The organism is Uniformispora flossi, assembly GCF_049534875.1.
In the GTDB taxonomy this organism is placed as follows: Bacteria; Actinomycetota; Actinomycetes; order Streptomycetales; family Streptomycetaceae; genus Yinghuangia; species Yinghuangia aomiensis.
In genome coordinates, this window is record NZ_JBMULZ010000027.1 from 1 (window position 1) to 57057 (window position 57057).

At 72.0% G+C, this 57057-nt stretch carries 46 protein-coding genes (1 of these 46 only partly in view); 21 read left to right on the forward strand and 25 right to left on the reverse strand.

What is annotated here, in order from left to right; all coding sequences use genetic code 11:
* Window positions 1-230: 230 nt before the first annotated feature.
* Window positions 231-5594, reverse strand: coding sequence for a DUF4082 domain-containing protein (locus ACPA54_RS35700; protein ID WP_423536221.1), 5364 nt, complete (start codon window positions 5592-5594; stop codon window positions 231-233).
* A gap of 115 nt (window positions 5595-5709) precedes the next feature.
* Window positions 5710-8937 (reverse strand): DUF4082 domain-containing protein, encoded by a 3228-nt coding sequence (locus ACPA54_RS35705; RefSeq protein ID WP_423536222.1) that lies wholly within the window; start codon window positions 8935-8937, stop codon window positions 5710-5712.
* 489 nt (window positions 8938-9426) lie between these two features.
* Here ACPA54_RS35705 and ACPA54_RS35710 point away from each other — a divergent pair, with 489 nt between their 5' ends.
* Window positions 9427-10365, forward strand: coding sequence for an NAD-dependent epimerase/dehydratase family protein (locus ACPA54_RS35710; RefSeq protein ID WP_423536224.1), 939 nt, complete (start codon window positions 9427-9429; stop codon window positions 10363-10365).
* 115 nt (window positions 10366-10480) lie between these two features.
* Here ACPA54_RS35710 and ACPA54_RS35715 read toward each other — a convergent pair whose 3' ends face one another.
* Window positions 10481-11149: an acetyltransferase gene (locus tag ACPA54_RS35715; RefSeq protein ID WP_423536226.1), complete on the reverse strand. Its 669-nt coding sequence runs from the start codon at window positions 11147-11149 to the stop codon at window positions 10481-10483.
* 137 nt (window positions 11150-11286) lie between these two features.
* On the opposite strand from ACPA54_RS35715, the gene ACPA54_RS35720 reads away from it, so the two are divergent.
* On the forward strand, window positions 11287-12309 hold the full coding sequence (locus ACPA54_RS35720; protein WP_423536227.1) for an O-antigen ligase family protein: 1023 nt from the start codon (window positions 11287-11289) through the stop codon (window positions 12307-12309).
* 55 nt (window positions 12310-12364) lie between these two features.
* Here the strand turns inward: ACPA54_RS35720 and ACPA54_RS35725 are convergent, their stop codons facing one another.
* Genes ACPA54_RS35725 through ACPA54_RS35735 form a run of 3 tightly spaced genes read right to left on the reverse strand, consistent with a single transcriptional unit; the run spans window position 12365 to window position 15112 of the window.
* Window positions 12365-13024, reverse strand: coding sequence for a sugar transferase (locus ACPA54_RS35725; RefSeq protein WP_345674953.1), 660 nt, complete (start codon window positions 13022-13024; stop codon window positions 12365-12367).
* The gene (locus ACPA54_RS35730) at window positions 13021-14295 is read right to left on the reverse strand and encodes a glycosyltransferase (RefSeq protein ID WP_423536229.1); all 1275 of its coding nucleotides are present in this window, start codon (window positions 14293-14295) and stop codon (window positions 13021-13023) included. Before ACPA54_RS35730 ends, ACPA54_RS35725 begins: the two co-directional genes overlap by 4 nt.
* A complete protein-coding gene (locus ACPA54_RS35735) occupies window positions 14288-15112 on the reverse strand; it encodes a polysaccharide deacetylase family protein (RefSeq protein WP_423536231.1) in 825 nt (274 codons plus the stop codon). Before ACPA54_RS35735 ends, ACPA54_RS35730 begins: the two co-directional genes overlap by 8 nt.
* Window positions 15113-16225: 1113 nt before the next feature.
* Between ACPA54_RS35735 and ACPA54_RS35740 the strand changes: the two genes are divergently transcribed.
* Genes ACPA54_RS35740 through ACPA54_RS35750 form a run of 3 tightly spaced genes read left to right on the forward strand, consistent with a single transcriptional unit; the run spans window position 16226 to window position 19282 of the window.
* A complete protein-coding gene (locus tag ACPA54_RS35740; RefSeq protein ID WP_423536233.1) occupies window positions 16226-17092 on the forward strand; it encodes a polysaccharide deacetylase family protein in 867 nt (288 codons plus the stop codon).
* Window positions 17093-17097: 5 nt separating this feature from the next.
* Window positions 17098-18192: a GNAT family N-acetyltransferase gene (locus ACPA54_RS35745; protein ID WP_423536235.1), complete on the forward strand. Its 1095-nt coding sequence runs from the start codon at window positions 17098-17100 to the stop codon at window positions 18190-18192.
* 7 nt (window positions 18193-18199) lie between these two features.
* On the forward strand, window positions 18200-19282 hold the full coding sequence (locus ACPA54_RS35750; protein ID WP_423536236.1) for a glycosyltransferase family 2 protein: 1083 nt from the start codon (window positions 18200-18202) through the stop codon (window positions 19280-19282).
* Window positions 19283-19377: 95 nt separating this feature from the next.
* Here ACPA54_RS35750 and ACPA54_RS35755 read toward each other — a convergent pair whose 3' ends face one another.
* Both ACPA54_RS35755 and ACPA54_RS35760 read right to left on the reverse strand, forming a co-directional pair.
* Window positions 19378-19644 carry a metal-sensitive transcriptional regulator gene (locus ACPA54_RS35755; protein ID WP_345674959.1) on the reverse strand — a complete coding sequence of 89 codons (267 nt, stop codon included), beginning with the start codon at window positions 19642-19644 and terminating at the stop codon, window positions 19378-19380.
* A gap of 89 nt (window positions 19645-19733) precedes the next feature.
* The gene (locus ACPA54_RS35760) at window positions 19734-21905 is read right to left on the reverse strand and encodes an MMPL family transporter (RefSeq protein WP_423536239.1); all 2172 of its coding nucleotides are present in this window, start codon (window positions 21903-21905) and stop codon (window positions 19734-19736) included.
* Window positions 21906-22085: 180 nt separating this feature from the next.
* Here ACPA54_RS35760 and ACPA54_RS35765 point away from each other — a divergent pair, with 180 nt between their 5' ends.
* Both ACPA54_RS35765 and ACPA54_RS35770 read left to right on the forward strand, forming a co-directional pair.
* On the forward strand, window positions 22086-22484 hold the full coding sequence (locus ACPA54_RS35765) for a DUF302 domain-containing protein (RefSeq protein WP_423536331.1): 399 nt from the start codon (window positions 22086-22088) through the stop codon (window positions 22482-22484).
* 124 nt (window positions 22485-22608) lie between these two features.
* The gene (locus tag ACPA54_RS35770) at window positions 22609-22974 is read left to right on the forward strand and encodes a DUF6000 family protein (protein ID WP_423536241.1); all 366 of its coding nucleotides are present in this window, start codon (window positions 22609-22611) and stop codon (window positions 22972-22974) included.
* Window positions 22975-23064: 90 nt separating this feature from the next.
* On the opposite strand, the gene ACPA54_RS35775 is transcribed toward ACPA54_RS35770, so the two are convergent.
* Window positions 23065-23784, reverse strand: coding sequence for a Clp protease N-terminal domain-containing protein (locus ACPA54_RS35775; protein ID WP_423536243.1), 720 nt, complete (start codon window positions 23782-23784; stop codon window positions 23065-23067).
* 134 nt (window positions 23785-23918) lie between these two features.
* Between ACPA54_RS35775 and ACPA54_RS35780 the strand changes: the two genes are divergently transcribed.
* Complete coding sequence (locus ACPA54_RS35780) at window positions 23919-24083, forward strand: helix-hairpin-helix domain-containing protein (protein WP_423536245.1); 165 nt, start codon at window positions 23919-23921, stop codon at window positions 24081-24083.
* A gap of 146 nt (window positions 24084-24229) precedes the next feature.
* Here the strand turns inward: ACPA54_RS35780 and ACPA54_RS35785 are convergent, their stop codons facing one another.
* From ACPA54_RS35785 to ACPA54_RS35795, 3 genes are all read right to left on the reverse strand, one after another.
* On the reverse strand, window positions 24230-24826 hold the full coding sequence (locus tag ACPA54_RS35785) for a class I SAM-dependent methyltransferase (protein ID WP_423536246.1): 597 nt from the start codon (window positions 24824-24826) through the stop codon (window positions 24230-24232).
* A 75-nt stretch (window positions 24827-24901) separates the two neighbouring features.
* Entirely contained in the window at window positions 24902-26062 is a 1161-nt protein-coding gene (locus tag ACPA54_RS35790; protein WP_423536248.1) for a glycosyltransferase, read from the reverse strand.
* 136 nt (window positions 26063-26198) lie between these two features.
* Entirely contained in the window at window positions 26199-26678 is a 480-nt protein-coding gene (locus ACPA54_RS35795; RefSeq protein ID WP_423536333.1) for a macro domain-containing protein, read from the reverse strand.
* Between the two features lie 61 nt (window positions 26679-26739).
* On the opposite strand from ACPA54_RS35795, the gene ACPA54_RS35800 reads away from it, so the two are divergent.
* A complete protein-coding gene (locus ACPA54_RS35800; RefSeq protein ID WP_423536250.1) occupies window positions 26740-27420 on the forward strand; it encodes a uracil-DNA glycosylase in 681 nt (226 codons plus the stop codon).
* Between the two features lie 7 nt (window positions 27421-27427).
* On the opposite strand, the gene ACPA54_RS35805 is transcribed toward ACPA54_RS35800, so the two are convergent.
* The 7 genes from ACPA54_RS35805 to ACPA54_RS35835 form a co-directional block, all read right to left on the reverse strand.
* Window positions 27428-28711: an NAD(P)-binding domain-containing protein gene (locus ACPA54_RS35805; RefSeq protein WP_423536252.1), complete on the reverse strand. Its 1284-nt coding sequence runs from the start codon at window positions 28709-28711 to the stop codon at window positions 27428-27430.
* Between the two features lie 393 nt (window positions 28712-29104).
* Window positions 29105-29974 carry a glycosyltransferase gene (locus ACPA54_RS35810; protein WP_423536254.1) on the reverse strand — a complete coding sequence of 290 codons (870 nt, stop codon included), beginning with the start codon at window positions 29972-29974 and terminating at the stop codon, window positions 29105-29107.
* Complete coding sequence (locus tag ACPA54_RS35815; RefSeq protein WP_423536256.1) at window positions 29971-31062, reverse strand: glycosyltransferase family 4 protein; 1092 nt, start codon at window positions 31060-31062, stop codon at window positions 29971-29973. The genes ACPA54_RS35810 and ACPA54_RS35815 overlap by 4 nt, the downstream gene beginning before the upstream one ends.
* Window positions 31055-32290 (reverse strand): glycosyltransferase, encoded by a 1236-nt coding sequence (locus ACPA54_RS35820; protein ID WP_423536258.1) that lies wholly within the window; start codon window positions 32288-32290, stop codon window positions 31055-31057. Before ACPA54_RS35820 ends, ACPA54_RS35815 begins: the two co-directional genes overlap by 8 nt.
* A gap of 4 nt (window positions 32291-32294) precedes the next feature.
* Window positions 32295-33470 (reverse strand): ABC transporter ATP-binding protein, encoded by a 1176-nt coding sequence (locus ACPA54_RS35825; RefSeq protein ID WP_423536260.1) that lies wholly within the window; start codon window positions 33468-33470, stop codon window positions 32295-32297.
* On the reverse strand, window positions 33460-34599 hold the full coding sequence (locus tag ACPA54_RS35830; protein ID WP_423536261.1) for an ABC transporter permease: 1140 nt from the start codon (window positions 34597-34599) through the stop codon (window positions 33460-33462). Before ACPA54_RS35830 ends, ACPA54_RS35825 begins: the two co-directional genes overlap by 11 nt.
* A gap of 276 nt (window positions 34600-34875) precedes the next feature.
* Window positions 34876-36105, reverse strand: coding sequence for a glycosyltransferase family 4 protein (locus ACPA54_RS35835; RefSeq protein ID WP_423536263.1), 1230 nt, complete (start codon window positions 36103-36105; stop codon window positions 34876-34878).
* 113 nt (window positions 36106-36218) lie between these two features.
* On the opposite strand from ACPA54_RS35835, the gene ACPA54_RS35840 reads away from it, so the two are divergent.
* From ACPA54_RS35840 to ACPA54_RS35865, 6 genes are all read left to right on the forward strand, one after another.
* Window positions 36219-37382, forward strand: a complete 1164-nt coding sequence (locus ACPA54_RS35840) for a glycosyltransferase (RefSeq protein WP_423536265.1) — start codon at window positions 36219-36221, stop codon at window positions 37380-37382.
* 192 nt (window positions 37383-37574) lie between these two features.
* Window positions 37575-39548, forward strand: a complete 1974-nt coding sequence (locus tag ACPA54_RS35845; protein ID WP_423536266.1) for an AAA family ATPase — start codon at window positions 37575-37577, stop codon at window positions 39546-39548.
* Window positions 39545-40705, forward strand: coding sequence for a glycosyltransferase (locus ACPA54_RS35850; protein ID WP_423536267.1), 1161 nt, complete (start codon window positions 39545-39547; stop codon window positions 40703-40705). Before ACPA54_RS35845 ends, ACPA54_RS35850 begins: the two co-directional genes overlap by 4 nt.
* Complete coding sequence (locus ACPA54_RS35855; RefSeq protein ID WP_423536269.1) at window positions 40702-41898, forward strand: GNAT family N-acetyltransferase; 1197 nt, start codon at window positions 40702-40704, stop codon at window positions 41896-41898. The genes ACPA54_RS35850 and ACPA54_RS35855 overlap by 4 nt, the downstream gene beginning before the upstream one ends.
* Window positions 41899-41941: 43 nt before the next feature.
* The gene (locus ACPA54_RS35860; RefSeq protein WP_423536271.1) at window positions 41942-43495 is read left to right on the forward strand and encodes a hypothetical protein; all 1554 of its coding nucleotides are present in this window, start codon (window positions 41942-41944) and stop codon (window positions 43493-43495) included.
* Window positions 43486-44673 (forward strand): DegT/DnrJ/EryC1/StrS family aminotransferase, encoded by a 1188-nt coding sequence (locus ACPA54_RS35865; protein ID WP_423536273.1) that lies wholly within the window; start codon window positions 43486-43488, stop codon window positions 44671-44673. Before ACPA54_RS35860 ends, ACPA54_RS35865 begins: the two co-directional genes overlap by 10 nt.
* Before the next feature lie 25 nt (window positions 44674-44698).
* Here the strand turns inward: ACPA54_RS35865 and ACPA54_RS35870 are convergent, their stop codons facing one another.
* Entirely contained in the window at window positions 44699-45805 is a 1107-nt protein-coding gene (locus tag ACPA54_RS35870; RefSeq protein ID WP_423536274.1) for an ADP-ribosylglycohydrolase family protein, read from the reverse strand.
* Between the two features lie 274 nt (window positions 45806-46079).
* Here ACPA54_RS35870 and ACPA54_RS35875 point away from each other — a divergent pair, with 274 nt between their 5' ends.
* Window positions 46080-46655 carry a DUF6643 family protein gene (locus ACPA54_RS35875; RefSeq protein WP_423536276.1) on the forward strand — a complete coding sequence of 192 codons (576 nt, stop codon included), beginning with the start codon at window positions 46080-46082 and terminating at the stop codon, window positions 46653-46655.
* A gap of 130 nt (window positions 46656-46785) precedes the next feature.
* Here the strand turns inward: ACPA54_RS35875 and mshC are convergent, their stop codons facing one another.
* Window positions 46786-48012 (reverse strand): cysteine--1-D-myo-inosityl 2-amino-2-deoxy-alpha-D-glucopyranoside ligase, encoded by a 1227-nt coding sequence (gene mshC, locus ACPA54_RS35880; RefSeq protein ID WP_423536278.1) that lies wholly within the window; start codon window positions 48010-48012, stop codon window positions 46786-46788.
* 221 nt (window positions 48013-48233) lie between these two features.
* Between mshC and ACPA54_RS35885 the strand changes: the two genes are divergently transcribed.
* Both ACPA54_RS35885 and ACPA54_RS35890 read left to right on the forward strand, forming a co-directional pair.
* Entirely contained in the window at window positions 48234-48989 is a 756-nt protein-coding gene (locus tag ACPA54_RS35885) for a TetR/AcrR family transcriptional regulator (protein ID WP_423536280.1), read from the forward strand.
* A 137-nt stretch (window positions 48990-49126) separates the two neighbouring features.
* Window positions 49127-50668, forward strand: coding sequence for an MFS transporter (locus ACPA54_RS35890; protein ID WP_423536335.1), 1542 nt, complete (start codon window positions 49127-49129; stop codon window positions 50666-50668).
* A 9-nt stretch (window positions 50669-50677) separates the two neighbouring features.
* On the opposite strand, the gene ACPA54_RS35895 is transcribed toward ACPA54_RS35890, so the two are convergent.
* From ACPA54_RS35895 to ACPA54_RS35905, 3 genes are all read right to left on the reverse strand, one after another.
* Window positions 50678-51538, reverse strand: a complete 861-nt coding sequence (locus ACPA54_RS35895; RefSeq protein WP_423536282.1) for an SCO1664 family protein — start codon at window positions 51536-51538, stop codon at window positions 50678-50680.
* Window positions 51508-52074 (reverse strand): DUF3090 domain-containing protein, encoded by a 567-nt coding sequence (locus ACPA54_RS35900; protein WP_423536284.1) that lies wholly within the window; start codon window positions 52072-52074, stop codon window positions 51508-51510. Before ACPA54_RS35900 ends, ACPA54_RS35895 begins: the two co-directional genes overlap by 31 nt.
* A 91-nt stretch (window positions 52075-52165) precedes the next feature.
* Window positions 52166-52903: a histidine phosphatase family protein gene (locus ACPA54_RS35905; RefSeq protein WP_423536285.1), complete on the reverse strand. Its 738-nt coding sequence runs from the start codon at window positions 52901-52903 to the stop codon at window positions 52166-52168.
* A 119-nt stretch (window positions 52904-53022) separates the two neighbouring features.
* On the opposite strand from ACPA54_RS35905, the gene corA reads away from it, so the two are divergent.
* Entirely contained in the window at window positions 53023-54006 is a 984-nt protein-coding gene (corA, locus tag ACPA54_RS35910; RefSeq protein ID WP_423536286.1) for a magnesium/cobalt transporter CorA, read from the forward strand.
* A 375-nt stretch (window positions 54007-54381) separates the two neighbouring features.
* Window positions 54382-55005: a hypothetical protein gene (locus ACPA54_RS35915; RefSeq protein ID WP_423536288.1), complete on the forward strand. Its 624-nt coding sequence runs from the start codon at window positions 54382-54384 to the stop codon at window positions 55003-55005.
* Window positions 55006-55074: 69 nt separating this feature from the next.
* Here the strand turns inward: ACPA54_RS35915 and ACPA54_RS35920 are convergent, their stop codons facing one another.
* Entirely contained in the window at window positions 55075-56121 is a 1047-nt protein-coding gene (locus tag ACPA54_RS35920; protein WP_423536337.1) for an LLM class F420-dependent oxidoreductase, read from the reverse strand.
* A gap of 245 nt (window positions 56122-56366) precedes the next feature.
* Here ACPA54_RS35920 and ACPA54_RS35925 point away from each other — a divergent pair, with 245 nt between their 5' ends.
* A protein-coding gene (locus tag ACPA54_RS35925) for an aldo/keto reductase (protein WP_423536290.1) crosses the window boundary here: on the forward strand, window positions 56367-57057 show its 5' portion. Its footprint extends 290 nt past the window's final position; only the first 691 of its 981 coding nucleotides appear in the window; its start codon is at window positions 56367-56369; its stop codon lies beyond the right edge, outside the window.

Below are 57057 nucleotides of genomic sequence, written 5' to 3' on the forward strand. Positions count from 1 at the left end.
CGTTGACTTTTGGCACGCTGTTGAGTTCTCAAGGAACGGACGCTTCCTTTGAGACCCTTTCACCGGTCTCTCCGGGCGTTTCGCTTCTTCGTTTTGTTCGGCTCGCTGCCGACTCCGAGAACATTACACGGGTCGGGGCGCAGCACAAAATCCGGGCCCCGCGGAGGTTTGAAACGGCCTCGGGCCCGCTCCGAGGAGCGGGCCCGAGGGGGTGAATCGTGCTGGTTCGCCTACTTCTTGGCGGGTTCCGGCGCCTCGCTCATGCGGTGCGCGATGGCGTCCGGCTCGGCGGCCGGGGTCGCGTCGTTGGTGAACGCGATGCCGTACAGGGTCGGGACGGCGTCGGCGGTGCCGGCCAGTTCGACCTTGTACTGCAGGTACCGGGACGCGCCGCCGATCGGGCCGTCGGCCGCGACTTCGTGCCACGGCGTCCAGGTGGCGTCCGGTGCGGTGGTGCTGCCGGTGCGGACCGACACCTTGAGGGACGTGCCCTTGGGGAGGTCGGCCTGCCAGCTCGCCTGGATCCACTTCACCATCTTGGTGGCGTCGAGGACCTGCGACGTGTAGCTGCCGGCGGTCTTGCGGTCGCCGTCCTTCACCTGCTTGATGCGCAGCGGGATCCGGTCGGTGGCGGTGTCGCGGGCGCCGACCTGCATCGGCGGGAGCTTGGCCTTCACCTCGGCGACCTGTTGGGCGTCGACGAGGAACCGGACGGTGGCGCCGTCCCGCACGATGCTGTAGCGGTGCGGGGCGCCGTTCCAGGTGCCGTCGATCTTCTTGTCCTGGCGGTTCTTGTTGCCGGGTTCGACGACGAGGGCGTGCAGGGCGCCGTCGCGCCATTCGAAGGTGGCGGCGGGTCCGGCGACGGGTTCGCCCCAGCCGGCGTTCTGGGCGGCGGGGCCGTCGAAGACCGCGTCGAAGTCGAGGCGGCGGTTCGAGGTCGGTGCGAGGCCGGAGCCGGCCGCGCTGCCGTCCAGGGTGAGGGCTCCGTCGGTGACCTTGGTCTTGCCGTTCGGCGAGATCGGGACCTGGCCCCACGGGCCGGATCCGGTGCCGTCGGCGAAGTCCTGGGCGGCCTGGCTGCCCAGGGTGAGCGCGCCCGCGGTGTCGTCGACGACGGTGCCGCCGTCCCGGGTGCCGGTGGCGAAGGTCGGTCCGGTGTGTTCGCTGACGCCGTACTTCGGCATGTCGAAGCGGGCGGTGTCGGCTTTCTTGCCGGACCAGGTGGTCTCGTTGCCCGCGGCGTCCTTGGAGACGAGCTTGAAGGCGTAGGACTGGCCGGGGACGAGTCCGTTGATCGTCACCTTGTGGGTGGTGGTCGGCTCGCTGTCGTCGGCGGCGACGGTCATGGCGTTGGGGCCTTGGCCGACGAGCACCTTGGAGGTGGCGGGCTTGTCGGTCTTCCAGGTGAGGACGGCGCTGCCGTCCGGCCACGGCAGGGCGCCCTGGTCGGTGATCTTCGGGGCCTTCTTGTCGGCCTTGGGCGTGGTGAACTGCGCGGGCTTCTGTGCCGGGTCCGGCGCGATGGTGCGGCGGCCTCCGGCGTCGACGGAGGTGACCCGGTAGTAGTAGGTGGTGTCGGGCTTGAGTCCGCCGACGGTGACCTGGTGGGTGCCGGCGTTCTCGCCGATCACCCGGGCCGGGGCCAGGGCGTCGGGCTTGGTGCCGAGCGCGACCTCGGTGGTGGAGCCGGTGTCGGTGGTCCACGAGAAGGCCGCGGTGCCGTCCGGCTTGGGTGTGGCGGTGAGGGTGCTCACCTGTGGTGCGGTGCCCGGTGCCGGGGCGGCGGCGGGCTGCTGCGGCGCGGTCGTCTTCAGCAGGGTGGTGGCCTGCAGCGGGGCGGCGCCGGGTGCGGCGTACGTGGCGGTGTAGGCGCCGGTGGTGCCGGCGAAGACCGCGTACTCGATGCCCTTGACGGTCTTCTTGCTGAAGGCGACCGGGACGCCGGCCTTGGTGAGGCCGGTGAGGGTGGTGCCTCCTGCGCCCGCGGTGGGGAGCATCGTCATGAGGTTCGCGGCGGCGGCGTTGGCGTTGACCGTGAAGGTGACGTTGTTGCCGGAGCGGGTCAGGTTGGCGATCGACGACTGGTTGCGGCCGTCGGTCCAGTCCAGGAGCTGCTTTGCGGTGATGACCGGGACGTTCTTGGCCTTGGCCGCGGCGATGACGGCGTCCTGGATGGCGGTCTGGTCGACGGTGTCGCAGCCGCCGTTGGTGTTGGCGAGGCGCGCGTCGAGGTGGTTGTTGAGGGTGATCGCGGCGTAGAAGCCCTGTGGGCCTTGGGCGCCGTCGACCATGGTGTTGAACTGCGTCGGGTAGGTCTGGCAGAACTCGTCGTGGAGCTGGGTCGTCGCCTGGTAGACGTCGATCATGCTGCCGTTGACGTCGGTGAAGCGCATCGGCATGCCGGAGCCGGTGTAGTAGCCGGGTGCGTTCTGCATCATGGGCGAGCCGTACGAGTTCGTCCACGAGCCGGGCAGGTAGTAGTAGTTGGTGTCGAGGCGGATGCCGAACGAGGACTCTACGGTGGCGTTCGTGCTGTAGTCCGGCCACGTCATGCAGTGGGTTCGGCTGGTGGTCGGCAGGTAGCCGTAGCCGTTCTGGAAGTCGTCGAGGCTGGCCTGGAAGTCGTTGGTCAGCGTCGAGGTGATGACGGACTGCGAGGAGCCGGGGTTGACGCCGATACAGCCGCCGTTCTCGGCGATGTGGCGGCCGACTTCGTAGCCCTGGCCCTTCCAGTTGTTGACCGCGGACGAGGTGGCGTCGCCGGAGGCGTCCCAGATGTAGAAGGTGCCGCGCATGCAGCGCCAGTCCTTCACGTACTGGGGTGCGGTGGCGGCGTTGGCGCAGGCCGGGTCGCTGTTCGCGTTGTACTTGGTGACGCGGTAGGTGATGCCGGTCTGCGGCGAGTTGTGGTGGTCGCCGGTGGAGACGAGCACGACGGGGTTGAGGTCCGGCGTCGCGGACCCGGCTTTGCCCTGGAAGTACCAGAAGCGGGGCACGGGGGCCTTCTCGCGGTTGACGAGTTCGATCGCGTTGGCGAGGAGCCGCTGCTGTTCGTCGGCCTGCGGGATCTGGACGCGGTTCAGGTCGACCCAGTCCCGGTAGAACATGTCGGTCGAGCGCAGGTTGTCGGTCAGGGTGTCGTGTTCCTGGCCTGCCTGGGCCGGGTTGCCCTGCCGGGTCGTGGCGACCGAGCGGGCGAGGTCGTAGGCGAAGGCGGTCACGGTGCCGCTGCCGACCGTGCGCTGGGTGACCGCGGGCTTGCCGATGCCGGCCGGGTCGGCGGCGCCGTTGCGCTTGAAGAGTTCGGCGACGACGGTGGTGCCGGGCGCGGGCGTCCACTGGTCGGCGCCGCCGTGGTACTGCAGGGCGGTGTCGGCGTAGATGCCGGCGCCGGGGCCGGTGGTGTCCTGGATCTTCAGGTAGGCGTCGCTGAGCACGCCGGTGGTGCCGCTGAGGCCGGTGAGGGCGGACAGCGTGGCGCGCGGCCGCATCGTGACGAGGTTGCCGCCGTTGTTGACCCAGGTGGTCAGGGCGGTGACGAGGGCGGGGTTCGGGTCGAGGTCGCCGAGGATGACCGTGGTGTATTTGGCCAGTTCGGTGGCGTCGACGGCGCCGATGTCCTTGGTGGTGAAGGCGTTGAGGCCTTCGGCGCGCAGGATTTCGCTGTAGTAGCAGGCGTACGGGTTGGCGTTGGCCGTGACCACCAGGATCGGGCCGGTGTTCGGCGACGAGCAGGGGGCAGGGGGCGGTGCGGCGCCGGTGGTGAAGGTCCACGTGGTGCCGGAGGTGGTGTTGCCCGCGAGGTCCTGGAAGGCGCCGAGGGTGACGGTGTAGGTCGTCGAGTAGGCGAGCGCGGCGCTCGGCTGGATGACGGCCTGGGTGGGCTGGTTGGGGTCGTCGAACTGGACGGTCGCCGGGACCGAGGTGCTGCCTTGCTTGAGGGTGAAGGTGACCGAGGTCGGTTTCACCGGCTCGTTGAAGGTGACGCTCGGCTGCATCGCGATCGGGACGCCGGTCGCGTTGGGCGTGGGCTGCTGTGCGGTGACGGTCGGCGGCGTGGTGTCGGTGCCGTCGGTGTCGAACAGGACGTCGACCCAGTAGTTGCTGTCGTCGAACGTGTCGGTCGGGTACGCGGTGCTGCTGGAGTACTTGTAGACGCCGTTGGGTGCGCTACCGGTGCTCGCGGGTGCGGTGATCTTGGCGTTGCCGGCGGACTGGCCGGAGAAGAACCCGTTCGCGTAGGCGTAGTTGCCGCTCATCGTGTGATATGAGGCGATGTAGTCGGTGTTGGCCGTGACCGCGACCGGGTTGGGCAGGGTGACGGTCTTCCACCCGGAGCCGCTGAGGTTGGTGACGTTGTCGACGCCGGACATGCGCGTTCCGGCGGTGTTCCAGAGGCTGACCGTGAACGGGCCGGTGTTGGCGTTGCTCTTGTAGAACTTGACCGCCCGGATGAAGCCGTTCTGCGTGGGCCGGAAGCGGACGCCGAGTTCGTTCGGCGAGTTGTCGTTGTCCGGGGTGGCGACGGCTTCGTTGCCGGTGAAGATGCTGAACGTGGTGGTTGAGGGAGGGGTCGCGGCGGTGGTGAAGGTCCATGTGACCGGGGCCATGGTGTTGCCCGCGGTGTCCTTGGCGCCGCTGACGGTCGCGGTGTAGGCGGTCGACAGGGCGAGGTTCGCACTCGGTGTGAAGGTCGCGGTGCGGGTGCCGGTGTCGTAGGTCGGGGTGCCGGTGACCGCGGTGTTGTCGGCCTTCTTGACGCTCCACGTGACGGTGGCGGCCTGGACCGCTTCGCTGAACGTCGCGCCGATGCTGGAGTTGATCGGCACGGCGGTGGCGTTGTTCGCCGGGTTCGTCGCGGTGACGGTCGGCGCGGTGGCGTCGACACCCGGCTGGAAGATCGGGTCGACCCAGTAGTTGCTGCCGTTCCAGGTGTTGTTGGGCATGACGCCGCCGCCGGAGCCCGCCTGGTAGACGCCGTTGCCCTGGGCGCCGGTGGCGGGCGCGGTGAGCTGCTCGCTGTCGAAGGCGGTGTTGAAGAACCCGGTGGTGGCCGTGTAGCGGCCGTTGGGGGCCAGGTAGGAGGCGATGTAGGTGCTGCCCGTGGTCACGTTGACCGGGGCGGAGAACAGCGCCTGCTGCCAGCCGGACGTGGATTCGCTGCCGAAGGTGACCTCGGCGAGCTTGCTGCCGGTGCCGGCGTCCCACAGGTAGCCCTTGTGGATGCCGGTGTTGGCGGCGTCTTTCCAGAACTTGACGCCGGTGACGGTGCCGTTGGTCTTGGGGACGAAGCGGACGCCCAGCTCCACGGAGATGGCTTCGGAGTCCGGTCCGATCCCGGGGTTGGTGGTGCCGAACAGCGAGCAGGGGCTGCACGGCGCCGCTTGTGCGGTGAGCGGCGAGAAGAGCGTGAAGACGAGGGCGGCCACGGCCGCCAGGGCGGTGGTCACGGTGGAGAGCGCGGCGGTCTTGCGGCGGCGGGTTGGCGGGCGGAGCCCGGGCAGGAAGGCAAGTCTCGGGTGGAGCCCGGTCAGGAAGGCGATGGGCGATCGCAGGGATCGCCGGTGTGGCGGCGCGTGGCGGCGTGCCATGAGTGAGGTTCTCCTCGCATGGAAGTTCGACATGGGATGAAGGCGGGGTGCCTCGTGTGAGGCACCCCGCCCGGTGGCGTACGAGCCGGGTCCGCGGGACCCGTGGCGAGCCCGGTCAGCTCGTGAACGTCACGTCCACCCAGTAGTTGCTGGCGCTCCAGGTGTCGGTCGGGAATCCGCCGCCGGAGGCCGCCTTGAAGACGCCGTTGCCGCCGTCGGCTCCGTCCGCGAGGGCCTTGACCGGGCCGGTGCCGGCCTGGTTGGCGAGCCCGCTGTCGTCGGAGGCGTAGTGGCCGCCGGGCGCGTAGTACGACGCGACGTAGGTGGTGCCCGCGGTGACCGGCACCGGGGTGGCGAAGGTGACTTGCTGCCACCCGGTGGCGGTTTCGCCGCTGAACGTCGCGGTGGCCAGCAGGGTGCCGGTGGCCGACCAGAGGTGGGCCACGTGGGTGCCCGAGTTGCCGGTGCCCTTGTAGAAGCGGATGCCGGTGATGCTGCCGTTGACGTCGGTGCGGAACTTGACGCCGACTTCGATCGGTATGGCTTCGGGGTCGGCGGGTGTTCCCGGCACGGTGGTCGCGGGCCAGATGGTGCACGGCGCGCAGGTCGGCGGCGGGGTGCTGCCGGCCGTGGTGAACGTCCAGGTCACGGCGTTCATGGCGGTGCCGTTGGTGTCCTTGGCGCCGCTGACCTTGGCGGTGTAGGCGGTGCCGGCGGTGAGCGCGGCGCTCGGGGTGAACGTCGCGGTCTTGGTGGCGCTGTCGTAGGTCGCGGTGCCGGTGACCGCGGTGTTGTCGGGCTTCGTGACGTTCCACGCGATGGTCGCGGGTTGGACGTCCTTGTCGAAGGTGGCGGTCACGGTGGTGCCGGTGGCGACGCCGGTGGCTCCGGCGGCGGGGGTCTTGCCGGTGACCGCGGGCCCGACGGGCGGCGGTGTGGAGTTGGTCGTGAAGACCACGTCGACCCAGAAGTTCGCGGAGTTCCAGGTCGCGTTCGGGAAGCCGCCGCCGCTGCGGTAGACGCCGTTGCCGCCGGACGAGCCGCTCGCGAGCGCGGTGAGCGGGGCCCGGGTGTAGGCGTTGGCGAAGTAGTTCTCGTCGCCCGCGTACCGGCCGTTGGGGGCGAGGTAGGAGGCGATGTAGGTGGTGTTGGCGGTTACCGCGACGGGCGTGGAGAAGTTGACCTGTTGCCAGCCGCTGGTGGATTCGCTGGTGAAGGTGGCCTCGGCGATCTTGGTGCCGGACGAGGACCATAGGTGGCCGACGTGGGTGCCGGTGTTCTCGGCGAACTTGTAGTAGCGGACGCCGGTGATGTAGCCGTCCCGGTCGGGCTTGAACTTGACGCCGAGTTCGACCGTGGTGGATTCGGGGTCGGGCCCGCCGGCCGGGGTGGTGCCGTCCGGCCAGATGGTGCACGGGCAGGTGACGGGGGGCGGCGGGACGTTGGTGGCGACGGTGACGTTCACGCCGGCGCCGGGCGTCTCGGTGCGCACGCTGTCGTCGGTGGCCCGGGACTTGATGGTGAGGGGCCCGTTGGTGGTCGGCGTGAACGTGTAGGTCCACGAGGTGCGGCCGTTGGCCGGGTGCCATGTGGCGCCGCCGTCGACGGACACCTCGACGCCCGCGACCTGGCCGCCGACGTCGCTCGCCGTGCCGGTCACCGTGAACGCCTGGTTGACCTGGACGCCCTGCCCGGCGACCGGTGTGGTGATGGTCGAGGTGGGCGGGGTGGTGTCGGTGGACGCGGTGGGCGCGGTCATGCCGGTCATCAGGGTGCCGGGCTGGACGCCCATGTCCGCGAACAGGTTGAGTGTGGCCTGCTGAACGGCCGTGTCCACGCTGCCGGTTCCGGTGGTGCGGGTGTTGTCGAGGCCCCACGCGTACTGGATGGTGCCGGCGCCGAAGACGAGTGCGCCGCCCGCCGCCCGGTACATGACCAGGTGGTGGGTGGCGGAGCCGTCGGCGTAGCTCGAGCCGTTGTCCTGCAGCATCTGGCCGGACTGCGTGGTGGTGGACAGCCGGATCAGGCCCGCGGGGCGGACGGCGTTCTCGGTGTCGACGTCCCATTCGTAGCCGAGCAGGCCGCTGCCGAGGGTGGTCGTGGCGCCCGCGGCAAGGGTCGCGGCGCGGGTGTTGCGCCAGAGCCGCATCTTGCCGTCGGCCGCGTTGACCGTCAGATCGGTCGTGCAGCAGTTGGCCAGGAACTGCTGGCCGCTCAGCGAGTTCTCGGGGCGGCCGCCGTCGGCGGGCGGGGAGAACCGCGGGTCGCGCCAGGTGCCGGTCCAGACGTTCGGGCCGATCGGGTCGGTCTTGGCGTCGTCGTGCGTTTCCTTGTACGTCGTCAGCGTGCGGTAGGGCGCGCCTTCGGCGTTCATCCCGCCGTTCTCCCAACGCGTCTTCCAGAACAGCTCGTTGCCGGAGAAGAACGCGAGGTTGACGCCGGCGTCGCGGGCCGCCTCGACGTTGGTGCGCTGTTCGGCGGACCAGTACTCGTCGTGGCCGACGGACAGGAAGACCTGGTGGTTCTTGATGAGTTGGCCGCGGCGTGCGGAGTCCACGTTGGTGGTGTACGAGACGTCGTACCCGTTGCGCTCCAGGAAGCGGAGCATCGGGTACTCGGCGTTGAACAGCCAGTCCTCGGGGTTGTCGCTGCGCGTGGTGAACGGCCGGTTGTAGCTCACCTTGTAGGCGCGGCCCGCGGGCTGCCCGACGTACAGGTCGTTGCCGCCGTAGGCGTTGTAGGCCTGCCACGTGGAGTCCGAGGCCTGCATGAACATCTTCGACGTGGAGGCGTCGTTGCGGACGACGAACGCGATGTGGCTGGCGCCGGTGGTTCCGTCGGTGCGCACCAACTTGGCGATGTAGTAGCCGGATACGGCGTCCGACGGCACCGCCCAGGAAGCCGACTCGGCCCAGTTGCCGCAGTCGACGAGGCCGGTCGTGGAGTTGTCCGTGTTGCAGCCGGGCTGGTTCTGCGGAAGCGCCGCGGACGGGGTCACGCTGGTGATCTTGCGGGCGCCGTTGCCGCCGTAGTAGCCGAGCCGGTAGATGTCGAGCCGGTAGGCGGTGGCGGGCGTGTCGACCTTGAAGTGCACGGTCTCGCCGACGTTGACGCTGATCTCGGTGGCGTAGCCCTGGATCGACGACGATCCGGAACCCGTAACGTCCCATGTGCCGCGGGCTGTTCCGGTTTTGCTGTTCTCGCACACGATCGGGTTGACGATCGGCGCGTCGCACGGCCCGGCGCCGGCGCGCGAAGCCGAGGGCAGCACGAACGCCATGGCGGCGAGCAGCCCGAACAGCGCCAGATAGACCGGTGATACGGCATGTTTCCGCCGTCGCATCCGGGTGGATCCGGGCGGTTTCCCCGGAATGTGCGGTGTGAGACGGCGTGTTGCCGCGGAATGCATGATGGCGACCCCTACCCCATAGGACCCGGGCGGTTCCTCTCCCCTGGAACAGCGCACCGGGCCGCCTGCCGGCGTCCCCCGCGGGTCCCTATTCCGTCGGGGGTGAGCGTCGCCGGCAGATGCCTGGGCACAGTGTTGCGCAAGAAACTCCCCGCTGTGGGGGTTTCGGGGCTCTTGCCAGAGCCATTACCCCGTAAGGGTGTGGGCTTTTCGCACAAGCGTCCGGGCATGATCGGCACGCGGAGAGGCGGCGGACCGGTTGGTCGACGGGGTTTGTCAGGGACCGGAATTGCGGTCGCTTTGTCGCCGGGTTGGCCGACCTTCCCCCGGCACCGCGGACCGCTGGGTAGCATGCGTGCACCGGACCGGCCGACGTCGTGGGGGCGCAAGGTCGCCGGTCGCAACAATGCGCTGGGGGGCTGCATGAAAGTCGTGATCACCGGTGGCGCCGGATTCATCGGATCGAACCTCGCCCGGGTGCTGGTGGCCGCGCCGGAAATCGACGAGGTCGTGGTGGTGGACGACCTGTCCACGGGATCGCTCGCCAACCTGGCCGGGGTCGACGCCACGGTGCACGTCGGTACTTTCCTCGACGTGGAGTTGATGGACAAGGCGTGCGACAGCGCGTCCGCGATCGTGCACTTGGGGGCACTGCCGTCGGTGCCGCGTTCGGTCGAGGACCCGCTGGCCAGCCACCACGCGAACGCGACGGGCACGCTGATGGTGCTGGAGGCCGCACGCCGGGCCGGCAACGCCCATGTGGTGGCCGCGTCTTCGTCGTCGGTCTACGGCGGGAACCCGGTGCTGCCGAAGCGCGAGGACCTGCGGACGATGCCGCTGAGCCCGTACGCGGTCAGCAAATTGGCCACCGAGTCGTACCTGCTGGCCTACGGGCACTGCTACGACCTGCCGGTGCTGCCGTTCCGGTTCTTCAACGTCTTCGGGCCGCTGCAGCCCGCCGATCACGCGTACGCCGCGGTGATCCCGCGGTTCGTCGACGCCGCGCTCGCCGGGCGCCCGCTGACCGTGCACGGCGACGGCGAGCAGACCCGCGATTTCACCAACGTCGCCACGGTGTGCGGGGTGTTGGCGGACGCGGTGCTGCGCCGGGTGACGAACGACGGCCCGGTCAACCTGGCGCTGGGTACCCGGACATCACTCAACGCGCTGATCGCGCTGCTGGAGGACGTGCTCGGGCATCCCGTCGACGTCACGCACGTGGCGCCGCGCGCGGGCGACGTGCGCGATTCGCAGGCGGACAGCTCGGAGCTGCGCCGGCTGTTCCCGGAGGCGCCCGCCGTGGAGCTGAGAGACGGTCTCGCCGAGACGGTGGCCTGGTTCCGTTCGCGGCAAGCGTCCTAAGGCGGGCTCGGCCGTGCAGACGGGCTTAGCCGGGCAGACGCACTCAGCCGGGCAGACGGGCTCAGCCGGGCGGCAGGGCTCAGCCGGGCATCGGGTCGCGACCGGGCGGCGGCGCTCAGCCGGGCAGCGGCCGGGCCGGGGAGCCGACCACGACGGTGCCGGGCGCGACATCGCGGGTGACCACCGCGCCGGCGCCGACGAATGCTCCTTCGCCGACCGTGCGGCCCTGCAGGACCACGGCGTTGCTGCCGACCGTCGTCCCGGCGCGGAGGTGCACGTTGCCGGACACGTTCGCGCCCGGATAGACGGTCGCGCGGGCGTCGAGGACCGCGTCGTGCCCGACGGTGGCGTTGTAATGCACCTGGCTGTGCGGGCCGATCGTGATGCTGCTCGACACGTGGGCGTTGGCGAGCACGAGGCAGCCTTCGGCGATGCGCGTGTCGGGGGCGACGACGGCGCGCGGGTGGATCAGCGTGACGGGGAGCAGGCCTTGCTCGTCCAGGAAGGCGGCGAGGCGGAGGCGTACCTCGGGATTGGCGATGCCGATCAGGTAGCTGCTCCCCCGGGGCGCTTCGTCGGGCCGCAGGACCGGCAGTCCGCGGACCTTGCCGCCCGCGGCGGCGTCGTCGAGGAACGCTTCGACGGGCACGCCCGCGGCAATCGCTGCGTCGAGGGCTTCGCGGCCGACGCCGCCCGCTCCCGCGATGTACAGCGGGCCCGCTCCCGGGGCGCCGGCGAGGTGGCGGGGATCGACGGCGCCGGATCCGGCGCTGGGGAACGACATGCGCTCATCCTGCCGTGCGGCGGGCGGGGATGCGGGCGATGACCCGCGACCGCGCCGGAGCGTGGCTCCGGTGGCCCGGCGTACGGCGACGACTGAGGCGGTACCGCGCGGCACGTGCGGGGCTGCTGGGAGTGACAGTGCGGCTTGACACGGGGAACTTCTCCCTTTCGCGGCTGGATTTGCTCGGCGCCGTCACGGTGGCCGCGGTCGGCGTGTGGACGCTGGTCGCCGCGGCGGGACGGCCGTCGAGTCCGGAGAACTTCCTGCTCGGGTTGCTGACGGTGGCGGCGGCCTACGCGGTGGGGCGTATCGCGGGCGAGCGGTCGGCCTACGGCGCGTGTGCGGCCGTGGCGGGCGCGGTCGCGGTGGTGTTCCTGATGTCGCCGGATGCGCTGTCGGGCCATGCGTTGGCCGAGCCGCTCGGTTACGGCAACGCCAACGGCGCCTTGGCCACGCAGGCCGTGGGTGCCGCGTGCTTGGCTGCTCTGGCCGCGCCCAACGAGCGGCGGCGCGGCGAAATGCATCTGCTGGCCGGGCTGTTGGTGCTGGGTGCGTTCGCGACGAAGTCGGTGGCGGCGGCGCTGGGCGGGGTGGTGATCCTGGTGATCGGCCTGACGGCAACGGCGGCGCGGAGGCGCGGCACGCTGGTGGTCGCGGGTGCGGTGTGCGTGGCGGCGATGGCCTTGGGTACCGTGTATTTGGGCGGCGACAAGGTGCAGCACATGTCCGGGGTGCGGCTGACGGCCGAGGAGGGCCTGACGCAGCGGCGGTTGGACGTGTGGCACGACGCACTCACGCTGGCGGCGGCCAATCCGGTGCGCGGCACCGGGCCGGGCACGTTCGTCGCCAACAGCCCGACGGCGCGGGCGGATTCCGATACCCAGGCGGCGCATTCGCTGTGGCTGCGGCAGGCGGCCGAGCAGGGGTATCCGGGGCTGGCGGCGATGGTGGCGCTGGTGGGGTGGGCCTTCGTGCGGCTGTGGCGGTCGCGGCAGGATCCGGCGATCGTGGCTGTCGGGGCAGTGACACTGACCGCGTTCGCCGTGCAGGCGTCGATGGACTACGTGGCCGAGTTCGGCGGGGTGCTGATCGCGCTGGGCGTGGTGCTGGGCGTGGGGACGGCGGTACCGGACCCGGTGCTGGAGAAGGGGATTCGCTGACCTGCCGCGGGGCCGGTGCGCGGCCCCGCGGTGGTCGGCGCCCAGATGTGACGACTTACGACGCTTCTTCGGCCGGGATCGGCTCGTGCCGTACCCGCTGCGCCGCCGCGTGGCGTTCGGCCTGCGCCGGGATCTGCACCGGGATGGGGAAGCCGGGGTTCACTCCGCCCGCGCCGGTGATGCCCTGCGGCTTGAGCAGGACGCCGACGGTGCGGAACAGGATCCGCAGGTCGAGCCGGTAGCTGCGGTTGCGCACGTAGTACAGGTCGTACTCGATCCGCGCCGGCCAGCTGAGCGCGTTGCGGCCCTGGACCTGCGCCCAGCCGGTCAGTCCGGGGCGCACGTCGAGGCGGCCGCGTTGCCGGGGCGTGTAGTGCGCGACCTGTTCGGGCAGCGTGGGGCGCGGGCCGATGACCGCCATGTCGCCGAGCAGGACGTTGATCAGCTGCGGGAGTTCGTCCATGCTCGTGGTGCGCAGGATCTGCCCGACTTTGCTGACCCGGTCGGCGTCCGGCTCGTCGGGATAGCGCGGATGGCGCATCGTGCGGAACTTGAGAATCCGGAAGTCACGCCCGTGCAGACCGCTGCGGGTCTGGCGGAAGAGGACGGGTCCGCCCATGGTGACGCGGATCAGGACGGCGATCACGAGCATCGCCGGGCCGAGCAGCAACAGCGTCAGCGCGGCGACCGCGACGTCGAAGACCCTGCGCATCATGCCGTGCCCCCTCCCCTGTCGTGCTTCTGCGGATGGCTGGTGGAAACGGTGCGGGTCTCCCAGCGGAGGCCCTTGCGGCGGGCGACGGCCCGGTACGTGTCGATCGAGGTGGCGGCGACGCGCCGCTGGTCGAACTCGGCGAGCGCGCGGGCGCGTCCTTGTGCGGCGAGCCGGGCCCGCAGCGCGGGGTCGCCGAGCATGCGACCCATCGCCTGGGCGAGGGCCGCGGGGTCGCCGGGCGGGACGAGCAGCAGGTGCTCGTCGTGCGTGCCGATCTCGCGGCAGCCGCGGATGTCGGTCAGCACCATCGGCACGCCGCTCGCGGCGGCCTCCATCGCGGAGCGCGAGAAGCCTTCGCGGTGGGAGGGCAGGACGAACAGGTCGAGGGCCGCGTAGACGTCGGGCATGTCCGAGCGGCCGCCGAGGTATTCGACGTGCGAGTCGGCGTCGTTGTAGGCGTCGGGCTTGTCGGGGTCCTCGGGGCCGATCCAGACGAAGCGGGCGCCGGTTTGCCCCTGGCGTACCAGCTCCCCCACGGCTTCCTGGTACTCCGCGATGCCCTTCTCCGCGACACGTCGTCCCACGCCGCCGACCAGCAGTTCGCCGTCCTCGACCCCGAGTTCCTTGCGGATCCGGGCGCGGGCGTCCGGGTCGGGGCGGAAGCGCGAGAGGTCGGTGCCGTTGCCGACGACGCGGGAGCGCCAGGAGGGCACCGCGCGGGCGAGGGTCCGGTGGTCGGTGGCGTTCTGGTACAGCTCGGCGTGCGAGGCCCGGGCCGCGACGCTCTCCGCGCCGAGCACGAACGCCTTGCGCGGCCACGGGTCGCCGGGGCGGATCCACAGGCCGTGGCAGGTGTTGACGACGACCGGGATGCCGACCGCGCGGCCGATGAGGCGGCCGAGGACGCCGGTCTTGGGGTTGTGCGTGTGCAGGACGTCGAGGTCCAGGTCGCGCAGCCGGGCGGCGAGTTCGCGGGCCGCGGCGGCGTCGCGGGCGAGATCCCACGATCGGGTGAGCGCGTCGAGCGGGACGTGGGTGACGCCCAGGGCTTCGACCTCGGGGACGTACGGGCCGCCCGCGCTCAGCCCGAACACCTCGAACCCGGCGGCCACGTCGACCTGCAGCTCGGTGCGGAGCAGCAGCGCGAGGCTCATGTCGACGGTGGTGAGGTGCGCGACGCGCAGCGGGCGGCCTCCCGGGCCGGCCGGGAGGAGCAGCCCGGGCGGCAGGATGCCGGGCGCAGCCGGCGCCGGGCGGGCGGTGTCAGGCACGGGCACCTGCCCGTTTGCCGAGGGTGACGACGCGGGCGTACGCGCGTTCGGGTCCGAGGTCGCCGCTGAGCTTCGCGCGGAAGAAGGCGGCGGGGTCGGTGCGGCGTACCGGGACGCGGTGCAGGCGTATGCGGTCGGTGCCGGGCAGGTTGCGGCCGAGGAGTCCGGTGGCGGCGCTGCGGAAGCGGCGGCGGAGCTGGTGCTCCATGGCCGGGACGGGGACGCCCCAGGTGTAGGCGAAGTGGTCGGGGCGTATGCCCAGCCGGTCGTCGATGTCGTCGGAGGCGGCGTCGAGTTCGGCTTCGGTCAGGTGTTCGGGCCGGGCGTGCGACCGCGTGTGGTTGCCCACGGTGAGCAGGCCGCTCGCGTGCATCTCGGCGAGCTGCTTCCAGGTGAGCGCGGCGGCGCCGGCACTGGTACCGGTGGAGCCTTCCCAGCGCATTTCGCCGCCGACCATGCCCGTGGCGAGGTACAGAGTGAAGGGGATCTTGCGGTCGCGCAGGTGCGGCCAGGCGTTGTCGTACACGTCGGCGAACCCGTCGTCGAACGTGAGGACGACGGAGGGCGTGCGGTCGTGGCCGTCGAGGCGGTCGAGCGCGGTGTCGAGCGGGACGACGGTGCCCGGGTGCAGGTCGGCGAGCGCGTCGAGCTGCTCGACGAACCGGTCGGTGGGCAGGTCCAGTTCGTCGCGGGTGCCGCCGCCGACCCGGTGGTAGATGAGTGCGGTGGTCCCGGCGGCGGGTCGGCTGCCCGCCACGGCGGCGAGTCCGCGCTTGAGCGTGGCGCGGACGCCGTCGCCGCCGATCGCGGGGCTCATCGGGCGGGCTCGCGGCGGGATGATGCCGGTGCGGTCGACTCGCTGTGCTCACTCACGTGCTGGTGCCCCCTGCGGATCGTCACGGTGCGGTGGTTCGGCGCCGGCTTCGGCGACGGCTCGGCGGGATCCGGAGACACGGGGGCGTGACGAGATGGCGCGGCGGCCGGACTCCGGCCCGGCGGGCTTTGCGCGGGCAGGAGTGCTCCGCGGGCGTTCAACGGCCCGCCGCCGACGGTGCGTCCGGGGCCGGCCGCAGAGCCGCGGCCGTCCTCGGTCCCGTGCGGACGACACCCCGGTCGCGGCGCACGGATAATTCCGCCCCCACCATGAGACCCCAGCGTCTCTCGGCCCCGGCGTGAGCAGTGCCGAGGCGCGGTCGTGAGCCGCGTCCCGGTGCTCCCCCACCCGGACACAGCTCCCTCGCGAGTCAGCCTAGGGCCCCGCAAGCCGCCCCGCGGGCGGTTTCACGGGATTTCCGGAAGTGCGGTGCGGAAAAGGCGAATCGGGTGGGGGATGCGGGCGAGGGATCCGTGGTTGGCAGCGGGAGGGTGCGGGGGGAGCAGGTCACGGGGCCGGAAGCGGGTCGGCTGGGCAGGCAACGACGAGCACGCGAAGACGCGAGACGAAGGCGCGATACGCGAAGGCTGTGTGGGGGTGGAGTGGTTGAGCACCCGGGGTGTGCCTCGGCGGCGATCGTGTCCGCGGGCGTCGGCGCGGCGGGCAGTCGCGCCGACGCCCGCCGCCCCGACGCCCGCCGGCGCGGCGGGCAGTCGCGGGCAGGTGGGTCTGCGTGTCGCCGGGTGTGCGCGGCGCGGCGTTGTGGAGCAGGGCGGTCGGAGTTGGCGGGCGTGGCGTTGACGAGGGCCGCACGGTGATAGCCGCAAGCCTCGCGGGCAAGCGCGCCGGGTTGTCCCCAGGCGAGCCCGCTGCGGCTGCGCACACCCCCCGTCCCGTCCCCAGCAATTCGCAACCGGCTGACGGCGTCTCTCGTCCGTTGTTACCGTGCGGGTGGGGAGGACTCCGCCGGGGTGGCGGGGCCGGGTGGGGATCGGGTAGGGGCGAATCGTGCGAGCGGACGTGCGCGCAAGACTGCGGGGCGGCGGGGATCTGGTCATGCGCCGGTCTCCCGCGCAGTGGTGGTTCGGGAGCCGGGCAGTAGGGCGGTTGGCCGTGCTCGGGTACCACGGGGTCGACGATCCCGCAGGCTTTGCCGGGCAGTTGGACCGGCTGCTGCGGATCGCGCGGCCCGTGTCGTTGGACGACGTGGAGCTTGCCGTCGCGACGCGGCGGCCGCTGCCCGGGCGCGCGGTGCTGATCACCTTCGACGACGGCGAGCGCAGCGTTTACGAGCACGGGCTGCCCCTGCTGCAGGAACGCGGCATTCCCGCGGTCGCGTTCGTGATCCCGTCGCTGCTCGACACGGACACGCCGTTCTGGTGGCACGAGGTCGAACGCCTCGTCGCGGCCGGCGCCGGCGACGGCCGGACCGCCGCGCAGTGGCTGCGGCATCTCAAGCAGGTGCCCGACACCGAGCGCCGCGCCGCTATCGCCGGGCTCCGCGACGGGCACGAACCCGTCCGCCAACCGCAGTTGACCACCGCCGAAGTCCGCGCACTCGATGCGGGCGGCGTCCGCGTGGAGAGCCACTCGCTCACCCACCCGCTGCTCGACCGCTGCTCCGATGCCGACGTACGCGCCGAAATCATCGCGGCACACGACGCGTTGGCCACGATCCTGGACCGAGCCCCGCAGTCGTTCGCGTACCCGAACGGCAACTTCGACGTCCGCGCCGAACGGGTGCTGGACGAGTTGGGCTACCGGTCCGCGTTCCTGTTCGATCACCGGCTGTCGCCGCGCGTTCCCGACCACGGCATGCGGATCTCCCGGCTGCGGGTCGCCACGTCGACACCGCCGGACCGGTTCGAGACGATCCTGTCCGGGCTGCACCCCGCGGTGCACGGGTTGCGAGGCAAGGGATGACCGCGATGTCCGCCCGTCCGCGGCTGCTCGCCGACCCCGGCGCGTTGGAGTCCCTCGTCCCGGCCTGGCGCGACCTCGCCGCCGCGACCGGGGTCGCGTACTTCGGCACACCGGACTGGGTGCTCGCCTGGCTCGCCGCATTCGGCGACGATCCGCAGCACCGCGGAGCGCGGGTGGCCGTGTGGGACGGCCCGGACGGGCGGCTCGACGCCGTCGTCCCGCTGCTCGCCACCCGGCAGGCCCTGCATCCGCGGCTGCCGTCCGGGGCGCGCTGCCTCACCGTGCTGGGTGCCGGGGCCGGGGCCGCCGACCACTGCGGGTTCGCGGTCGCGCCCGAGCGCGCCGACGACGTGCGGGCGTGGTTCGGCGCACTCGCGCAGCGATCGACGCTGTGGCTGCCCAATCTCGATCCGGAGACCGGCGCGGCGTACATCCCGCTCGGGGCGCGGCTCGTGGAGCGCACCGCGTGTCCGACGATGCCTGCCGATCCGGAAGCCATCGGCTCGGCGCGGTTCCGCAAGGATCTGCGGTACTACGCCCGGCGGTTGGCCGCGGAGGGCATCCGGTTCCGGTTCGTGCCGCCCGGCGCGGTGGACGAGAAGCTGTTCGACGCCTTGCTCGGCCTGCACGCGCGGCGGCAGGAGACGCTCGGCCGCGCGACGACGTTCGATGCCGCGCGCAAGCCGTTCCACCTGGCGCTCATCGGCCGCGGCGCACCGGGGCGCGGGCCCTGCGCGATGGTCGCGGAGGGGCCGGACGGGCCGGTGGGCATCCTCTACGGGTTCCTCTGGCAGGGCACCTTCTCGTACTACCAGACCGGTTGGGACCCGGCGTTCGCCCGGCTGAGCCTGGGTACCGTCCTGGTCGCCGAGACCGTCGCGGCGGTGCGGGCCGAGGGCGCGGACGTGTTCGATTTCCTGCGCGGTGCGGAGGAGTACAAGTACCGGTTCGGCGCCGTCGACCGGCACGATACGACGTGGCTGGCGGGCCGGGGCCTGTCCGGGCTGCTGCTCGGCGGGCGGGTGCGGGCCAAGGAGCTGCAGACCCGGCGTGCGGCCGGGCTCGGCCCGGTCGGCGCCGTCGGCTCGGTGGAGGGGTGAGCGCGAAATGACCGCCGTGGAAGAGTCCGGCGCGGATGCGGTGCGGGGACGGCTGCCGAGCGTGAGCGTGGTGGTGCCGTCGTACAACTACGCGCGCTATCTGCCGAACAATGTCGGGTCGCTGCTGGAGCAGCAGGGCGTCGACGTGCGGGTGCTGGTCCTCGACGACGCGTCGACGGACGAGACGCCCGATGTGGGGGCGGATCTGGCGCGCGATCCGCGGGTCACGTACGAGCGGCACAAGGTCAACAAAGGCCATATCGCGACGTACAACGAGGGCCTGCTGGAGTGGGCGGACGGCGACTACTGCGTGCTGCTGTCGGCCGACGACCTGCTGCCGCAGGGCGCGCTGGGCCGGGCGACGGCGGTGATGGAGGCCCGGCCGGACGTGACGTTCGTGTACGGGAATCCGGTGCGCTTCACCAGCGGCGGGCCGCTCCCGGAGGCGCGCGGCGGCGGCCGCAGCAAGGTGTGGAACGGCGACCGGTGGATCCGCGGGGTGTTCCGCGCGGGCCGGAACCTGATCCTGTCGCCGGAGGTGGTCGCGCGGACGACGGCGCACCACGACGCGGGCGGCTACAACCCGAAGCTGCCGCACTCCGGCGACCTGGAGATGTGGCTGCGGCTGGCCCGGCGCGGCGCAGTGGGGTGGCTGCCGGACGCGGATCAGGCGTATTACCGGGTGCACGACAGCAACATGCACCACTCGCGTTTCGACGCGCGGGACCGGCTGTACCAGCTTCGGGACGGCTACGAGTCGTTCCTCGACGGCGACGGCCAGGGCCTGCCCTACGCCGGGGAGATCCGCACCGCGATGCGCCGCAAGCTCGCGCGCGGGGTGCTCCGCAAGGCCATCCGCGCGCTGGACGCCGGGGAGGCGGCGGCGGACGGCCTTACGGTGGACGAACTCCGGGAGCTGGCAGCCGAGTTGTCCGACCTGCGGGTGCTGCCGGAGTATCCGGGCTTGCGCGCCCGCATGGCGCTGGGTGCGTCGCGGTGCGGCCGGCTCGACCCGGTCACGTCGCTGGTGACGCTGCGCCGCGGCCGGGACTGGGTGCGCTGGCACGGGAACCGGGTGCGGCCGGTCTGACCTGGGACGGAGCCGTCTCGGGTCGGGTTCCGTTCGCCCCGGCCCCGGCCCGGGGCAGCGTCAGGCCAGGGTCCGGGTCAGGGCCAGGGTCCGGGTCAGGCCAGGGTCAGGAACAGCTTCTCCAGCTCGGCTTCGGTCATCGGCGGGGCGTCCTTGTCCGCGGTCGCCATGCACTGCCGCATGCCGCTGGCCACGATCTTGAAGCCGGCCCGGTCGAGGGCGCGGGAGACGGCGGCGAGTTGGGTGACGACGTCCTTGCAGTCGCGGCCCGCTTCGATCATCGCGATGACGCCCGCGAGCTGGCCCTGGGCGCGGCGCAGGCGGTTCAGGACACCTTGGACGGCGTCGTCGTCGACCTTCATCGGGTTGCCTCCTTGCGGAACTCTGACCGTCGATCTTACCCCTGGGGGTATGCGCCCTGGCAGGCCGCACACCCCCGGGGTTCGACGGGTCAGTCGTGGGAGAAGCGCACGTCCGGCAGGACGCGGCGCAGCCAGGCGGGGCTCCACCACGCGGCGCGGCCGGTGAGGCGGAGCAGGACGGGCAGCAGGACGAGCCGGACGAGGGCGGCGTCGAGCAGCACGGCGAGGCCGAGCACGATGCCCATTTCCTTGGGCGGCAGCGGCCCGGACAGGGCGAAGGTGAAGAACACCGCGACCATGACGGCGGCCGCCGCGAAGATGACGCGGCCGGAGTGGGCGAGCGCGCCGACGGTGGCCTTGCGGGCGTCTCCGGTGAGTTCGTACTGCTCCTTGGCGGCGGCGAGGAGGAACACGGTGTAGTCCATCGCGATCGCGAAGATCATGGCGAAGAAGAACACCGGCGCCCAGCCGTCGAGGAAGCCCTGCGGGGTGAAGCCCAGCAGTCCCGCGCCGTGCCCGTCCTGGAAGATCAGCCGGGCCGCGCCGAACGCCGCCGCGGTGGCGAGCAGGCTGGTGACGGTGCCGAGCAGGGCGACCAGTGGGGCCTGCAGCGCGACGATCAGCAGGACGAACCCGAGGGCGAGGATGACGCCCATGACCAGGGGGGTCTTGCTGTCGAGGAGGGACTGGAGGTCGAGGTTCTCCACGGCGGCGCCGCCGACGAGGGCCTCGTCGGGGAGCGTGTCGCGGAGGCGATCGACGGTGCCCTCGAGTGCGGGGTCGGACGGGTCGACCTTCGGCACGGCCTGGAGCAGGGTGTAGCCGGAGCCGTCGGGGGCGTTCTGGCCGGGCATGACGCCGGCGATGCCGGGGTCGCCGGCCAGGGCTGCGGCGGTGGGCGCGGCCTGCGCGGTCGGGGTGATGATCTGCAGGGCGCCGGGTGCGCCGGGGCCGAAGGCCTGCTGGACGGCGGTGTAGCCGACGCGGGCGGAGGAGTCTTCGGGGACGACGGAGATCGACGGCATCGAGGTGCGCAGGCCGATGACCGGGGCGGCGAGGGCGACGAGGATCGCCAGGGCGGGGATGCCGTAGCGCAGCGGGTGCGCCCACAGGCGTTCGCCCCACGCGGTGAAGCGCGGCGACGGGCCGGCGGTCTTGCCGCGGGTCCACGGCAGCGATCCGGCGTTGACGCGGCGGCCGAGCTTGCCGAGGACGGCGGGCAGCAGCGTGAGCGTCGCGGCGAGGACGAAGACGACGGCGAGCATGATGCCGACGGCCATCGACCGGAACGCGGGCGACGGGACGAGGGTGACGGCGGACAGGCTGACCAGCACGGTCGCGCCGGACAGCGCGACGGCCTTGCCCGCGGTGTCCATGGTCTCCGCGACGGCGCGGCGGGCGTCGCCGTGTTTGGCAAGGGCAGCGCGGAAGCGGACGACGAGGAACAGCGCGTAGTCGATGCCGAGCGCGAGCGCGAACATCATGGCGAAGTTCATCGCCCAGATCGAGGTGGGCGTGAGGTGGTTGAGCAGGACCAACGCGCCCGCGGAGGCGGCGAGTCCGGCCATCGTGAGGAGCAGCGGGAGTCCGGCGGCGACCAGCGAGCCGAAGGCCAGCACGAGGATCGCGAGGGTGACCGGCCAGGACAGCATTTCGGACTTCATCATCGCGTCGTGGTTGGCGGTGTTGAAGTCGCTCCACAGCACGGACGCGCCGGTCGCGGCAACGGTGATGCCGTCGTGCGACAGGTCGGCGAGGGGTCCCTTGAGGTCGTCGGCGGCGCGCACCATGTCGTTGGTGTCGGCGCCGGCACCGGCCAGCAGGATCGCGGTGCGGCCGTCGGGGCTGATCGTCATGCCGGGCTGCGGCGGGACGACGTCGGCAATGCGGCTGTCGGCCTTCAGGCGCGCGGTGGCGTCGGTGAGGACCTGCCGGACGGCGGGGTCGTCGACGGGGCGGTCGCTGCTGACGACGACTTGGAGCGCGGAGGAGGCGTTGCCGCCGAAGTGCTGCTGCGCGAGTTCGCGGACGTGGACCGACTCGGACCCGTTGGCCTGCCAGCCGGCGCCCGCAAGCGCGGACGTGACCTGCGGCGCGAACGCGCCGAGCCCGGCGACCAGGGCGAGCCAGAGGACGGCCACGAGACGGAGGTGGGCGGCGGACCAGGCGCCCAGGCGGCCGAGAAGGCCGTAGGCGGCTTCGCGGCCGAGGGTGGGCGGCGCCGGGTCGGCGGTCGGGGTGCGGTGCTTCGCGAGGGGCAACGGACTCTCCTTCGGATACCCCCGGGGGTACTGACCCTGTCGAGCATAGCCGATACCCCCACCCGTATCGCCACGTGGGATGATGAGACGACTAATACCCCATGGGGTATTGTGGGGGATGTCCGCAGCGCCGGACCCGCCGGCCGCCCCGCCGACCTTGAGGAGAGCCGTATGCAGCCCGTGAAGTACGACCGCACGATCCGCCTCGACAGCGATTTCGCCACCACGGTGGCGGCGGTCCGCGAGGCCTTGGCCGCGCAGGGCTTCGGCGTCCTGACGGAGATCGACGTCACCGCCACCCTGAAGGCGAAGCTCGGCGCCGAAATGGAGGACTACCTGATCCTCGGCGCCTGCAACCCGCCCCTGGCCCACCGCGCCCTCGAAGCCGACCGGACCATCGGCCTGCTCCTGCCGTGCAACGTGGTCGTCCGCCGCGACGGCACCACGACGCTGGTCCAGGCCCTCGACCCGAACGTGATGGTCACGATGACGGGACTGGCGGAACTGGAGTCGGTGGCGTCGGAGGCGACGGCGCGTCTGGACGCGGCGCTCGCGGCGCTGGAGGGCGCGAAGGGCTGAGCGGGGGTTGGTGAGGCCGGACGTCCGGGCAGGACTCGCGGAGAGGAAACCGCCTGGACCCGCCGTGGGCTTGCGGCCAGGATGAGGCCATGAATTCGCCGTCGGCACAGCCCGAGCCTGGAATGTGATCGGCGATGCCGCGGATCCCCGCTGTCGGGAACTGATCGGCGGCCCCTTCGTTCGGCAACCGGTCGGAGAACGCGCCGAGTTCCTCCGCCACCTCGGCCGAGACGCCCGGCAGATCACCGGCGCCGAACTGGCGTTCCTTCTCCGATACAACGGGCGCGCCCGCGTCGTCGCCGGGTGGATGATCGGGCTGGACCGCCGCACGCAGTTCCGTGAACGCGTCGGCAAGACACTCCTCGCCGGGGACTCCAACTACGCCTGCGAGGCCTACTGCATCGCGCTCACCATGCTCGGCACCCCGGAGGACGCGGCATTGCTCGCCGCCTCCTGGACCAGAGCCACCTGCACATGCCCGAAGGCCTGAATGACCGGCGCTGGGTACGGGGTTCGGCTCGGACGCGTAGACCGTGCGGCGCGCCCGAGTCGGCGCGCCGTTCTCGGCCGGTCGGCGAAGTCAGCTCTTCGGCAGCAGTGCCAGCGTCGTTTCCTCCGCGCGTGCCTTGTCCACGCCCAGGCCGGACAGCACCCCGGTGCCGTCCTCGAACTCCAGCAGGGACAACAGCAAGTGCTCGGTGCCGATGTAGTTGTGGCCCAAGCGCAGAGCCTCGCGGAAGGTGAGTTCGAGGACCTTCTTGGCAGCCGCGTCGAACGGAACGAGTTCGGGCACCTCCTCGACGCCCGGCGCCAACGCCGCGGCCGCGGCCTCGCGGACCGCGTCGAGGGTGACTCCCTGCGCGATCAGCGCCTTCGCGGCGATGCTCTCCGCGTCGCCGGTCAGGCCGAGGATCAGGTGCGCGGGCTGGATGCGGTCGTTGCCCGCCGCCTTGGCGGCGTTCTGGGCAGCCATCACGACATTGCGGGCGCGCACGGTGAACCGGGAGAAGCCGTCCTCCGGGCTGATGGTCAACGGCACGTCGGACGGCTTCGGCACGAAGCGCTTCTGCGCCGCCTGCCGCGTCACGCCCATGCTGCGGCCGATGTCGGTCCAGGACGCGCCGGAGCGCCGCGCCTGGTCGACGAAGTGGCCGATGAGGTGGTCGGCGATCTCCCCGAGGTGGTCCGCGGCGATCACCGCGTCGGCGAGCTGGTCGAGGACGTCCGTGTGGACTTTCTTGATGGCCTCGATCAGGTCGTCGAGGCGCAGCGGCGTGGTGGGTCCGGTCGGCTTCGTCATGCTGTCAACCATAGGTTGACAGTCAGGGGGCGTCAACCAAGGGTTGACATGTCGTGGCGGGCAAACGGCGCCCTCGGCTGCCAGCATGGGTGGATGAGCGACCACGAGAAAGCGCAGACGACTTCCCCCGCGGCGTGGCCGCCCCGGCGCGCCGCGCGCTGAACGGCGCCGGGTACACGGCACTCGGCCAGCTCGCCGGAGTACCACGCAGCGAACTCGCGGCCTTGCACGGCATGGGCCGACGGGCACTCGACGCCCTGCAGGAAGCACTGGCGGAGCGGGGCTTGTCCCTGGGGTGAGGCACAGCGCAGCGACAACACACAGCGGTGACCGCACAAAGCCTCCGACCCGAGTGCCGGCGCCCGGGTCGGAGGCATGGCCACCGCACTGCGCAAGGGACCGGACGAACCCGGCCGAGGGACGGGACAACCCCGCCCCCGACGGATCAGCCCCGCACCGCCCGCACCAGCGTGTCGACGGCCTCCCGCTGCTCCCCCTCCACCACGACCGGCCGGCGCACCCGCTCGGCCCGGTCGACGCGCAGGTCGCCGAGAGCCCCCGCGACCCGCTCCGGCGTGTGCAGGATCGACGGCTCCTGCGGGCCGCCGACACCTTCGGTCAGGTTGGTGACGTCGTGGCCGATCAACAGGAAAGTGCCGCCCGGGGCAACCGACGCCGCCGCGGCGGCGAGCACCTTCGCCATCTCCGCTTCCGGAAGGTGCAGGTAGGCGACCAGCACCAAGTCGTACGCGCCCGGCTCCGGCGTCCACGTCAGCAGGTCGGCGGTCACCCACTCCACCGCGGCGCTCTGCGCGTCGGCGAGGAGTTTGCCCTTGGCGAGTGCCGCGGCGGAGAAGTCGACGGCCGTGACGTCCCAGCCCCGCTTGGCGAGCCAGATCGCGTTGCGGCCTTCGCCCGCGGCGAGGTCGAGGGCGCGGCCGACGGGGAGCCCGCCGGTCTCTTCGGCGACGAACCGGTTCGGTTCGGCCGACCAGACCAGTTCGGTGCCCGTGTAACGCTCGTCCCATGCCTTGGCGTCCACGTGTGACCGCCGCCTTCCGATCGTGCCGGTGTCCTGCGCCGCCGTGACGCCGCCGGGCATCCGGCGGGGGCGACCCTACGATCTTGCCTGATCCGCGGCCGCGGCCGAGCGGTAGATCCGGCCGAGTTCCGCGCCCACGGTCTCCGGCGCGAACCGCTTGCGGGCCTCGACGGCGATCCGGTGCCGGTCGTAGGCCTCGGGGGCGGCGGCCACGGCGCGCAGGGCGTCGGCGAGGGCCGCGGTGTCCTCGGACGGGACAAGGTGTCCCAGGTGCGGTTCCATCACCTCCGCATGACCGCCCACATCGGTGGTGACGACCGGCAGCCCCGCACACCACGCTTCCAGCACGGCGACCGTGAGGTTCTCCGCGCGCGACGCCAGCACGAACGCGTCGGAGGTGCCGAGCAGGCGGGCGATCTCGGGGCGCGGCAGGCGTCCGGCGAAGGTGACGACGTCGGCGATGCGGAGCCGCTCGGCCTGCTCTTCGAGCTTGGCGCGTTCGCGGCCGTCGCCGACGACGGTCAGGCGCAGCCGCGGGTCGTCGCGGGAAGCGGCGGCGAAGGCGTCGAGGAGGACGTCGAAGCCCTTGGCGGGCGCGAGCCGGGCGACGGACACGAACTCGACGGTGTCGCGGTCCTCGCGGGGCCGGTCGCCGGCATCGGGCAGCGCGAAACCGGAGGCGTCGACCGGGTTGTGGATGACCTCGAAGTTCCCGCCGAGGCCGTACGACCGGATCTTGTCCTCGAGGGACCGGCAGACGGCGATCACGGTGTGCGCGTCGGCGTACAGTTCGCGCGCCCGCTTGATGCCGAGGGGGCTGGGCGGCGGCTCGGTCCAGTGGCCCTGCCACGAGGTGTGGTGCTCGGTGACCACATAGGGCATGCCGAGGGCCTTCTTCATGGCGACCAGGTAGTGCGCCCAGTAGAAGTGCGCGTGGACGACGTCGACGGGCCCGTACTTGCCCGCGATGTAGCGGACCGCCTGCTGGTAGCGGCGCGCCATCAGGACATGCGAGACGCGGCCGAGCAGCCGCGACGGACGCCAGCTGAAGGTCTTGATCTGGTAGTGCCGCGGGTCGTCGGGATCCTGCCCGAGGTAGTCCGCGCCCGGGACCTTCGGCCACGTCAGTTCGCCGGTGTTCGACAGCCGGATCACCTCGGCGGCATGCCCGGCGGACTTGACCCAGTCGGTCTCCCACGGGACGCCGGGGTAGCCGACGATCATCACGATGCGCATAGGTGCCTTCCCCCACACCGGCCGGGGACTCCCCTCCCCGGCGCCGGGGCCCATCCTGCCAGGCGCGGCAGCGGAGTTCAGGCGAACTCGGGCGAACGAAGGGGTCCGTTCCGGGCGCCCGCGGACGGGGGCGGCGTCAGTCGAAGTCGTACACGGTCACCGGGATGCCGCGGCCGGTCAGCCGCGCGGTGATCAGGGGCTCGACGCGTTCCCACGTGCCGCCCGCGAGCCCGCAACCGATGCGCGGCATGTGGACGGACGCACCGAGTTCACGTGCCCGCACTGCAAGGGCTTCGAGCCCGGTATCGATCGCTTCGTAGCGGACCGGAACCCCTTTGCTGCCGGTTTTGATGCCGTGCTGACCGATCATGTTGGCGATCCACAGGAAGCGGTCGACCTGCACGAACTGCACCGCGCCCAGGGCGAAGTCGTTCTTCGCCCGCTCGCGGTGCCAACGCCGGTACGCGGCCTCGGGTTCCGGCCAGCGGCGGGACAGCGCCACCACAAAGCCCTTGCCCCAGCCGCCCTGGTCGTTGCAGACGTGCGCGATCACCTTGACGCCTTTGCCCTGCGGAGATGTGGCATCACCGCGCAGATAAGAGATCGTTTCGGTCATATCCGGAGCGTAATCACGGGCACCGACAGTGATGTCGGGATAGGCCGATAGGGTGCGGGCCATGTCCGCACGACCCCTTCACGAGACCGTCGAGGCAGGCTGGGCAAAGGCGTTGGAGCCGGTGGCCGCCGATATTGCCGCGATGGGCGACTTCCTTCGCGCCGAGATCGCGGCAGGGCGCAGCTACCTGCCGGCCGGCCCGAACATCCTGCGCGCCTTCCAGCAGCCCTTCGACGACGTACGCGTCCTCATCGTCGGCCAGGACCCGTACCCGACCCCGGGCCACGCGGTCGGGCTGAGCTTCTCGGTGGCGCCGGAAGTCCGGCCGCTGCCGGGCAGTTTGATCAACATCTACCAGGAGATGCAGCAGGACCTCGGGATTCCGGCGCCGTCGAACGGCGACCTGACCCCGTGGACCCGCCAGGGCGTGCTGCTGCTCAACAGGGCGCTCACGACCGCGCCGCGCAAGCCGGCCGCGCACCGCGGCAAGGGCTGGGAGACGGTGACCGAGCAGGCCATCAAGGCCCTGGTCGCGCGCGGCAAGCCGATGGCGGCGATCCTGTGGGGCCGCGACGCCCGCAACCTGCGCCCGATGCTCGGCGCGGGCGTGCCGGTGGTGGAGTCGGCACACCCGAGCCCGATGTCGGCGAGCAGCGGCTTCTTCGGATCCCGCCCCTTCAGCCGGGTCAACGCGATGCTCCAGCAGCAGGGGGCGGGGACGATCGACTGGCGGATTCCGTAGGGCGTGTCTAGGCGTCCTCCGCGGCCTGATCCGTCGCGGCTTCGTGCTTGCGGATCAGCCGTTCGACGATGCCGCCGAGGTTGGCGGTCAGCGGCCAGCCCGCGTAGTGCGCCAAGTGCACGATGCTTTCCCGGAGTTGCTCGGGCGTCAGTTCGCCGCGGGCGAGCGCGCTGGAGAGCTGCAGCTCCATGAGGTCGTCTTTGCCGAGGGCGGCGATAACGCCGATGGTGAGCAGGCGCCGTTCGCGGGTGTCGAGCACGGGGCGCGACCAGATGTCGCCGAACAGGTGCTCGATCGTCACGTCGACGTACGGGCTGGTCGCGCCCGACAGGTCCATCGGCAGGTTGTAGACCTCGGACATGCGGCGCAGGCCGCGCTCGCGCACGGTTTCCGCGGCGGGCGCGGGGGCGGCGACAGGCGCGGGTTCCGCGGGTCCCGCGGGTTCCAGAGCCAGGACGCTGTCGTACGTCGGTTCGATCGCCGCCGTCAGCGGCACGTCCGCGCCGACGGCTTCGGCGAGGTCCAGCGCCGCGCGCAGGTCCTTGTGCGCGAGGGCCGCCGTGCCGCGCCGCGTCTCCGGCGGCAGGTCGACGCCCATCAGGGTGGTGGGTCCGCCGGTGAGCACGTCGCCCGCCCGGACGACGGTCTTCAGGGCCTCGACGTCGACACCCGCGGCCACGGCGAGGCGCTCGGCTTCCGCGGCGACGGCCCAGATCCCGTATTGCATCTGGTTGCGGACGAGCTTGGCACGCATTCCGGCGCCGCGGCCGCCCATCCGCACGACGGTGCCGGCGAACGCCTCGACGACGGGCACGACCGTGTCGACGGCGTCGGCGTCGCCGCCGAGCATCGCGACCAGGCGGCCGTCGGCGGCGGCTTGGGGGCCGCCGGTGACGCCGCAGTCCACGACGTGCACGCCGACCGCGTCGGCGCGTTCGGCGCAGGCGGTGAGCGTGGCGACGGAGATCGTGCTGAGGACGAGCACGACGGCGCCGCGGGGCAGGGCCGGCAGCGCCGCATCGAGCACGGCCGTCACCTGAGCGTCGTCCACGACGGCCAGCACGAGGACACGGGCTCCGGCGGCGGCTTCCTCGACCGACCCGGCGGCCTTGGCGCGGTCGGCGAAGGCCCGCACGGCCTGCGAGCTGACGTCGTACACCGCCGTCTCGTGCCCCGCGGCCACCAACGCCCCTGCAACCCCGGACCCGATCGCCCCAAGCCCGATCACCGCAACGCCGTCAGTCTCGGCAACGCCACCCATGCCGCCCACCCTCCACTCGCCTGACGCCAAGTCAGGCGCAACATAGGCGGGCGGGGCAGAACAAACAACGGAGACGATCGCAGGGCGGGGTGGGGGTGCGACCCGACCGGGGGGCGTGCAGGGGTGGGGCTCGGACTCAGGGCGTCCGCGTGCGGGTTCCGAGGGGCGAGGCGCAGGCGCAGACGCGGGGCGCAGGGGGGTGCCCGGCGCCGAGGCGCGGCTCGCGGTGCGGATCGACGGCGGCTCGGCGTCGCGCGTCAGCTCGACGGGCGGCCTCGACGGCCTCGGCGCCTTCCGCGGTCTCCTCGCGCGACCGGGTCCGACCAGTCGTCTTCGCCGTGGCAGCGCGGAAGCGCGGCCCGGAAGCGCCGCCCGGAAGCGCAGCCCGCGAGCGATTGTCGGCCGCCGCCGACCTCCCCTGGGTCAGCCCGGCAGCACCGTCCGGCCCATTCTTCCCCGCAGCGCGTGCCATGCTCCCCTGGCCCGCGCGCCCGTGCGGGCGGTCTTGCGGTCCTGGCGGGCCAGGGTGACGGCGGTGAACTTCGCCTGGCGGACCGCCCAGTGCCAGATCTCCGGGGCCGAGCGGTGTTCGAGCGCCATCGCGAGGTGGTTGCGGCTCTGGTAGTACAGCCGCCACGGCGGGGACGTCGCGGCGCCCGCGTGCAGCGTGCGGACCAGGGGCTCGGGGAGGATCCGGATCGACCAGCCCGCGCGGCGGGCGCGGATGCAGTACTCCATCTCCTCCCACATCATGAAGTACTCCGCCTTGGGCAGCCCGAGTTCGCGCACGGCCGCGGCGTTCACCAGCGCTCCGGCGAAGATCAGCAGGTCGACGTCGTACGATCCGCCGTCCGGCGGCGGCGCCACGTGGTCGAGGATCCGGTTCTTCCAGGCGACGCCGAGCTTGGCGACCTCGCCACGGTCGTCGATGAGCCACGACGCGAACATGGCCGTGCGTTCCGGCAGCGCGGGCATCGCGTCGAGCATGCGGGCGAGCGCGCCGGGTTCCGGGTGGTCGTCGTCGTTGAACAGCCATGCCCAGTCGTGGCCGCGTTCGACGGCGACCCGCAGCCCCTCGCCGAACCCGCCCGCCGGGCCGGTGTTCTCGGCCAGCCGCACGTGGACGGCCTTGGGGAACTCCTCCGCCAGCATCCGCGCGGTGTCGTCCGCGGACGCGTTGTCGACGACGATCACCTCGTCGGGCGCTCGCGTCGATGCGTCCATGGCCAGCAGGGACTCGCGCAGCATTGCCGACCGGTTGTAGGTCACGAACACCGCGGCCACCGACGTCATCGCAGTGCCTCCCAAATCGTGCGCGCCACATGTGGCCACGTCATCGTCGGTCGGAGCATGTCGCCGCGTTTGGCCGCGCGTTCACGCAGGGCGGCGTAGTCCGCGCGGACGGTGCCGAGGGCGGCGTACAGGGCGTCGGTGTCGCCTGGCGGCACCAAGACCCCCGCGTCCGCCACGATCGCGTGCTGGTTGCCGACCGTGGTGCCCACGCACGGGAGTCCGCGGGTGAGGGCCTCGACCAGGGCAATGCCGTACGCCTCCCGGTGCGTGGGGATCACCAACACGTCGGCGGCGTCGTAGAGTTCCGGCATCCGGTCGTGGGGTACGCGGCCTGCCGCGGTCACGCCCGGTGGCAGCGGGCCGGAAGGGGCGCTGCCTGCCAGCGTGAGCGTCCACCGCGGATCGTCCGCGTACCGGCGCGCGAAGGCTGCCAACAGCGTCGGCCCGCCTTTGAGTTCCCACTGCGTGCCGACGAAGAGCAGTCGCGGGGGTCCGTCGAGCGTTCGGGCAGGTGGCGCCGCGGGCGGGGCGGGCGCGTTGACGCCGGCCCCCACCACCGCGATCCGTTCGGGGTCCAGGTCGTAGCGCGCCGCCAGCACCTCGGCGGTACTCGGTCCCATGACGAACACCTTGTGGGCGCCTGCCAGCATGCGGCGCTCGCGGTCGAGCCAGCCGCCGGTGTAGCGGGAGCGGTAGGCCCCCGTCCCGCCGGGGACGTCGTCAGCGCCGGTGGTGCCTTCGAGACCGACGCGATCGGTGTAGACCGCGTACCGAACGCCTTCGGGGGGCACGATCGCGGGCAGCGACTGCACGATCAGCACCGGGCGGTCGCGGGTCAGCAGCGCGCGGCGGGCGACGTAGCGTTGGACGCCGGTCGGCCATGCCGCGGTCTTGCTCCACGGCACGCCCGAACCGGCCCGGCGGGCTTCGGCGGTGGCCCGGATCCGGGCTCCGGCGAGGCGGGGTTCGCGGGCGAGCGGCATGACGTCGAGCGCGGTGACCTCGGTCAGGTCGCGCAGCGCGGTGAGCAGGCGCGGAGCCGAGCCGGAGAAGGCGCCGGAGTGCAGGAAGACGAGTCCGTCACCCATGTCCGGCCGTCCCCTCCCCCGGGGTGCGGGTCCGCGCGGCTTTGAGACGCCGGGCGCGGCGGAGTTCGCTGCCTTTGTAGGCGACCAGATGTCCGAGCGCGTTGGCCCGTTCCCGGCCGCGTTCCGCGAAGGGCCGCCGGTCGGCGATGGCGGCTTCGTAGCACTTGAGGAGGCGGTCGGTCTGGCGCTTCAGGGACATCCGGCCGCGCACCAATTCGGCAGACCACGAGTCGAGTTCGCGGCGCCGGTCGGTGTCCTGGAAGAGGTCCAGGAGCATGCCCGGGAGCGGGTCGGCCGCGGGGTCGAGTCCCTCGCCGACTCCGTAGAAGCCGAGGCGGTCGAACACCGGGATGGTGTCCGGCCGGACGGGTTCGGTGAAGCCGCGTTCGCCGACGACGACGGCGGCCGTGCCGAGGGCCATGCCGCGCAGGACCGAGCTGCCCATGCCGCACACGATGTCGGCGCAGGCGTAGGCGGCGCGCGGGTCGTCGAGGGGGCCGGTGAGGACCACGGCGCGGCGGCCGAGGCCGGCGTTGACCTTGTCGGCGCGTCGCCGGATGTCCTCTTCGGCGCTGCCGCCGCCGACGACCAGCAGCCGGATTCCCGGGAGTTCGGGGTCCAGGACGGCGACGGCGTCGATGCAGCGCTCGATGCTCTCCTGCTTCATGCTGCGGGCGAGGCGGGAGACGATCGCGAAGGTCGGGGGTCCGGCCGGGAGGTCGTGGGCGGTGCGGAAGGCGTCGAGGTCGACGGTGGCGCGGTCGTCCCAGTCGGTGTCGATGGGCGGTTCGAGGAGGTGCGAGCGCGCCGTGCCGCGTTGTGCGGTGACTTCGTCGTGGAGGTCGCCGTAGCCCAGGGTGAGGGTGACGGGCGGCACGTAGGGCGGCAGGCTGCCCATGGACATGATCGAGCCGACGACGGCCGCGCCGCGGGCGCCGAGGTAGGCCTCCAGGGTCGGCCAGTATTCGTAGGCGTGCACGACGTCGATGCGGTGCCGGCGGACGGTGTCGCGGACCGCGCGGAGGACGGCCGGGGACGGCCGCATGCTCATCTGCTCCGGTGCCTCGACGATCGGCAGGCCGGTGGCCGCGAGGCGGTCGCGGAGCGGGCCGCCGCGGGCCAGGACCCGGACGTCGTGGCCGCGTTCGCGGACCGCGCGGGCGAGGTCGAGCGCGTTGATGGAGCTGCCGCCGAGCTGCATGTCGTGCGGGATGACCAGGACGCGCACGGGCTCACGTCTCCCAGTGGTGTTCGACGTACACGGGTGCCGCCATGACGACCGCGCGGGGCGGCGTCTCCAGGTCGGGACCGGTGACGTCGAACTGTTTGGCGGGCGCCCAGCTCATGAGCGGGTGCCCGTCGGTGTCGTAGACGCCGACCCACAGGGCGTAGCGGCCGCGAGGCAGCGGGAGTTGGTCGAGGGTGCAGCGGATCTGGTTGCCCGCCCAGCCGAGGTAGATCTCCTTGCGGGCGGTGAAGACCGGGCTTGCGGTGCCTTCGGTGACGCCGATGTGCAGGACGGCGGGTCCGGTGCGTTCGGTGGTGAAGTCGAGGTCGACGACCATCGGCGCGCTCGTGGTGGGCTGCGGATGGTCGAGGCCGCGGATGTCGCAGTAGGAGAAGCGCACGGGCTCGTTGGTCTTGACGCGCAGTGCGGTCTCGTCTTCGACGCTGTCGCGGTAGCCGCGCAGAGCGGTCCGGATGGGCCCGTCGGTGCGGATGTCGCCTTGTTCGAGCCAGATGCCGCGCGTGCATATGGACTCGACGGACGCGAGGTCGTGGGAGACCAGCACGAGGGTGGTGCCCTGTTCGAGGACGACACGCATGCGGTCCAGGCACTTCTGCTGGAAGAGCGCGTCGCCGACGGCGAGGACTTCGTCGACGAGGAGGACGTCGGGTTCGAGGAACGCGGCGACGGCGAAGCCGAGGCGCATCTGCATGCCGGACGAGTACCACTTGACCTGCCGGTCGATGGCGGTGCCCAGTTCGGCGAAGTCCACGATGTCGTCGAAGCGCTTGGCGACTTCGGCGCGTTTGAGGCCGAGGAGGGAGCCGTACAGGTAGGCGTTCTCCCGGCCGGTCAGGTCCGGGTGGATGCCCGCGCGGACTTCGATGAGCGCGCCGATGCGGCCGCGGACCTCGAGCTTGCCGGCGTACGGGTACATGACGCCGGTGAGCATCTTGAGCAGCGTCGACTTGCCGGACCCGTTGGAGCCGATGAGGCCGACGGCCTCGCCCGGTTCGATGTGCACGTTGATGTCGCGCAGCGCCCACCGCCAGTCCGCCTGGTCGCGGCGGGTGACCTTGCGGACGATGCGGCCGAGGTTGTCGCGCAGCAGCATGCGGCGGCTGTCGGCGCGGAACCGCTTCCACAGGTGGGTGGCTTCGATGCTCCCGTCAGGCAACATCCGCGATCCCCGTTTCCAGCTTCTTGAAGATCTTGTAGCCGACGAGCAGCATCAGCGTGGCGGACAAGGCCGCGACGCCGGTGAGCTTCCAGTCGGGCATCTGGCCGTAGAGCATGGTGCGCCGGTAGCCGTCGATGACCGCGGCGAGCGGGTTCGCGGCCACGTAGGGCACGAGCCAGTCCTTGGTGATCTGGTCGAGGCCGTAGGCGACCGGGGTGGCGAACATGCCCATCTGCATGAGCAGCGGCAGCATGTGCCGGATGTCGCGGAAGTAGACGACCGAGGCGGAGAGCAGCAGGGCCGCCCCCATCGCGACCTCGATCTGGATGACGAGGAACAGCGGTGCGATGTACGTGGTCTGCGCGGGTGCCTTGGTGTAGACCGCGAACAGCAGGACGAGGACGATCGTCGCGATCATCATGTCGAACAGGGCGACGATGATGGTGGCGAGCGGGAAGACCTCGCGCGGGCAGTACACCTTGTTGAGCAGCGGGCCGTTGGACACGATCGCGTTGGCGCCCTGGGTGACCGCTGCCATGAAGAACGTCCAGCCGAGCAGGCCGACGTAGCTGAACAGCGGGTACGGCGCGCCGTGCGACTCGGCGATCTTGTTGACGTTGCCGACGCGTTGGAAGACGACGGTGAAGACCAGCATGAGCATGACCGGCGTGAGCACCGCCCAGGCGAACCCGAGCACGGCTTGCTTGTAGCGGGCGCGCAGGTCGCGTTCGGCGAGGGTGCGGACGAGCTCGCGGGCCTTCCACAGTTCGCCGATGCCGCGCAGCAGGCCGGTGCGGCGTTTGAAGCGGAGTTCCGGCGGCGGGCCTTCGGGGATCTCACGGGGCGGCTGCGTGGCGACCGCGGCGTGGGCGCCGAAGCCGCCGTGGCGCGCCGGGGCGCGGCCGTTGGCAGCGCCGTCCGATGACCCGTTGGTTCCGTTGGTTCCGTTGGTTCCGCTGGTTCCGCTGGTTCCGTGCGGCCCGTAGGGGGCCGGGTGTTCGATGGCGGGCCCGGGTTTGGCGTGCCGGCCTCCGGCGGCCCGCGGTGCCGCCGGTTCGGCGCCGGGCGCGCCGATGTGCGGCCCGGGCGGCTGCCTCGGGCCGGGCGGGTGGTGCGTCTGACCGTTCATCCGGGCGTGCGGCCACGCGCCATCGCCGCGCGCGCCGACAGACCCCCCCACAGCGTCCCCCACGGACTCCCCCTCCCTGGTCCGCCGTCAACTCTGGCACAGGACCGGGCGCCGCGAACGCGAATCACTCGTACGAGATCAACCGGCAGTTCGCGGGCATTCCCAGCAGAGCCCCACATTCGGCCCGCTCGGCACCCGGCACGGCAACTGACCGTCTGCTACGTCCTGTTGCGGCCGAACTCCCCCGGCCTGCCCCCTGTGACGACCTGTCTACCATCACGAGGAGGCCGGTGCCTCCGCCATGACGGACTGCAAAAGATCTTCCCAGGCACCGACGACGGCCTCCATGGCGAAAGCCTTCGTGCAGTGCTCGTACGCCGCGGCGCCCCACGCGTCGCGGTGTGCCACGGCGCGCCCGATGGCCGCCGCGACCGCGCCGGGGTCTCCGGACGCGGCAAGTGCGCCGGTCCGGCCGTCGAGGACGACGTCGCGAACGAACCCCACATCCGTCGCGGCCGCCGGGATTCCCGACAGTCCGGCCTCGACCAGCACTCCCGGGACGCCTTCGCTCGCGCTGGTGAGCAGCAGCGCGTCGGCGGCCCGGTAGACCGGTGCGGCGTCGCCTACCGTACCGAGAAATCGCACCCTCCCGGGCGCGCGCCGGTCGGCCAGTGCGGCGAGTTCGGCGCGTTCGGGGCCGTCACCCGCGACGAGGAGCAGCGGGGCGGCGTCCGGAAGTTCGCGTTGCCGCAGGTCGGACGGGTCGGCGGTGGCCGCGGCGCCGGTGATGCCGACGAGGTGGCGGGCGAAGCCTTCGATGGCGAGGCCGACGCGTTTTTCCCGGCTGAGCGCGCCGACGACGGCGATCACGACGGCGTCGTCGGGGATGCCGAGTTCCTTGCGGGCGGCGGCCCGGGAGGCGGCGTCGACGCGTAGGTACGCCTCGGGGCGGCGGCCGTTGGGGATGGCCCGGACCTTGCCGGCCGGCAGCCGGTAGTGGGCGACGAGCAGGTCGCGGCCGGTCGGTGACACCGAGGCGGTCATGGCGGCGCGGTGCAGCATGGCGCCGACGCGCAGGCGTTGGTCGGGGCGGGCGGCCCAGTGCCGGGGATCGCCGATGTTGACGTACACGAACGGCGTGCGGCGGAAGGCCAAGGCGAGGGTGCACGCGGGCAGGGTGGTCGAGCCGTGGGCGACGACGACTCCGGCGCCGGCCGTGGCGCGGCGCAGCGCGCGCAGGGTGCGCGGGTGCATGCGGGTCGGGCCGAGTACGGCGACGTCGCGCACGCTCGCCGGGGCGGCTTCCGCCGGGCCTGACAGCGGTGCCGTGGCGGCGGAACCACCGGGCGGGGTGCCGTCGTCCTGGGGCGCGAGAGCGGCGATCCGCGAGTTCCAGCCGCGTGCGCGCAGTTCCCGGTGCAGTTCGTGCGCGAACACCTGGGCGCCGCGCGGCCGGGGGTCGGTGATCAGGTGCAGCACCCCGGATCGGGGTGGTGTCAAACGCATGGGATGGCAGGTTGTCATACATCCTGCTGCGCCGCGCAGGTTCTGATGACATGCTCGTGCGGGGAGCCGACTCGGGGTGGGTCTGGGGCGCGGATCGGCGCTTCAGGAGACATATGGGGGTTGTGCCCGTGCACGTGTTGCACGTGATCGACAGCGTCGATCGGGCCGGGGGGGCCGAGCAGGCGTTGGCGGTGACCGCGACGCATTTGATGCGCCGAGGGATCACGCTGGATGTCGCGTATCTGCTCGACATCGACGGTTTTCAGGCGGAGTTGAGCGATGCCGGAGCGGCGTTGTTCGGAGTGCACCGGGGGTCGAGGGCCGGGTCGGTGGCCGGGCTGCGCCGGGTGATCAAGGACCGCCGGCCGGATCTGGTCCATACGACGCTGTTCGAGGCGGACGTGGCGGGCCGGATGGCGGCCGTGTCGTGCCGGGTTCCGGTGGTGTCGAGCCTGGTGAATTCGGCTTACGGGCCCGAGCAGTTCGCCTCGCCGAACCTACGGCGGTGGAAACTGCGTGCCGCCCAGGGGCTGGACGCGCTGACGGCGCGCGGCGTACGGCGGTTCCATGCGCTGACCGACCACGTCGGGGACGTGATGGCGCGCCGGTTGGCGGTGCCGCGGTCGAAGATCGATGTGGTGCCGCGCGGCCGCGATCCGAAGCTGCTGGCCGAGGCGCGGGCGCGCCGGAGTGCCATGCGGGTCGAGTTGGGTGTGCAGCCGGGGGCGCCGCTGCTGCTGGCCGCCGCGCGGCAGGAGTACCAGAAGGGTTTGGACGTCCTGGTCGAGGCGTTCGCGCGGGTGCGGGCCGAGGTGCCGGAAGCCGTGCTGATGCTGGCCGGCGCGCCGGGTTCGCAGACGGAGCGGTTGCGGGCGGCCGCCGCGGGGATCGGCGGCGAGGACGCCGTGCGTTTCCTGGGGGAGCGCCAAGACGTCCCGGAACTCATGGGCGCGGCCGACGTCTTCGTGCTGTCCTCGCGTTGGGAGGGCTTGGGCAGCGTGGTGATCGAGGCGATGGGCACGGGTGTGCCGGTGGTCGCGACGGATCTGCCGCCGGTGCGCGAGATCGTCGGCTCGGAGGACTGCGCGGTGCTGGTGCCGCCGGAGGACGCCGAGGCATTGGCCGCCGCGCTGATCGACGCGGCCACGGACCGGATCTCCGCGAACATGCGCGCGGAGGCGGCGCTGGCGCGCTTCACCGGCACGTTCACGGTCGACCGGGTGTGCGACCGCATGGTGGAGTTCTACGAGCGCGCACGGGTGGGAAGCGGCACGTGATCCTTCCGCACACCGCACCGGGGAGTTGCCTTCAAGGGCATGCCAAGTCCCAGGAAAACCTCCACAGTTCCGGCACATCAGCGGACCACCTGGCAGAAACCCGTGAACTACCGTTGACCTGCTCGGAAAACTCGCCGTGCCCGATCGCTCACTCGGCGGCGCATTCGATTCCGTTGAACCGGAGGGGGACCGGTGGAGACCTCTAGCTACTTCTCCGTCCTGCAGCGCCGCTGGAAGCTCGTGGTGGCGTGCTTCGCGGTGGGGTTGGTCGCGGGTTTCATGCTGACCCCGTCGAACCCGAAGACGGTCGGCAACCAGTGGACCAGCTCGATCGACATCGTGCTGGCCCCGGAGAGCGCCGACAACAAGGACTTCAGCCTGACCACGGTCAAGTGGGTGTCCGATGCGGGCGAGGTCGCCAAGCAGGTCGGCGCCAAGCTGCACCAGGACCCGGCGGTGCTGGCGGGCCGGATCACCACGGGTGTCAACGGCGAGGTGGGCACTCTCACGATCACCGCGAAGGACGCCACCAAGACGGACGCCGAGACGCTGGCGCGGACCTGGGCGGACACCACCGTCGCGGTGTTCAAGGACCAGCAGCGCGCCCAGTTGCAGGCCGCCGCGGACGCCAAGAAGCCGGGCCTGGACAAGCTGAGCAACGACATCTCCGCACTCGAGCAGCAGATCACCCAGGCTCCGGCCGCGAAGAAGGGCCTGCTGCAAGCCGAGCGCGATTCGAAGATGAGCAGTTACCAGACCCAGCTGAACCTGCAAGGCAAGCTCGCCGACCCGCTGTTCGACCCGCGCGTGATCGTGCAGGACAACCTGCGCAGCACCCCGCAGGCGGCGACCAGCATCCTGGCGCCCACGTCCCGTCCGCTGCGGCTGGCGCTGGCCGCCGCGCTCGGCCTCGCCTTGGGCTTGGTGGCGGCCCTGATGGTGGACCGCATGGACATGCGGCTGCGCAACCGCATGCAGGTCGAGGACGCGTTCGGCATGCCGGTGATCGCCGAGGTGCCCCGGGCGTCGCGGCGGATGCGCGCCGGGCATGCGCTGCTGGTGGCGGCGCGGCCGGGCAGTCCGGTCGCGGAGGCCTACCGGTCGCTGCGCTCGGCTCTGCTGCTGTCGGGGCCGCCCGGGCTGGCGTTCCGGCTCGGCGAAGCGCCCCGTACCGGACTGGGATCGTCGCTTCCGGTACGCCAGTTCACCGACCCCGCGCCGGTGATCCTGGTGGTGTCGCCGAAACCGGGCGACGGGCGGACCACGACGGTCGGCAACCTGGCCGCGGCACTGGCCGAAGCCGGGCGTTCGGTGCTCGTGCTGGACTGCGACTTCCGCAATCCCGAGGCACACCTGTACTTGGGCACGAAGCCGGGCACCGGCCTGTCCGAGCTGCTGCTGGCCGAGCGCGAGACCGACCTGCAGCACGTGATCCGGGCGACGGAGATCCCGCACGTGCGGATGATCACCGGCGGCGCGCCGACGAGCTACCCGGCGGCGCTGCTGCTGCGGGTCGGCGAGGTCATCGCGCGGGCCCGGCACCACGCCGACGTCGTGCTGCTGGACAGCGCGCCGCTGCTGTTCGCCAACGACACCAACGACCTGATCCAGCACTCCGACGCGATGCTGGTCGTCACGAAGAGCGGCAACCTGACGCCGGACCAGGCGTCGCGGGTGTCCGAGCTGCTGACCCGGACCGGTGTGCCGGTGGCGGGTATCGCGCTGATCGGCACCGACCCGTCGTCGGTGGGCGTCCGGTCGGGCCGCGGCCGCTCCGGGCTCGCGGTGCCGGGGGCCGGGCTGATCCTGCGCGGGCGTGCCGCGGCGCAGGAGTCGGCGGAGGACGGCGAGCGTTCCGCGCCGAGCTGGGCGCGCCGTCCCGAACTCGGCGACGGCACCGCGCCGGTGCCGGCCGGGCGGTCGGACGACGGCCAGGAAGAGCCGCCTTACGGAGCGGACGGCAAAGCGGACGACAAGGCAGACGACAGGGCAGCAGGCGATTCCTTCGTGCACACCGCGGAGTTGCGCACGATCACGGTGCGGCCGGGCGAACCGCACGGGTTCTCCGCGTCGGACGGTTACGGCGGCGGCAGCTTCCTCGACGACGACCCGGCCGATCTGGGCTACTTCCCGCGGCCGGGCCGGTCCGGCGAGGACCGGTCGTGACCGCCCGTGTCGGCGGGCCCGTCCCGAAGGTGCGGGTGCTGTGGCTGACCAAGGGGCTCGGGCGCGGCGGCGCCGAGCAGCTGCTGGTCAACTGCGCGCGGCATGTGGACACCGAGCGGTTCGAGGTCGAGGTGGCCTATGTGCTGCCGTGGAAGGACGCGCTGGTTCCGGCGCTCCGAGCTGCCGGGGTGATGGTGCACTGCCTCGGCGACACCGGCGGTTCGGCCGCGGACGCGGAAGGCGCCGGGCGTGCGGACCGGACGTGGCCGCTGCGGCTGCGGCGGCTGGTGAGCGCGCGCGGGTACGACATCGTGCACACGCACATGCCGGTCCCCGCGGTGGCCGCCCGGACGCTGATCCGCCGCGGGGTGACGCTGGTGCACACCGAGCACAACCTGTGGCACCGCTACCGGACGCCGACACGGCTGGCGAACGCGTGGACCTACCGCCGCAATTCCGCGGTCGTCGCGGTGTCGCAGGCGGTCGCGGACACCATCGCGCCGTCGCGGCTTCCGGTGTCGGGCGTACGTGTCGTCTACCACGGACCCGATCTGGGCGGCGTGGTGCCGGGTGCGGGTGCGCGCGAGCGGGCCCGGCGGCTGCTGGATCTGGATCCGGACGCGTTCACCTATGCCGTGGTCGCCAACTTCACGCCGAAGAAGGACCACGCGGGCATCCTCGACGCGCATGCGCTGCTGCGTGCTGCCGAGCCGGGGGCGCGACTGGTGCTGATCGGGCTCGGGCCGCTGGAGGCGGAGCTGCGCGAGCGCGCGGCCCGGCCGGATCTGTCGGGGTCGGTGGTGTTCACCGGCTCCCGCGGTGACGTGCCGGAACTCCTACCCGCCTTCGACCTTTTCGTGCTTGGCTCGCGTCAGGAGGGTCTGCCGGTCGCGCTCATGGAGGCGATGGCCACGGGTCTGGGTGTCGTCGTCACGCGGGTGGGCGGCATGCCGGAGATCGTGACCGACGGCGTCGAGGGGCGCGTGGTCCCGCCCGGTGATCCGGGCGCGTTGGCCGCGGCGCTCGCGCAGGCCGCCGCCGATCCGGCGCGCCGCCGCGCGTGGGGGAAGGCGGCACGTTTGCGTGCGGAGACGTTCGACGTCGCGGGTGCGCAGCGGCGGATCGAAGACGTCTATCGAGAGGTGCTCGCGCGATGACTGAATTCACGGTGCGCGAGGTGGCAAAGGACGACGAGCCCCAGGTGCTGGAGCTGCTTGCGGCGGCTTTGGCGGGCGGCCCGACGGGGGAACGCACGCAGGAGTTCTTCGACTGGAAGCACCGCGACAACCCGTTCGGGTCGAGCCCGGGTCTGGTGGCGGTGGACGGGGACGGCCGCTTGGCGGCGGTGCGGCTTTTCCTGCGCTGGGAGTTCGCGCACCAGGGCGCGACGGTGCGGGCGGTACGGGCGGTGGACACCGCGACGCGGCCGGACGTGCAGGGCCGCGGCCTGTTCACGAAGCTGACGCTGGGGCTGCTGGAGCGGCTGGGCGAGGACACCGACCTGGTGTTCAACACGCCCAATGCGAACAGCTTGCCGGGGTATCTGCGGATGGGCTGGCAGGAGGTCGGCAAGGTGCCGATCGCGCTGCACCCGATCCGGCCGCTGGCGTTCGCGAAGGGCTTGCGGGAGCTGCGGTCGGCGGAGGCCGAGGGCGGCGCGCCGGCGGCCGCGGCAGTGGCCGTGCCGACCCCGTCGGCTGCCCGGGGCGCGGTGAGCAGTTCGTACGCGTCCGGGGGTTCGTCGTCGGCGAGTGCGTCGGCCGGCCTGTCCGCGGGCTTCTCCCCCGCGGCGGGCGGGCACGGCGACGAGGAGATCCGCTGCCGGTTCCCCACCGCGCGGCAGTTCTTCGCGGACCCGGCGGCGTGCAACGGGTTGGCCGAGCTGATCGCGGATGCGGACGGCGCGGACGCGGCGTTGTGGCCGGACCGGCTGCGGACGCGCACGACGGAGCCGTACCTGCGCTGGCGGTACGGGGCGGCGCCGGGACTGGACTACCGCGTGGTGGCCGCGTACCGGCAGGGCGTGCTGGACGGGGTGGCGTTCGGCCGTCCGCGGCGCCGCGGGCCGCTGGCCGAGTTCACGCTGTCGCAGCTGCTGATCCGGCCGGGCGACCGGTTGACGGCGCGGCGGCTGCTGTCCGCGGCCGGGCTGTCGGGCTGCGACCACGTGGCGACGCATCTGACGCCGGGGTCGGATGCGGCGCGGGCGGCGCGGTACGCGGGGTATGCGGTGCCGCCGCGCACCGGCATGCTGCTGGTGGCGCGCCCGCTGCGGCCGCTGCCGTACGGCATGGACGTGCACACCCTCAACTCCTGGCATCTGGCCCTGGGTGACCTGGAGGTCTTTTGAGCGGCCTGCCGCGCGATCCCGCCGACGCGACGGGCCGGGTGCGGTGATCGGGGACGTTTCGGGCTGGGCGCTGCCGCGCCGCCGCCCGCGGGTTCCGCGCGTCCCGTGGTCGGGTGTCGCGGCGACGGCGGTCGTCGCCTTCTATGTGGCGGCGTTCGCGTGGGCGATGGAGCACCGCGCCTACGACATGTGGGGCGCGTTGATCGTGTTCCCTCTGCTGCTGACGCTCAGCATCCCGATTCTGGAGCGGCTGACCCGCGACGACGACCCGTGGATGCAGAAGATCGTCGTGTGGGCGCTGGTGGCCAAGCTGGTGGCGTGTTTCGCGCGGTACTGGATGGCATTCGTGTTGTACGACGGCAACTCCGATGCGGCGACCTACGATTTGGTGGGGCGGCATCTCGCGGTGGCGTTCCGGGACGGCGACTTCACCCCGGACATCCACCGCAAGGTGATCGGCACCGGTTTCATCATGATCGTGACCGGGATCGTGTACGCGTTCGTCGGCCAGTCGATCCTGGCCGGATACCTGGTTTTTTCCTGGATGGGTTTCTGGGGCCTGTACCTGTGCTGGCGCGCGTTCGGGATCGCGTATCCGGACGGCGACCACAAGCGGTATGCCAAGTTGGTTTTCTTCCTGCCTTCGCTGTTGTTCTGGCCGTCCGGGATCGGCAAGGACACGTGGATGCTGCTGACGCTCGGCATGTGCGCGTACGGCACGGCGCTGCTGCTGGTGCGGCGGCGCGGCGCGTACGTGTTCCTGCTGCTCGGCATGACCGGCGCGACGATGGTGCGTCCGCACATCACGGTGCTGGTGATGTGCGGACTGATCGTGGCGTTCCTGCTGCGTACCAGGCCGCAGCAGGTGTCGGCGCTGGGGCCGCTGCGGGCCGGGTTCGGCGCGGTGGTGCTGGGCGCGGGTGCGGTGGTGGCGCTGAAGCAGGTCGGGAAGTTCTTCGGGACGGCCGATCTGAGTGCGGGTGCGGCGGCGGAAGTGGCGAGCCGGACGCAGACGCAGACGGCGCAGGGCGGTTCGGGCCAGCAGGCGGCGGAGCAGACGAGTGCGATTTCGCCGTCGCATTTGCCGCAGTCGCTGATGACGGTGCTCTTCCGGCCTTTTCCTTTCGAAGTGCACAATATGCAGGCACTGCTGGCGTCGCTCGAAGGCGTTGTGCTGATGGGCTTGGTGGTGACGTCGCTGGTGCGTTTGCGGCGCATTCCGGCATTGTTGGTGAGACGGCCCTATTTGGCGTTCGCGCTGGTCTACATGCTGGTTTTCGCGATGGCATTCGCGAACATCAAGAACTTCGGGATCCTCACCCGGGAGCGGGTGCAGGTGTTTCCGTTCGCCTTGATTCTGCTGGGTGTGCCGAAACCCGATCCGCCGCCGGAGCGTTCGCCTCCGCGGCGGAAGCGGGTCCCGGCGGCGGCCGATGGCGTGGGGGCCAAGGCGGCGGGCGCACCGGGTTTGGGCGCACCGGGTTCGGGAGCACGGGGTTCGGAAGCACAGGGTTCGGGAGCACGGGGTTCGGGATCGGACGGTTCGGCCGGGGCGGGCGTCCCGGCCGCAGGGAGGGGGGATTCGCAATGGCGGTGAACGAGGGCGGGGCGGGGCTTCCGGCTTTCCTGGGCGGGGCTCCGGCGTTCCCGGAGGGGCTGCCGCTGACCCGGGTGGCGGTGCCGGACCAGGCGGAGGTGGAGAGCCGGTTCTCCGCGATCCTGGCGAGCGGGCAGCTGACGAACGGTGCGACGGTCCGCGAACTGGAGGAGGCCGCCGCGGAGTTCCTCGGCGTTCCGCACGTGGTCGCGGTGTCGAACTGCACAAGCGGCCTGATGCTGGCGCTGCAGGCGTTCGGGGTGTCGGGGCGGCGGGTCGTGATGCCGAGCTTCACGTTCTCGGCGACCGCGCACGCGGCGGTATGGGCGGGCGGGGCGCCGGTCTTCGCGGAGGTCGACGAAGGCACGCTGACGCTGGACCCGGCCGACGCCGCGGCCGCGCTGGCGCCGGGCGCGGGTGCGCTGATGGCCACGCACGTCTACGGGACGCCGTGCCGCGTCGAGGAGTTGGCGAAGGTCGCCTCGGATGCCGGGGTGCCGCTGCTGTACGACGCCGCGCACGGGTTCGGCAGCCGCCGGGCGGGCCGCGCGGTGGGCGGGTTCGGGACGGCGGAGGTGTTCAGCCTCAGCCCGACGAAGGTCGTGGTGGCGGCCGAGGGCGGGCTGATCGCGACGCACGACGGCGCGCTGGCGGAGACCTTGCGGCTGGGCCGCGGGTACGGCAATCCGGGCGACTACGACTGCGTGTTCGCGGGCTTGAACGCGCGCATGTCGGAACTGCACGCCGCGTTGGCGCTCGTATCGCTGCGGTCGCTGCCCGAGCGGATCGCGCACCGGGGGGCGCTGGCGGCGGCGTTCGGCGCCCGGATCACCGGGCTGCCGGGGGTGCGGCTTCCGGCGCTCGCCGAGGGCGACACGTCGACGTGGAAGGACCTGACGCTGATCGTCGACCCGGACGCGTTCGGCTGCGGCGCGGCGAAGCTGGCGGAGCTGTTGCGGGCGGAAGGGATCGACTCGCGGCGGTACTTCTACCCGGCCGTGCACCGGCAGAAGGCGTACGAGGGGCTTGCCGAGCAGCGGCCGCTGCCGGTGACGGAGGCGATGGCCGACCGGGTGCTGACGGTGCCGCTGTGGTCGCACATGGACGAGGCGACGGTCCTGGGGGTCGCGGACGCGGTCGTGCGGATCCAGGCGCACCTGGCGGCGGACGAGGGCTGAAGCCCGCCGCGGCGCGGGCGGGGGCCTACCGCGCCCCGGCCCGCGCCACCGCGAACGTCCGCTCCGCCAAGTCGGCGATGCGGCACTCCCCCGCGTCGGGCACCGCCGTGTTCACCCGGTCGGCCGCCGCGTGCCGCCATTCGACGGGAAGCCCCGCGGTGCCGGCGAGGACCCCCGCGATAGAGCCGACCGCGGCGGCGTTCGTCTCCGGGTCGCCGCCGCCGGCCGCGGCCAGGTCGACGCAGCGCTGCCAGTCGCCGTCGCCCCACAGCAGGGCGGCCGCGATCGAGGACGCGCTGCCGATCGCATGGCGGGCGCCGTAGCGCTCGTGGGCCGCCCGGATCTCCGCCAGCGCGTCGTCCCACTCCCGGCCGCGCGCGTGAGCCACCAGGACGTCGCAGAGCGCCTCGAACAGCCGGGTGCGGGACGGGACATGCCGCAGCGATACGGAGACCGCCTCGGCGGCACTGCGGGCCGTGAAGGCGGCAGCGGCCAGGGCGGCGACCCACATCGCGGCGTACAGCCCGCTCGCCGCATGCGACAACTGGGCGTCTTTGCGGGCGAGCCGGGCGGCCCGGCGCGGGTCGCCGGGGGCGAGGTAGCCGTACAGGTCGGCGCGGGCGAGAGCGTCGTCGTTCTCGCGGGTGACCGGCACCGCCGCCGGATCCACGACGCCGTCGACGAGGTTCCGGTACGCGTCGCGCTCGTCGCCGCCGGGCCGCAGGAACGGCAGGGTCAGCAGCCAGAGCGACGCCATCTGGTCGTGGGTGAACCCGGGCCCGTGCAGTTCCAGGAGCCGCAGGGTGAGCACCGCGTGGTCGACGGGGCCGTGGCGGTCGACGAGTCCGGGGTGCCGGGCAGGGGCGGGGGCGGGCCACTCCGCTCCCGCGCACCGGCCGAGCCAGCCGGACCGGATCCGGTCCCGCAGCACGCCGTCGGGCGGCGGCGGGTCGGGCGGCCCGGCGGGCGGGAGGCGCGCGTCGATGGCGGCGTCGCCGGAAGGCTCGTCGGACTCGCTCGCGGACCCGCGGCGCCGCCCGTCGGAGCGCGGCGCGCCCGGTGGCCCCGAAGCCGCCGGTCGCTCGTCGAACCTCCCGGCGGGCCCCCGGGTTTCACGTCTTTCATCGCGCATGGTGTCGGCCCTCCCGGTGCGGGTAGGTCATGCGGGGCGGCGGGGCAGACGGTCATCATGCTCCGCGAGTTCCGGAAAGACCACAGTTCGCCGCACATCCCCACGCGAATGGGCCAATCCGAGCGAATCGCCCTATCACACCCCTGTTGTGTTGCGCGCATGTTGCGCCTTCGCGGGGTGCTTCGGCGCGTTGGCGGAAAAGCAACGGGAACCTCGGAAATTCGACACGTCGAAGGGGGTTCGCAACGGGCGGGAATCGCGTACCTTAGCGGCCATGACCTCGGCTCGTGCCTTTGACGGCGGCTTCTATTCGCCGTATTCGGAGACTCCGATCTACGACCGTCTGGTGGCCGAGCGAGGCCGTCCGGAGATCGGTCCCATGCATGTGCCCGCGCCGGACTTCACGGGGCTCGGACACTACTCGCGCTTCGGCGAGCGCCCGGCACTGCCGGCGCTGCCCGCGCTCCCGTCCTCGTATTCGCCTCCGTCGTACGGCAGTTCGGCGTACGGCGCGACGAGCGGCAACTACCCGAGCGTGCAGTCGGGGGCGTACTCCCCGGCGCCGCAAGGCGGTTCGCCGTACCCGAACGCCGGCTACGGCGCCCCCGCGGCCCTGCCGCCGGCGCTTCCCGCCGCCCCGATGCCGGTGCAGCACAGCGGGCAGTACGCCGCCGCGCCGCAGCCGTACGCGGGCGGAATGCAGCCGCTTCCGCAGAACTACCGTCCCGCCCCGGGCGCCCCGCAGGGCTACCGGCCGGCCCCGGGCGCGCCGCAGCAGTACGTGCAGCAGGTGCCGCCGCCGCGGGCGCCGGGCCGTCCCGAGCCGAGCGGATTCCACGAGCGGTACTGACCCCGCGCGCGGGGCACGCCGCCCCGTTCCGTCGAACAGCGCGCCGCACAGCCGAGTACGGCACCGCAACGACGAAGCGCCCGAGCCTTTCACGGCTCGGGCGCTTCGTCGTGTTGCGCGGCTGATCGGCTCAGAGTGCGATGCCCAGCAGGGCGTCGACGGCGCGCGACGCGACGCCGGGGGCGCCTTGGTCGCTGCCGCCTTCCCGGAGCTGCTTTTCGGCCCACGCGTCCATCGCGGCGAGGGCGCCGGGGGCGTCCAGGTCGTCGGCGAGGCGGTCGCGGAGTGCGGCGAGCAGGTCGTCGGCCGGGGGGCCGTCGGGGCGGGAGACGGCGGCGCGCCAGCGGCCGAGGCGGAGTTCGGCGGTGGCGAGGACGTCGTCGGTCCACTCCCAGTCGGACCGGTAGTGGTGGGCGAGCAGCACGAGGCGCATCGCCATCGGGTCGATGCCGGCTTCGCGGAGCTTGGAGACGAAGACGAGGTTGCCGCGCGACTTCGACATCTTCTCGCCGTGCAGGGCGACCATGCCGGCGTGCACGTAAGCCTTGGCGTACGGGGCTTCGCCGGTGGCGACCTGCGCGTGCGACGCGCCCATCTCGTGGTGCGGGAAGACGAGGTCGGAGCCGCCGCCCTGGACGTCGAACGCCATGCCGAGGTGTTCGAGCGCGATGGCCACGCATTCGATGTGCCAGCCGGGGCGGCCGGGGCCGAGCGGGCTGGGCCAGGACGGTTCGCCGTCGCGGGCGGCGCGCCACAGCAGCGGGTCGAGCGGGTTCTTCTTGCCGGGGCGCTCCGGGTCGCCGCCGCGTTCGGCGGACAGCCGCAGCATCTCCTCGGCGCTGAACCCGGAGACGCCGCCGAAGCGTTCGTCGGAGGCGACGGAGAAGTAGACGTCGCCGTCGACCTCGTAGGCGGCGCCCTTGTCGCGCAGGTCGACGACGAGCGGCACGATCCGGTCGATCGCTTCGACGACACCGACGTAGTGGTCCGGCGGCAGGACGCGCAGGGCCGTCATGTCGTCGCGGAACAGCGCGGTCTCGCGTTCGGCGAGGGCGGTCCAGTCTTCGCCGTCGCGGGCGGCGCGCGCCAGCAGCGGGTCGTCCACGTCGGTGACGTTTTGCACGTAGTGCACGCGGTGCCCGGCGTCGTGCCAGGCCCGCTGGAGGAGGTCGAAGGCGACGTAGGTGGCGGCGTGCCCCATGTGCGTGGCGTCGTACGGCGTGATGCCGCAGACGTACAGCCGGGCCACCGGCCCTGGGGCGGTCGTCACGAAGTCCCGCGCGGCGCTGTCGAACACGCGCAGGGATGCGCCCTGACCTGGGAGGACGGGCAGCTCGGGTGCGGGCCAGGCATACATGCATAAGAGCGTAACGGCAGGGGTCGCGTGCGCGGCGACCGGCAGCCGGGCGAACGCGTGCGCGAAGGCTCCGGCGAATCCGCCCCCGAAGGTAGTGGAGAGAATCTCTCCGCTTCTGCTACGGTCGAATCAGTTAAGTGGAGGGAATCTCTCCACCTCCTGTTCGTGAGTATTGCCGTGACCGATGCCGTGACCGTTTCCGTGGCCCGAGGAGATCCGCAATGGGCGCAGCAGCCGACCCCCCGCAGGCGCCGGGGAAGACCCCCGGGACGACGCCGGACGGGTCCGCCCCGGGCGGCAAGCCCGGCCGGATGCGGGCGGACGCGCTGCGCAATCGGCGGCTGATCCTCGACGCGGCGCGCGACGTCTTCATCGAGGCGGGCCCGGACGCGCCGCTGGACGAGATCGCCCGGCGCGCGGGCGTCGGCATCGCCACGCTGTACCGCCGCTTCCCGGACCGCGAGGCGCTGATCCGCGGCGTCGTCCTGCACACGTTCACGGTGCTGTCCGACACGGTGCAGGCCGTCCGCGAGGAGGCCGCCGACCCGTTCGACGCGCTGCGCCGCTTCATGCACGTCGCACTCGACCAGAAGATCGGCGCGGCCATGCCCGCGCTGGTCGGCTGCGTGGACTTCGACGACGAGCTGGACAACGCACGGCGGGGCCTGGGCAGCCCCATCGAGGAGCTGCTGCGGGAAGCGCAGGCGGCCGGCCTGGTGCGTCCCGATGTGGCCTTCGGCGACATCACGCTCATGGTGATCCGGCTGTGCCGTGCGCTTCCGGCGGTCACCAAGCTGCTCGTGGACGACCGCCTGGCGCACCGCCAGCTCGACATCTACCTCGACGGCCTGCGCAGCGACGGCACCCCAGCACGTCACAGTTTGCCGCCGCCGCTCGTCACATTGGCGGACTTCGACCGGATCCGCGCCGAGCTGCACGCGGCGCACAAGAACGAGAACGGCTCCGCACCCGGGTGACCTGTGCGGGCGCGCGGGCCCGCCGCTCGCCACCGCATCCCCTCAGGAACAGCGCGACCCCCATACGCAGAACGCTGATGAAGAAGGCGATCACCATGGATTCCTCGGCCACCCCCGCCGCGGCCTCCGCTCCGAACATGTCCAAGGAAGACGCAGCCACGGACGAACTCAGGAGCGGCGCGCCACCGGTGAACCCGAAGCGCTGGGTCGCGCTCGCGTTCATCGCGCTCGCCCAGCTCATGGTCATCATCGACGTGACGATCGTGAACATCGCCCTTCCGTCGGCGGCGAAATCCTTCGACGTGTCCGACTCGGGCAAGCAGTGGGTGCTCACCGCATACACGCTCGCATTCGGCAGCCTGCTGCTGATGGGCGGCCGGATCGCGGACTACATGGGCCGCAAACGGACCTTCCTCATCGGCTTGTCCGGTTTCGCGGTGGCGTCCGCGTTGGGTGGCGCCGCCCAGTCGTTCGGGCTGCTGCTGGCGGCCCGCGCCTTGCAGGGCGGTTTCGGGGCGCTGCTGGCGCCGGCCGCGCTGTCGCTGCTGGCGGTGCTCTTCACCGACGCGAAGGAGCGCGCCAAGGCATTCGGCATCTTCGGTGCGATCGCCGGCGGCGGCAGCGCGCTCGGGCTGGTGCTCGGCGGCGCGCTGACGGAGTACCTGGACTGGCGCTGGTGCTTCTACGTGAACGTGCCGGTGGCGTTGGTCGCCGGGACGGGCGCCTACATGGTGCTGACGGAGACGCGCGCGGCCGGCCGCGCCCGGTTCGACCTGCCGGGACTGGCGCTGGCCACGTCCGGACTGTTCGCGATCGTGTACGCGCTCAGCGAGGCCGAGTCCAAGGGCTGGGGTTCGGCGCTCATCGTGGGCCTGCTGATCGGCGGTGCGGCACTGCTGGCCGCATTCGTGTACGTCGAGACCCGCGTCGACGGGCCGCTGCTGCCGCTGCGGGTGGTGCTGAACCGGACTCGCGGCGGCGCCTACACGGCGATCGGCCTCGCGGTGATCGGCATGTTCGGGCTGTTCCTGTTCCTGACGTTCTACCTGCAGGTCGTCAAGGGCTACTCGCCGGTGCGTGCCGGGTGCGCGTTCCTGCCGATGTCCGTCGGCGTGGTGATCGCGGGCGCCGGCATCACGCCGCGACTGATCACGAAGGTCCCGCCGCGGATGCTCGTGGTACCGGGTCTGCTGCTGTCGTCGGTGGCGATGTTCATGCTGTCGCGGATGGACGTGGACACCGGCTTCTGGACGTGGATCATGCCGTCCGAGGTGCTCGTCGGCATCGGCGCCGGCCTGGTGATGTCGTCCGCGATGAACTACGCGACCCACGGCGTGGCCCCGCACGAGGCGGGCATCGCCTCCGCCATGGCCAACACGTCGCAGCAGGTGGGCGGTTCGATCGGTATCGCGCTGCTGAGCACGATTTCGACGAGCGCCAAGGCGGACTACCTGAAGTCGCACCCGCCGACGACGCCGCGCGGCGTCCACGAGGGCCTGGTGCACGGGTACACGACGGCGACGATGTACGCCGGGTTCATGCTGCTGGGCGCGGCGCTGCTGGTCGGCCTGATCATGAACACGCCGCGGCCGAAGCAGCAGGCCGAGGAACCGGGCACCGGCGCCACGCCGGACGCGGAACGCTCGGCGGCCGCGTCGCCCGCGCTCCACGTCGGCTGAGCAAGCGGTTCAGATCAACGGCCAAGGCACCGCCGGCCGACGCCCCGGCGTCGGCAGGGGGTGCCTTCGGCTTTGCCGCAGGCCCGCGATCCGGGCGCGGACCGCGTCGACCTCGGCGGCGGTCAGGTGCTCGCCGAGGGCGCTCGCCAACGGCCCCTTCGGGTCGTCGAGTTCCGCGGCGAGCCGGGACAGGGTGTCCAGCGCTTCGGCCGGCAGCTCCTCGCCCGCCCAGCCCCACAGCAGGGTCCGCAGCTTGTCCTCGGTGTGGAGGCAGATCCCGTGGTCGATGCCGTACACGCGCCCGTCGGGGCCGGGCAGCAAATGGCCGCCCTTGCGGTCGGCGTTGTTGGCGACCACGTCGAAGACCGCGACGCGGCGCAGCGCGCCGGTGTCCGCATGCGTCAGGTAGGCGGGCGTCGAGCCGCCCTCGCCGTCGTCGAGCGCGACCTGCACGATCGGCAGCCAGCCTGGCTGCGGCGTCTCCTGGAGGTCGACGAGGCCGTCACCCGGGTCGCCGTCTATCCACAGCTGGCACATGCCCGTGCCGTAGGGGCCGTCGCGCAGCACGGTCGGCGGGACGATCCCCCAGCCGGTGGCTTCGGACAACAGGTAGGTGGCCACTTCGCGCCCGGCGAGGGTGCCGTCCGGGAAGTCCCACAGCGGCCGCTCGCCCGCGACCGGCTTCCACACGCACTGGCGTGCCACGCCGTCCAGTTCGACGCGGCAGTACAGCGTCGCGTTGGACGCATCGGTCAGCCGGCCCTCGACGGTGATCTCGCCGCGGGCCAGCAGCTCTTCGGCGGCCGCGGTGTCCAGCGGGCTGCCGACGTTTCCGCCGCTCAGCGCCGGTAGCCGTTCGCTCTCGGGCAAATGTGGCCCTCGGCGTCCATGGGCAGACCGCAGAACGGGCACGAAGGCCGGCCCGCGGCGACCACGAGCAGCGCGCGCTTGGCGAACGCGCGGGCCATCGGACCGGTGAGGCGCACGCGCAGCAGCGGCGGGCCGTCCTCGTCGTCCTCGCCGAGGAGCGTGTCCTCGGGGTTCTCGTCGTCGGGGATCTGGGCCTGCGCCTCGACGACGAGGCGCTCGGCGTCCGAGTCCCACGCGAGGGCCATGGTGCCGACGCGGAACTCCTCGAGGATCGGCACCTCCAGCGGTGCCGCGTCCTCCAGGTCGGACGGCGCGACGGCGGGCACGGTCGTCTCGCCGCCGCTGCGCCGCACCAGCTCGTCGAGGAGTTCGTCGACGCGCTCGGCGAGCACCGCGACCTGCTGCTTCTCCAGGGCGACGCTGGTCACGCGGCCACTGGAGGCGGCTTGCAGGAAGAAGGTGCGCTGTCCCGGTTCGCCGACCGTCCCGGCGACGAAACGCTCCGGGGGGTCGTACAGGAAGACCTGGCGGGGCACGAGTTGCTCCGTACTACTCGTACGTACTGGACATGGCGGCCATCGGGAACGCGCGCCGAGGCTGCGCTATTCCGTCGGCCCTCGCTGCACCCTACGGTGCCCCGGCTCCGCCGCCCACCACCGCATCGTCCGCCGGGGGCGCGTTCTTCGCGCGGCGGCGGCGTTTGGGGGCGGGCAGCAGTGCCTCGACACCCCCGCCGGTGTCGTTCAGGCGCGCGACGAACGGGCGCGTCCGGCCGTAGTGCACGACGGTGAGCGAACACGGGTCGACGACGATGCGCTGGAAGAGGTCGAGGTGCATGCCGAGCGCGTCGGCCACGATCGCCTTGATGACGTCGCCGTGCGAGCAGACCAGGTACTGCACGTCGGGGCCGTGCTCGGCTTCCAGGCGCGCGTTCCAGTCCCGGACGGCGTTGACCGCGCGGGCTTGCGTATCGCGCAGCGCTTCGCCTTCCGGGCCGGGGAAGACGACGGCGCTGGGGTGGTTCTGCACGACCTGCCACAGCGGGTCTTTCGCCAGCTTGCCGATTTCCTGCCCGGTCCAGTCGCCGTAGCGGCATTCGCCGACCCGCTCGTCGACCTGCACGCCGGCGTCGAGTGCGAGCTTGGTGCCTTCCCGGGCGGCGGCGATTTCCGCGGCGGTCTCGCGGCAGCGGTCGAGCGGGCTGGAGACCACGGCGGCCAGCGGCACCGGGGCGATCCGGGCGGCGAGGGCCGCCGCCTGTTCGCGGCCGCGGTCGTCGAGGGACACCCCCGGAGACCAGCCGGCCAGGACACCCGAGGAGTTCGCGGTGGTCCGGCCGTGCCGGACCAGAAGCAGCGTCGCCATCCGAGCACTCTACGGGGATCCGGCAGACGGTGCGTTTGTGCGCCGATGCGCTGCCCAGCGGCCCGGTTGTCCACAGGCCGGGCACCGGTTTGCCCCATCGGGGGCCGGGACGGGCCAGAATGGCGGGCGTGATCGTGGACTGTGCCATCTACCGCAAGGGCGTCCGTACGGAGGGCCCCGCCGATTTCTCGGACGCGCTCGACGAAGCGCGCGCGAGCGGCGATGCCTTCCTGTGGATCGGGCTGTACGAGCCGACCGAGAGCGAGTTCGCTCTCGTGACGAGCGAGTTCGGGCTGCATCCGCTGGCCGTCGAGGACGCGCTGCACGCCCACCAGCGGCCGAAGCTGGAGGAGTACGACGACTCGGTCTTCATGGTGCTCAAGACGCTGCACTACATCGACGAGACGTCGTCGGTGGAGACCGGCGAGCTGATGATCTTCATCGGCGACTCGTTCATCGTCACGGTGCGGCACGGGGCGGCCAACCCGCTGACCGGGGTGCGCAAGCGCCTGGAGAAGAAGCAGACCGTGCTGCAGCACGGGCCCGGCGCGGTGATGTACGCGGTGTGCGATGCGGTGGTCGACACCTATGTGACGGTCTCGAGCGAGCTGGAGACGGACCTCCAGGAGCTGGAGGGCCGGGTCTTCTCCGAGCACCGCGACAACGACGCGGAGCGGATCTACCTGCTGAAGCGCGAGGTGCTGGAGTTCCGGCGGGCCGCGCAGCCGCTGACGGATCCCATACGGCGGCTGTCCGCGACCGAGGTGACATACATCCCCGCCGAGACGCGGCCGTTCTTCCGCGACGTCGGCGACGGTCTCGCCAAGGTGAACGAGCAGGTCGACTCGTTCGACCGGCTGCTGTCCGACGTGCTGAGCGCGAACCTCGCCCAGGTGGGCGTGCGGCAGAACGAGGACATGCGCAAGATCTCGGCCTGGGCGGCCATCGCCGCCGTGCCGACGATGATCGCGGGCATCTACGGGATGAACTTCGACCACATGCCGGAACTGCACCAGTGGTGGGGCTATCCGGCCGCGCTGATCGTGATGCTGATCGCGTGCGTGTCGATCCACCGGCTGTTCAGCCGCAACGGGTGGCTGTGACGCGGTGCTCGCCTTCGGGCCGACGTCGACCAGGTCTCAGAGCCCGACAGGTAGGGAAGCAAACAGCCCGGGTGTCCCTCACACGGGTGGTCGTGGCGGTTCCGTCGCTTCGTGCCCGCAACCCTTTCGGGGACTGGTCGTTGAGTGGGGTGACGGCCGCGGCGGGGCTGCATCGGATCCCCCGCCCCGGCCGTAAAACGTGCCGGGGGCGGAGGGCGGGTTTGCGGCGCGGCGGCTCCGCGACGGGCGATGGTGTACGTTTGGCGGCTTTCGTGATCCCCGCGGCACCCGGCCCCCGGCGCCCGGCGCCGGATTCCCCGCATAGGCTGGTCCGGTACACAGGCCCGGACCAAGGCCAGGGGAGATCAGGTGGGGATGTTCGGCAGACCGGGTAGGCAGCGCACCCAGCGCACCCAACCGCCCGCGGTACCAGCAACGGGCGCCGCCGGGGCCGACTGGTCGTCCCACCGCGAACTCGAAGACGCCGTGCGGGCGTACCTGCTGCATCCGGACATCGCCCTCGAAGCCTTGGGCGCGGTTCTCGGCCGTCGGCCCGTCCGCGCATTCACCCTCGAACGCGTCGTCGACATCAACGCCAACGGCACGTCCGTGTGGCAGGAAGCCGCCGTCTGCGACGACCACCGCCTGGTGTTGTGGCACAGCGAGGACATGACCGACGCGTCCGCGCCCGGCGGCACCGTGCTCGACTCGTCGGTGCAGGTCATCCCGCTCGGCTCGGTGTCCCACGTGGGCATACGCACGCTGGTCGGCACGACCACCGACGGCGACCGCGAAATGCGCGGCGCCTACGTGTTCCTGGCCACGCCCACCCTCCAGGAGATCACCACCGTGCGCGGCGAAGAGGGCACCTCCACCGGCCGGTTCCGCCAGGAGGCCTACCGGTTCAGCAAGTCGCTCGACGACGGCGGGCCGGGGCAGATCCAGCGGCTGCTGGAGTTCGCCCACGTCGTCGCGGAGCGCGTCCCCGGGCCGCGCTGACCTTCCGTCGGAACGCCGAGATCCCGCCGCGGACGGCGGGATCTCGGCGTTTCCGGAGGCTTGCGCCGATCACGCCAGGCCGGACAGCTCCAGCGCCTCGGCCACCGTGCGGAGCGTGGCGACGCGGCCTTCCAGGGTCTCCGCGTTCGGCGCGATGGTGAGCGTGGTGACGCCCGAGTCGGCGTAGGCGTGCATGCGGTCGGCGATGCGCTCCTTGCTGCCGAGCAGCGCGGTCTTGTCGATCAGGTCGTGCGGGATGGCCATGCCGGCGCCCAGGTAGTCCTTGGCGAGGAACTTGTCCTGGATCTCCGCGGCCTCGGCTTCGTAGCCCATGCGGCAGGCGAGGTTGTTGTAGAAGTTCTGCTTCCGGCTGCCCATGCCGCCGATGTAGAGGGCGGCGTAGGGGCGGACCGCGTGCGCGGCTTCGACGGGGTCGTCGCCGACCACGACGGGGACGGTCGGGACGACGTCGAAGCCGTCCATCTTCAGGCCGGCCTTCTCCCGTCCGGCACGGACGTGCTTGAGGGATTCGTCGGCGTGCTCGGGGGCGTAGAAGACGCCGAGCCAGCCGTCCGCGATCTCGCCGGCGAGTTCCAGGTTCTTCGGGCCGACGGCGGCGATGTAGAGCGGGATGTGCTCACGGACCGGGTGCACGGTGAGCTTGACGGGCTTGCCCTGGCTGTCCGGGAGCGGGAGCTGCCAGTGCGCGCCGTGGTGCTCGAGGCGCTCGCGGCGCATGGCCTTGCGGACGATCTCGACGTATTCGCGGGTGCGGGCGAGCGGCTTGTCGAAGCGGACGCCGTACCAGCCTTCGGAGACCTGCGGGCCGGAGACGCCGAGGCCGAGGCGGAAGCGGCCGCCGGACAGGACGTCGAGGGTCGCGGCGGTCATCGCGGTCATGGCGGGGGGGCGGGCGGGGATCTGGAAGATCGCCGAGCCGACGTCGATGCGCTCGGTCTGCGCGGCGACCCAGGACAGCACGGTGGCGGCGTCCGAGCCGTACGCTTCCGCGGCCCAGCAGACCGCGTAGCCGAGCCGGTCGGCCTCCTTCGCGACGGCGAGGTTGTCGGCGTCGTTGCCCGCGCCGAAGTAGCCGAGGTTGATGCCGAGCCGCATGCCCATGCCGGTGCCTCCCAGTCGGTGTGCCGTGTCGTTCCGATCGGACCCTACCGGTACAAGCTACTGGTCGGTAACCGTTCGGGAAGTCGGTATTGCCGCCGGGTCGGCGGCAGCCCGTCCCCGGCGCCCGGTGGTGCCGCCGCCGGGAATCCGAACACCTGACCAGAAACGCCCGACCCGGGCACCGCCGTACGGCCCCGCCATCGCCGCGCCGTACCCCGGAGCGGCTAGTCTCCCGATCCATGGAGCAGCGACATCTGGGCCGTACCGGGCTGCGGGTCTCCCGTACTGGCCTCGGCACGATGACCTGGGGGCGGGACACCGACGAGCAGGACGCCGCCGACCAGATGAAGGCGTTCCTGGACGCCGGCGGGAACCTCGTCGACACCGCCGACGTCTACGCGGACGGCGAAGCCGAATACCTGCTCGGCCGGCTCCTCGACGGGTACGTGCCGCGCTCCGAGGTGATCATCGCCACCAAGGCGGCCAGCGTGCCGTACACCGAGCGCCGCTTCGACGGTTCGCGCGCCCACCTGCTGCAAGCCCTCGACGCGTCGCTGGCCCGGCTGGGTACCGACCACGTCGACCTGTGGCAGCTGCACGCCTACGACCCGGCGACGCCGCTCGACGAGACCCTGCACGCGCTCGAACTCGCCGTGTCGTCGGGCCGGACGCGCTATGTCGGCGTCTCGAACTTCTGCGGCTGGCAGCTCGCCAAGGCCGCCGCGTGGCAACTCGCCGCGCCGGGCCGGGTGGTGATCGCGAGCGCGCAGATGGAGTACTCGCTGCTGCAGCGCGGCATCGAACGCGAAGTCCTGCCCGCGGCGCTCGACCTGGGCGTGGGGCTGCTGCCGTGGTCGCCGCTCGGGCGGGGTGTGCTGACGGGCAAGTACCGGCACGGGATGCCGGCCGACTCGCGGGGCGCGTCGGCCG

What these genes read in the sequence shown, in the direction of transcription:
- ACPA54_RS35700 (WP_423536221.1), bottom strand. Translation starts at nt 5,594, where the DNA reads ATGGCACGCCGCCACGCGCCGCCACACCGGCGATCCCTGCGATCGCCC.
- ACPA54_RS35705 (WP_423536222.1), bottom strand. Translation starts at nt 8,937, where the DNA reads ATGCGACGGCGGAAACATGCCGTATCACCGGTCTATCTGGCGCTGTTC.
- ACPA54_RS35710 (WP_423536224.1), top strand. Translation starts at nt 9,427, where the DNA reads ATGAAAGTCGTGATCACCGGTGGCGCCGGATTCATCGGATCGAACCTC.
- ACPA54_RS35715 (WP_423536226.1), bottom strand. Translation starts at nt 11,149, where the DNA reads ATGTCGTTCCCCAGCGCCGGATCCGGCGCCGTCGATCCCCGCCACCTC.
- ACPA54_RS35725 (WP_345674953.1), bottom strand. Translation starts at nt 13,024, where the DNA reads ATGATGCGCAGGGTCTTCGACGTCGCGGTCGCCGCGCTGACGCTGTTG.
- ACPA54_RS35735 (WP_423536231.1), bottom strand. Translation starts at nt 15,112, where the DNA reads ATGAGCCCCGCGATCGGCGGCGACGGCGTCCGCGCCACGCTCAAGCGC.
- ACPA54_RS35740 (WP_423536233.1), top strand. Translation starts at nt 16,226, where the DNA reads ATGCGCCGGTCTCCCGCGCAGTGGTGGTTCGGGAGCCGGGCAGTAGGG.
- ACPA54_RS35745 (WP_423536235.1), top strand. Translation starts at nt 17,098, where the DNA reads ATGTCCGCCCGTCCGCGGCTGCTCGCCGACCCCGGCGCGTTGGAGTCC.
- ACPA54_RS35750 (WP_423536236.1), top strand. Translation starts at nt 18,200, where the DNA reads ATGACCGCCGTGGAAGAGTCCGGCGCGGATGCGGTGCGGGGACGGCTG.
- ACPA54_RS35755 (WP_345674959.1), bottom strand. Translation starts at nt 19,644, where the DNA reads ATGAAGGTCGACGACGACGCCGTCCAAGGTGTCCTGAACCGCCTGCGC.
- ACPA54_RS35775 (WP_423536243.1), bottom strand. Translation starts at nt 23,784, where the DNA reads ATGACGAAGCCGACCGGACCCACCACGCCGCTGCGCCTCGACGACCTG.
- ACPA54_RS35790 (WP_423536248.1), bottom strand. Translation starts at nt 26,062, where the DNA reads ATGCGCATCGTGATGATCGTCGGCTACCCCGGCGTCCCGTGGGAGACC.
- ACPA54_RS35795 (WP_423536333.1), bottom strand. Translation starts at nt 26,678, where the DNA reads ATGACCGAAACGATCTCTTATCTGCGCGGTGATGCCACATCTCCGCAG.
- ACPA54_RS35800 (WP_423536250.1), top strand. Translation starts at nt 26,740, where the DNA reads ATGTCCGCACGACCCCTTCACGAGACCGTCGAGGCAGGCTGGGCAAAG.
- ACPA54_RS35810 (WP_423536254.1), bottom strand. Translation starts at nt 29,974, where the DNA reads ATGACGTCGGTGGCCGCGGTGTTCGTGACCTACAACCGGTCGGCAATG.
- ACPA54_RS35815 (WP_423536256.1), bottom strand. Translation starts at nt 31,062, where the DNA reads ATGGGTGACGGACTCGTCTTCCTGCACTCCGGCGCCTTCTCCGGCTCG.
- ACPA54_RS35825 (WP_423536260.1), bottom strand. Translation starts at nt 33,470, where the DNA reads ATGTTGCCTGACGGGAGCATCGAAGCCACCCACCTGTGGAAGCGGTTC.
- ACPA54_RS35830 (WP_423536261.1), bottom strand. Translation starts at nt 34,599, where the DNA reads ATGAACGGTCAGACGCACCACCCGCCCGGCCCGAGGCAGCCGCCCGGG.
- ACPA54_RS35835 (WP_423536263.1), bottom strand. Translation starts at nt 36,105, where the DNA reads ATGCGTTTGACACCACCCCGATCCGGGGTGCTGCACCTGATCACCGAC.
- ACPA54_RS35840 (WP_423536265.1), top strand. Translation starts at nt 36,219, where the DNA reads ATGGGGGTTGTGCCCGTGCACGTGTTGCACGTGATCGACAGCGTCGAT.
- ACPA54_RS35855 (WP_423536269.1), top strand. Translation starts at nt 40,702, where the DNA reads ATGACTGAATTCACGGTGCGCGAGGTGGCAAAGGACGACGAGCCCCAG.
- ACPA54_RS35865 (WP_423536273.1), top strand. Translation starts at nt 43,486, where the DNA reads ATGGCGGTGAACGAGGGCGGGGCGGGGCTTCCGGCTTTCCTGGGCGGG.
- ACPA54_RS35870 (WP_423536274.1), bottom strand. Translation starts at nt 45,805, where the DNA reads ATGCGCGATGAAAGACGTGAAACCCGGGGGCCCGCCGGGAGGTTCGAC.
- ACPA54_RS35875 (WP_423536276.1), top strand. Translation starts at nt 46,080, where the DNA reads ATGACCTCGGCTCGTGCCTTTGACGGCGGCTTCTATTCGCCGTATTCG.
- mshC (WP_423536278.1), bottom strand. Translation starts at nt 48,012, where the DNA reads ATGTATGCCTGGCCCGCACCCGAGCTGCCCGTCCTCCCAGGTCAGGGC.
- ACPA54_RS35885 (WP_423536280.1), top strand. Translation starts at nt 48,234, where the DNA reads ATGGGCGCAGCAGCCGACCCCCCGCAGGCGCCGGGGAAGACCCCCGGG.
- ACPA54_RS35890 (WP_423536335.1), top strand. Translation starts at nt 49,127, where the DNA reads ATGTCCAAGGAAGACGCAGCCACGGACGAACTCAGGAGCGGCGCGCCA.
- ACPA54_RS35905 (WP_423536285.1), bottom strand. Translation starts at nt 52,903, where the DNA reads ATGGCGACGCTGCTTCTGGTCCGGCACGGCCGGACCACCGCGAACTCC.
- corA (WP_423536286.1), top strand. Translation starts at nt 53,023, where the DNA reads ATGGCGGGCGTGATCGTGGACTGTGCCATCTACCGCAAGGGCGTCCGT.
- ACPA54_RS35915 (WP_423536288.1), top strand. Translation starts at nt 54,382, where the DNA reads ATGTTCGGCAGACCGGGTAGGCAGCGCACCCAGCGCACCCAACCGCCC.
- ACPA54_RS35920 (WP_423536337.1), bottom strand. Translation starts at nt 56,121, where the DNA reads ATGCGGCTCGGCATCAACCTCGGCTACTTCGGCGCGGGCAACGACGCC.